The organism is Neobacillus sp. FW104-15D2 (assembly GCF_058790155.1).
In genome coordinates, this window is sequence record NZ_JBYTCJ010000017.1 from 1 (window position 1) to 57,671 (window position 57,671).

The window sequence follows — 57,671 nt, forward strand, 5'->3', positions numbered from 1 at the left end:
CCGCCGTATACGGAACCGTATGTACGGTGGTGTGAGAGGGGCGAAAATAATTAAATTATTTTCCCTCTACTCGATTTTCTATGAGTTTTCTTTTAAGGAATTTAGTCCTTCATCGATTGTATGAAAGACAATTTTAATGGTTTCTTGCAGATTTTAGTCCTTCATTGCCTGGATGAAGGATGTTTTGACTGCTTTTCAAGTAGTTTTGTCCACAGGACAATATCTAGGCCCGTATGCTCATTAGTTTTCTATTGGCTTTTTATCCGAGTCAAGTGTGAATCCTTCTCCAGCTACATCATGTACTGCGTTTACGGAAACAAAAGCATGTGGATCAACTGAGTTAATAATATTTTTTAGCCGTACTATTTCATTGCGGCCAACTACGCAATATAATACATCCCGTTCACTTTTGGTATAGGATCCGTATGCTCTAAGAGCGGTAACTCCCCTGTCCATTTCATCCATAATTTTTTTGGCAATCTCTTCATTATTATCTGAGATAATCATGGCACCCCTTGCCGCATATGCACCTTCCTGCATAAAGTCAATTACTCTTGCCCCAACGAACACAGCGACTAAAGTATACATTGCCTGCCGGTAATTCAAATAGGTTAAAAGCGAAATAGCAATCACTGCTGCATCGAATAAGAACATTGTTCTGCCCATGCTCCATCCGGCATATTTATGGACAAGCCTTGCTATAATATCAACCCCGCCTGTTGTTCCTCCATAGCGAAAAATGATTCCAAGTCCAACCCCAACTGCTACTCCTGCAAACAATGCTGCGAGGGTCATGTCATTATAGAGAGGCATATGAACTGGGTTTCGCTGAAAAATCCATAAAAATACTGAAACACCGACGGTTCCGATTAAAGTATAAAGGAATGATTTCCTTCCTAGCAGTTTCCAGCCTATAAAGAAAAGGGGAATGTTTAAGATTAGATTTATATAGGAAGGATTCCATTTAAACATAAAGAATAATAAAAGAGTAATCCCGGTAAATCCTCCTTCTGCAAGATGGTTCTGCATATTGAAATTTACCAGGCCAAAGGAAAGAATCGCAGCCCCAATCAGTATAAAGAAAGTATTTTTTAGTCTCAGGCCAAAAATCATTGTCCTTCCTCCTTTTTCCCATAATTTTCTCAAAGCAAGCGTTTTTTATTATAAAGGATTGATTGTCCTATATCAATTGACAAAAAGCAACACTTAGAAAACGGAACGAAAATATTTGTAAATAGTTCTTAATTTAGCTAACATGAAAGAAAAGCCGAGTACCTTAGGATTTAGGAAAAGGTATATAGATTTTGAGTGCATTGCATAGAGAATTTGGGGTGTTACAGAATGGGTAAAGGAAAATCGCTGCAGGAGCTGCAGAAGGAAGTAGATACATATATCAGCCAATTTAAAGAAGGTTACTTCAGTCCGCTTGCCATGATGGCAAGGATGACAGAAGAACTGGGAGAATTGGCCAGGGAAGTAAACCATTATTATGGTGAGAAACCAAAGAAATCTAATGAAGCCGAAAAAACAGTCGAGGAAGAACTAGGTGATTTGCTATTTGTTATAATTTGTTTTGCAAACTCACAGAATATCGACCTTGAAGAGGCTCATGACTATGTAATGAATAAATTTAATACAAGAGATAAAGACCGCTGGACTAAAATTAATCCTGACAATATGGAGTGAATAAACATGGAAAAAATCAAAATAGTAATTGCCGGCCCTCGTGGCAGAATGGGAAAAGAGGCTGTATATCTAGTTCAAAATACAGACCAATTTGAGCTGACAGCTGTCTTGGACAGAAAGAACAATGGTATGAAACTTAGTGACCTTGATGGGTTTCAAAATATTGATGTTCCTATTTATACGGATATTGAGCTTTGCTTTCAGGAAGCCAAAGCAGATGTATTGATTGACCTGACAACTCCTGAAACCGGAATGTACCATGCGAAAACGGCACTTGAATATGGAATGCGCCCCGTTGTAGGGACAACAGGTTTTTCAAAATCAGATCTAAAGGAGCTTGAATCCATCTGCAATGAGAAAAGCCTTGGATGCATCATTGCTCCGAATTTTGCAATCGGTGCTGTTCTTATGATGAAATTTTCCAGGATGGCTGCTAAATATTTTGATGATGTAGAAATTATTGAAATGCATCATGATCAAAAATTGGATGCTCCATCTGGCACCGCAGTTAAAACAGCTGAAATGATCTCTCAGGTACGTGAAGCAAAAAAACAGGGCCATCCAAATGAAAAAGAAACTATCCAAGGCGCAAGGGGAGCAGATTATGATGGAATGCGAATACATTCTGTTCGACTGCCTGGTTTAATTGCGCATCAGCAGGTGATGTTTGGATCTGATGGCCAAACGATCACAATCCGCCATGATTCCTATCACAGAGGTTCCTTTATGTCAGGTGTGAAAATTGCCGTTGAAACAGTAATGAAACTGGATACTTTCGTATATGGACTTGAAAATATTCTAGAATAGGGGTTATGTAAATGAATATTGCGCTAATCGCTCATGATAAGAAAAAAGATAATCTTGTACAATTCACTACTGCCTACAAAGCGATATTTTCTGAGCATACCCTATACGCCACGGGAACAACCGGTACAAGAATCCAGGAAGCTACTGGCTTGTCTATTCATCGATTTCAATCCGGCCCTCTAGGGGGAGACCAGGAAATTGGGGCAATGATTGCGAAAAATAAAATGGATGCAATTTTCTTTTTCAGGGATCCGCTTACTGCCCAGCCCCATGAACCGGATGTTTCGGCATTAATGAGGTTATGTGATGTTTACTCCATTCCGCTTGCTACCAACATGGGGACAGCTGAAATTCTTATTAGAGGCGTTGAGGAAGGTATGCTGGAATGGCGCGAGCTTCGTAATGAAAATAAAGGTGAGAGTCAATGATAAGCTACGATTATGACATTTTATGCTTTGGTGCCCATGCCGACGATGTTGAAATTGGCATGGCAGGCACCATAGCCAAATTTTCTGCAGAAGGAAAAAAGGTTGCTATTTGCGATTTAACATACGCAAATCTATCATCAAACGGAACGGTAGAATTAAGAAAAGAAGAGGCCGCAAAGGCGGCAGAGATTCTTGGTGTTAGCGAGCGAACTTCACTAGGGCTTCCCGACAGGGGGCTGTTTTTATTAGAAGAATACATAATGAGGGTTGCGGAGGTTATAAGGCAGTACAAACCAAAGTTGGTTTTTGCGCCTTATTTCCAGGACCGCCATCCAGATCATGGGAATTGTGCAAGGATTGTTGAAGAGGCTGTTTTCTCCGCCGGAATAAAAAAATATCAAACCACTGGTAACAGTGAACCTCACCGTGCAAAAAATGTTCACTTTTATATGATTAACGGGTTCCATCACCCCGATTTTTTGGTTGATGTATCGGAATATATGGATAAAAAGATAGCTTCGTTAAATGCATATGTGAGCCAGTTTGTAAAAAATGATGAGAGTGTTGATACCCCGCTGACGAACGGATACGTCGAGACGGTTGAATCGAGAGAGCGGCTTTTTGGCAAACAGGCTGGAGTTCAATACGCGGAAGGATTTAAAACCAAAAATCCTCCCCTGTTAAATCGTGATTTATTAGGAGAATAGAAATGAAGAAGTTAAAGATAGGCATTACCTGTTACCCAACTGTTGGAGGATCTGGGGTGGTTGCTACTGAACTGGGAAAACTGCTCGCCGAAAAGGGACACGAAATACATTTTATTTCGTCTAGCCTCCCTTTTCGCCTCAAACGAGTTTATCATAATATTCACTACCACCAGGTGGAAGTCAACCAATACTCTGTTTTTCAATATCCTCCATATGATATCGCTCTTGCCAGTAAAATGGCTGAAGTGATAAACAGAGAAAAGCTGGATATACTCCACGCGCATTACGCAATACCCCATGCCGTTTGTGCTATTTTAGGAAAGCAGATGAGCGGCCGGGATATGAAAATAGTAACCACTTTACATGGAACGGATATTACAGTATTGGGATACGATCCTTCACTATCAGATGCCATTAAATTTGGAATCGAGAAATCTGATGCAGTAACTGCAGTCTCCAATTCACTAGTAAGCCAAACCTATGAATTGATTAATCCAGATAAACAAATTGATACTGTTTATAATTTTATCGATGAAAGAGTTTATCAAAAAGGCGATTTTCTGCATTTAAAGGAAGAGTTCGGAATAAAGGAAGATGAAAAGGTTGTTATCCATGTTTCGAACTTCCGTCCTGTAAAACGTGTTAAGGACATAGTAAGATCGTTTGCAAAAATAGCAGAAAAAGTCCCTTCAAAGCTCTTGCTAGTGGGTGATGGCCCTGAAATGAAGAGTGTCTGTAAACTTGTTGGTGATTTTGGTTTAAAGGATAGGGTTTTATTGCTTGGCAAGCAGGAAAATCTGGAAGAATTATATTCAATCAGTGATTTAATGCTCCTGTTATCGGAAAAGGAAAGCTTCGGACTTGTTGCACTTGAAGCTATGGCATGCGGTGTTCCATGTATAGGTACTAAAGTTGGGGGCATACCAGAAGTAATTGACCATGAAGAAACCGGCTATCTTTGTAATCTGGGTGATATTGAAGATATAGCCAATAAAGCAATTATGCTGCTAAAAAATCCTGAGCTTCATCAGCGTCTTTCTTCTAATGCATTAGAAACGGTCCGGACAAAGTTCAGAGCGGATGTCATTGTAGGGCAATATGAAGATTTATATTTTAAGCTCTTAGGCAGAGGGGAAGTCTATGATTAAACCTTTTCAAGAAGCTGTTCCTGTTTTGAAAAAGCTGATCGAGGCAGGATACGATGCTTATTTTGTTGGCGGGTCTGTCAGAGATTATCTTTTGCAGCGACCTATTAGTGATGTGGATATTGCTACCTCCGCCACCCCGGCAGAAGTAAAGAGTGTTTTTCATAAAACAGCAGATGTTGGGATTGAACATGGAACTGTTCTGGTTTTTCACAACCAAAAAACATATGAAATCACTACCTTTAGATCGGAAGCTGAGTATGAGGACTTTCGCAGACCGAAGGAGGTTTCTTTTATTCGTTCTTTAAGAGAAGACTTGCAGCGCCGTGATTTTACCATGAATGCTATTGCAATGTCGGCAGAGGGAAAATTAATTGATCCCTTTGAAGGTCAGAAATCCATTCAGCGAAAAATGATTCGGACAGTTGGAATAGCTGAACAACGTTTCGGCGAGGATGCCCTTCGGATGATGCGAGCTGTCCGTTTTGTCAGTCAGCTTTCTTTTGCCATTGATAAGGGAACTTTTGATGCCTTAAAGATAAATGGAAAGCTCCTGCAAAAAATAGCTGTGGAACGAAAGACGGCTGAATTTGAAAAACTTCTTAAAGGTAAGAATCGGCAAAATGCCCTGGCGCTACTTGTGGATTCAGATATTTATTCCTACCTGCCAGGTTTGGCCGGCAAAGGAACAAACCTTAACAGACTCTCAGAGGTTGCTTGCGGAGATTTAACACTTAATGAGATGTGGGCACTGCTTTTATATTGTATTAAAGAAGAAGCCACCTCCTTTTTGAAAGAATGGAAGCTGCCGACCAGACAAATAAAAGAGATTCAAACTCTTGTATTCTTTTTTACCAAAAGATTGGATAGGGAATTTGAATTGATGGACCTTTATTCGGCCGGTAAGGAGCGAATTATTTCTGCTTATCGGCTTTTTGAAAAAGTTGCCGGTACCAGGGATCTGAATGCCGTGAAAAGGCTTGAAGAGGCTTATGACGCATTGCCAATTAAAAAACGCTCTGATCTTAGGATTAGTGGAAACCTTCTAATGGAATGGTTTCAAAAACCGGGGGGTCCCTGGGTAAAGGAAATGATTGAGATGGTCGAGCGAGCTGTTTTAAATGGCCTCTTGGAGAACAATACGGAAGAGATAAGGGGGTGGCTGAAAAAGTGCAATCAGAGCTAAGAAAAAGGCTTCTCGATGCTTTTACCGATGCAGGTGACTCCTATTTGTCAGGACAGGCTGTTGCAGAGCTTCTAGGCTGCTCCCGGACTGCTGTATGGAAGCATATGGAGGAATTAAGGAAAGAGGGCTTTCAATTGGAAGCAGTAAGAAGAAAAGGATATAGGATTTTACATACACCTGACAGGATGACAGAAGATGAAATCAGGCTTGGTTTGAAAACCAGTTTCATCGGCAGAAATATCGATTATCAGGAAAGTACCGGTTCTACTCAAAAAATAGCCCATCAACTTTCCAATGATGATGCTCCGGAAGGAACAGTTGTTGTGGCCGAAGAGCAAGTAAGTGGAAGGGGGAGAATGGACCGGAAGTGGCATTCACCAAAATTCACCGGAATATGGATGAGCATTATTCTGCGGCCTAATATCCTGCCGGCCCGTGCGCCTCAATTGACACTGCTTGCTGCTGTAGCTGTGGTTCAGGCGATGGAAGAAGTCACAGGGCTTGTTCCGGAAATTAAATGGCCTAATGATATCCTCATCAATGGCAGGAAGGTTACGGGTATTCTTACTGAACTGCAGGCTGAAGCAGACAGGATTAATTCCGTAATTATTGGGATTGGAATTAACGTAAATCAAGAGGCTTTCCCCGAGGATATTGAACAAACGGCTACATCGCTTCTAATTGAAAAGGGGGAAGCAGTCTCGAGGACAGAATTAATCAAAAGTGTATTTGCTCAGCTAGAAAAGCTTTACTCCATATACCTGGAAAATGGTTTTTTACCAATAAAGCTTTTATGGGAAAGCTATGCAGTGAGTATTGGGAAAAAGTTAAGAGCCCGGACACTCACTTCCGTTATAGAAGGGCGCGCTTTAGGGATTACAGATGATGGAGTCTTAAAGATTGAGGATAAGGATGGCGTTATCCATCATGTCTATTCAGCAGATATAGAAATTTAATTTTCTATTATTCCTGCTAGCCAACTTTCACCTATATTTGCTATAATTCGATTGGGCGGTATCCTGGGGAGCTGCACCTAATGTACTTTAAACATATTTAAATATAGTTTCTGCCTAGATCCGTAGCCGGACCAGGACAGAGGGATGAAACATTTACATGAGTATTAGGGATCCTCTGCCTTCAGCAGGATCCCTTTGTTTGTTTTTAGTGCAAACTCTGTTAAGTATTACTGTTGTTTAACTCCAGCGGGAAAATCGGGCCAAGGCAGATTCCGCAGGCGCATAGAGCCGAGGAAAGCGAGTGCCGGGAGTGGAAATCAACAGGCAAGAACAATGTCTGCTCCTTAACAGAGACTAAAACAAATTACTCAATTATTGTTTTATTACCTCTTCTAAAAAAGGAGGAATAAAGTATGAAGCAAACAACCGATTTCATAAAAATGAAAGAAAAAGACGAAAAAATTGTCATGTTAACTGCTTATGATTATCCTTCAGCTAAGCAAGCTGAGCATGGCGGGGTCGACTGCATTCTTGTTGGTGATTCCCTGGGAATGGTAGTCCTTGGATATGATTCAACCGTCCCTGTTACAGTTGAAGATATGATTCATCATGGCAAAGCTGTTAAACGAGGTGCTAAGGATACCTTTATCGTTGTTGATATGCCATTTTTAAGCTATCACCTCTCCATTTCAGACACTTTGGCCAACGCAGGCCGTATTATCCAGCAGACAGGCGCAAATGCGGTTAAGCTTGAGGGAGCAGACGAAGTTATTGAAAAGATCTCTTCAATTACAAAAGCCGGAATTCCTGTTTGTGCCCATTTGGGGCTGACACCACAATCGGTAGGTGTACTTGGGGGCTATAAGGTCCAGGGGAAGGAAGCAGCTGCTGCAAGAAAGCTGATAGATGATGCAAGAAAATGCGAGGAGGCAGGGGCCTTTGCAATCGTTCTTGAATGTGTTCCTAAACAGCTTGCAGCCGAAATTTCTTCCAGCCTTTCCATTCCTATAATCGGAATTGGGGCAGGAATGGAAGTCGACGGCCAGGTGCTTGTTTACCATGATATTCTTACGTATGGAGTTACCAGGGTGCCAAAGTTTGTAAAGCAATACGTTTCGCTGGAACCGCAAATACTTGAAGCGATTCAATCCTACGTTTCGGAAGTTAAAAATATCAGATTTCCTGAAGACCAGCATTCCTTTACGATGAAGGAAGAAGAGCTAAAAGGTTTATACGGAGGAGTAAAATGAGGGTAATTACTACAGTTCAAGAGATGCAGGAAATCGTTCAACAGGTTAGAACTGAAAAAAAGTCAGTTGGTTTTGTTCCAACTATGGGTTTTTTGCATGAAGGACATTTAACACTTCTCAGGAATGCCCGTAAAGATAATGAAGTTGTGGTATTGAGTATCTTTGTTAACCCGCTTCAATTTGGACCTAATGAAGATTTTACAACGTATCCACGCGACTTTGAACGGGATCGGAGCCTTGCTGAAAAGGAAAAAATTGATTTCTTATTTTATCCATCTGTTGCGGAGATGTATCCTAGTGAAGCATCAATATCTGTAATTGTTAAGGACCGTACAGATGTCCTATGCGGAAAATCGAGGCCAGGGCATTTCGATGGTGTAGCTACTGTTCTAACTAAGCTTTTTAACATTATTATGCCAACAAGAGCCTATTTTGGAAAAAAAGACGCTCAGCAGGTTGCAGTAATTGATGGCTTAATAAAGGATTTTAATTTTCCTATTAAATTGGTTCCAATAGATATTGTCCGGGAAGAAGATGGGCTGGCTAAAAGCTCCCGTAATGTTAATCTTGATCCCCACGAAAGAGAACAGGCCGCTGCCCTTTATAGAAGTCTTCAAAAAGCCCGGTCAGCAATCGAGGAAGGCGAAAGGTCCATTCCCAAGCTGAAGAAGATCATTGAAACCATTATTTTAAATGAATCACAAGGAAAAATAGATTACGTGGAAATTTACAGCTATCCGGAATTAAAGCCGATTGATATAGCTTCAGGATCTATTATAATGGCCATTGCTGTAAAATTCTCAAGGGTACGGCTCATTGATAATATTATTATGACCGTCAACAATGAATAACTTAAGGGGGGATTAGTAGTTATGCTCCGCACCATGATGAACGGAAAAATACATCGTGCTACTGTAACGGAAGCTAATTTAAATTACGTTGGAAGCATTACAATAGATGAAAACATTCTTGATGCAGTAGGGATGATTCCCAATGAGAAGGTACAAATTGTTAATAACAATAATGGCGCCCGCCTTGAAACCTATATTATACCCGGTGAGGGAGGAAGCGGCGTAGTCTGCTTGAACGGGGCTGCCGCCCGGCTTGTACAGCCTGGAGATACCGTTATTATCATTTCTTATATTATGGTTCCTGAGGAAAAAGTGGGTAGTCATAAACCAAAGGTTGCTATAATGGGAGAAAATAATGAAATTATGCAGCTTCTTCATGCTGAGCCGGCTCACACGATTATGTAATCCCCTTCTTAGGGGGTTTTTTCTTTTAGTATAATTATAATTTATACTGTTGTAGAAAATAACATTTAACCAATAATCTTTTCTTTTTTTTTCTTTTTATGGTACCGTTTGAATGATGAATGATTGAGGTGTTAGAAGGATGTTGAACAAATTTGTTGTAATTGATCTGGAGACAACAGGAAATGCTCCAAAGAAAGGCGACAGGATCATTCAATTTGCAGCAGTTGTCATTGAAAATGGTACCATTACAAATCAGTTTTCTTCTTTTGTTAATCCGAATGTTGATATACCTGCATTTATAGAGGAATTAACTGGAATAAATAGTGACATGGTGAAAGATGCACCTTCTTTTTCCGAAATAGCTCCCAAGGTTATGGAGCTGCTTGAGGATGCATATTTTGTGGCCCATAATGTACTGTTTGATCTTTCCTTTCTCCAGGAGGAATTGGTCAGCGAAGGTTACGAAGGCTTTTACGGCCCTATTCTTGATACAGTAGAATTGGCAAGGATATTATATCCTACGGCAGATGGATACAAACTTACGGATCTTGCTGATCAGCATGACCTAATGCACGACAGACCCCATCAGGCTGATAGTGATGCTCTCGTTACTGCTGAGCTCCTCTTGATTTTAATGGAAAAGCTTAATCAGCTTCCCGTACATACACTTTTTCAGCTCTCTATGCTCGCAGGCGGACTTAAAAGTGACCTTGAGCAGTTTATGGAAGAGATGCTTGATGAAAAAAACAGACAGAGTAATATTCTCCCTGGTAATATTGAAATATTTAATGGGATTGCAATAAGGAAACAAATTATAACAGAAAAACAATCAGAAGGATTTTTCTTCTTTCCTGAAACTAAAGAGGAAAAGACCGCTATTTTAGAAAAACACATCCCGGACTTTGAGCTAAAACTGGGCCAATACAGAATGATGGACAAGGTTTACGAGGCGTTCAATGGAAATACACATACACTAATTGAGGCTGGTACCGGTGTTGGGAAATCACTAGGATATCTATTGCCAGCTGCTTATTTTAGCAGGCTGACAAATAACCGTGTGGTTGTAAGCACTCATACCATCCAACTGCAGGAGCAATTATTAGCAAAAGAGATACCCCAGCTGCAAAAAATGCTTCCATTTAGGATTAAGGCTGTATTGCTTAAGGGACGAAGCCATTATATCAGTTTGGAAAAATTTGCACAGTCTCTAAGAGAAGAAAATGATAATTACGATACAACGCTTTCTAAAATGCAGATTCTTGTCTGGCTTACTGAAACAGGAACAGGTGACAAAGATGAACTTAATCTATCGAGCGGCGGGATGATCTACTGGAGCAGGATTAAGGGAGACGAGACCGTATTTCTAAACAGCCGCCAATGGCTGGAAAAGGATTTTTATTTGCGGGCTAAACAAGCTGCTATTGGTGCAGATATTATCATTACCAATCATGCTATGCTGCTGGCAGATCTGTCTGCTCGGAACTCAATATTGCCAGAATATGAATATGCCGTTATTGATGAAGGCCATCAATTTGAGAAAGCCGCAGCCAAATTTATGGGCTGTACACTTGGTTATTTAAATACCCGTCTATTGTTAAGCCATTTAGGGCTATACGAACAGCGTCAGCTCTTTTACCGAATGGAGAAGCTTTTAAATGATGAAACTTTTCTAAGTGGAGAAATTCTCCATACTTTTGAAGTTAATCAGCTTATATCAGACAGTATTTATGAAATGGATGAGTTTTTTAAAATTGCGGCACTCGCAGCTAAAAAAGGAAAAAGAGGAAGTTCAAACAGAATTAAGGCTCGTTTCGAATTCAGTAATAAAGGGAAAGAATGGTTAGCGTTAGTGAGCTCCGGAGAACGCTTTGTCTTTCTCGTAAAAGATCTAATTTCCTCAATTCAGGCCAGAGTTGACTGGATTTTGGAGAACCGGCTCGACTTAACGCTTGAACAGCAGGGCTATATGGAAGAGCTGCATTCTCTAATGCTGGATCTTGAAAAGTTAAAGGCGAATATACAAGAGCTTATACTTAATAATTCGGACCTTGTAAAATGGATCGAAACAGATATCCGTTCGCCCCAAAATACTACATCAATTTCCGCACTTCCTGTATCTGTTGCAGACTCACTGGAAAGAAATTTTTTTGCTGTGAAGAAAGCTGTTGTAGTGACATCTGCTACTTTAATGGTTAACCAGACTTTCGATTACATAATCGACTTATTAGGCCTTAAAGGAATTCCAAGCAGTACAGTCCAAATACCATCTCCATTTGAATATGAAAGACAAGTTCAGCTTTTAATTACCGATGATCTGCCGGAAATTAATTCAGTACCCACAGATGAATATGTTGTAGCCATTACTGAACACCTAATTTCAATTGCAGAAGCCACACGGGGGCGTATGTTGATTCTGTTTACATCACAGGATATGCTGAAAAAAACGTACGAGTTGATTAAGGAAAGCGGCTTTCTGGACGAATTTGCCATTATAGCGCAGGGAATTACTAGCGGAAGCCGATCAAGGCTTACACGGAATTTCAAGAAATTCGATAAAGCTATTCTGCTTGGGACTAGCAGCTTTTGGGAAGGGGTTGATATACCTGGCGAGGATTTAACCTGCCTTGTGATTGTTAGACTTCCTTTTAGTTCTCCAGATGATCCTCTTGCAGAGGCAAAATGTGATGTAATTAAGAAGAAAGGCGGCAATCCATTTTCCGAGTATTCACTTCCTGAAGCTATATTGCGTTTCAAACAGGGGTTTGGAAGGTTAATCAGAACTGAACAGGATCGTGGAGTTATAGTCGTTTTTGATAAAAGGATCGTTACCGCCCGTTATGGAAGAGACTTTTTAAAGTCCATTCCGCCTATAAAAGTAAAAAAAGGAAATATTGATGAATTGATTGAAAGGATTCATTCCTGGTTATGATCCTGTTATAATGGGAAGATAATATTTTATTAGGGCTTTATAAAAAGCCCTCCTTTTTCAAAAATTAGAGGAGGAAATTTGAAATGGAAAGTAAGATAGAGGTACTGTCTACTGTTAAAATACAATACAGTGCTGACTTATATAAGATTATTGATTCGCTTAACCGGACGCTTAAAGAAAAAGATCTCATGTTCGGCCTTGCACTTGATCAGGAAGACAAAACAAAAGCCATCTTTACCATTTATCGTACATAGTGAGTGATTGAATTGAAAAAGTGGATTACAATACTTATCATAATTTTTGTTGTATTAGTCGGAATTACGGGGACCATTTATGCAACGGCAATGAAGCCTGTGAAATCGGCTGAAGAAAAAGCCATATCAATTGCAGAGAAAAAAATAAAGCTTGATAAAGTGGATCATTTCCACTTATATCATGGTGTCGAAACGGTTTATGTACTTGAGGGCATTGATAAAAAGGGCCAGAAGGTTATTGTCTGGGTACCTGAGAAAAGCCGTAATGTTGTTGTAAGGAAGGCTAAAAACGGTCTGACTAGACAAGAAGCCATAAAGAAACTTCTAGAAAAGAGAACTCCACAAAAAATTGTTTCTGCCAAGCTGGGAATGGAAAATGGAATTCCTTTTTGGGAAATCTATTACCTTTCCGATGGCGACTTAATAAACTATTATTGTGTTGATTTTAAAACAGGTGAAATGGTAAAACGCATTGAAAACCTTTAATAAGAGGGGGAACTATAGTATGGAATTCAAACTTGCACAAAGGGTGAAGTCACTAACTCCATCCTCCACACTTGCTATTACAGCTAAAGCAAAAGAATTAAAAGAACAGGGTGAAAATGTAATTGGTCTTGGAGCAGGGGAGCCGGATTTTAATACACCTCAGCATATTATCGAGGCTGCTGTTAAATCGATGCATGAAGGACATACCAAATATACGCCTTCCGCAGGACTTCCGGCGCTTAAAAAGGCGATTGTGGGGAAATTTCAACGTGACCAGGGACTTCAATATCAGCCAAATGAAATAATTGTAGGTAATGGGGCAAAACATGTACTTTACACATTATTCCAGGTTATTCTTGACGAAGGGGATGAGGTAATTATCCCCATTCCATATTGGGTAAGTTACCCTGAGCAAGTTAAGCTGGCTGGCGGTGTTCCAGTTTATTTGGAAGGCTATGAAAAAAATGATTTTAAAATTACTCCTGAACAGCTGGAAAAAGTGGTTACTGACCGTACAAAGGCAGTTATTATTAATTCCCCCAGCAACCCGACAGGTGTCCTTTATTCAGAAGAAGAACTTCTTGCACTTGGAAAGGTATGCTTAAATAAAGGCATTTTAATTGTCTCTGATGAAATCTATGAGAAATTAACTTATGGAGATGCTAAACATTATTCCATTGCACAGCTTTCTCCTCAACTAAAAGAACAAACCATTGTTATAAATGGGGTTTCAAAATCCCACTCCATGACTGGCTGGCGGATAGGATATGCAGCTGGAAATAAGAATATTATTGAGGCAATGACCAACCTTGCAAGTCATAGTACATCGAATCCAACCACAACCTCTCAATATGCAACTATTGCTGCCTATAATGGCTCTCAGGAAGCAGTGGAGGAAATGAGGCAGGCTTTTGAGAGCAGATTGGAGACTATCTTTGAAAAGCTTATATCCATCCCTGGATTTACCTGTGTTAAACCGCAGGGAGCTTTCTATTTGTTTCCAAATGTAAAAGAAGCTGCCCGCTTAACTGGATTTAGTGATGGAGATGCATTTGCAGAAGCATTGCTCGTTGAATCGAAAGTAGCTGTTATACCTGGATCAGGTTTCGGTTCCCCAGATAATATTCGATTGTCTTATGCGACATCGCTTGATCAATTGGAAGAAGCAATTAAAAGGATTCACCTATTTGTAGAAGAAAAATCTAAAAGCTCCGTTCAGAAATAATTTCCTTTTTAGTTTTTGATACCGGGGAGTCCGCTACTGCGGGCTTCCTGCTTTCAAGTACCACAGATGGCTAAACTTCACATCTATTTAGTTAGCAAGTTCCATGGTATACTGAAAAGGAGGTGCCATAATGATGAAAACAAGCTTATTTTCGTGGATTGAGGAAGGGAATATTACGATTCCTTCTGTTTTATTATCGCAATATAAAAATATGAAACTTGATGAAATAGAACTGGTTCTATTATTAAATATGATTGCTTTTATCGAAAAAGGCAACGAATTCCCTACTCCTGAAGAGCTTTCCTCCCGTATGACCATTTCCGAGACTGATTGTACTGATATGCTTAGAAGGCTTATTCAAAAGGGATACATAATTATCCGTGATGAATATACACCAGAAGGAATCAGATATGAGAAGTATTCACTAAAGCCTCTCTGGGAAAGACTAGCTGACCACTTTTTAGCCAATCAAAAGAGTGAGCAGGTCACTGAAAAACGCACAGATGAGATGGACCTATACACATGTTTCGAAAAGGAATTTGGCAGGCCACTTTCACCATTTGAATGTGAATCGCTAGCGATGTGGATGGATGATGACCTCCACGAACCAGTTATCATCAAAGCAGCATTACGCGAAGCCGTAATGTCAGGAAAACTAAATTTCAGATATATTGACCGTATTTTATTTGAATGGAAGAAGAACGGAATTAAAACAATAGAACAGGCACGAAACCAGGGCCGTAAATTCCGGCAAAAACAGCTGCAAGGCAGGAATAACCAGGACGAATATCAAAAATCTTCTCCGATTCCCTTATATAATTGGCTCGAGCAGTAGCTGCAAAAACGAGAGAGATTATCTCTCGTTTTTGTATATAGAAAGAATAACAGAGTGTTTATCCGTCATACCGAGCAGGATTTATATTATCCTTCTGATACTCCATCACTTTATTATAATGAATCAAAAAGCAGGTGAGTAGATTGTTAAACCAAAAACAAATAAGATATTGCCTCGATAAAATGGGGGAATTGTTTCCCGAGGCCCATTGTGAGCTTGTTCATTCAAATCCTTTTGAATTAGTTATTGCAGTTGCTCTGTCGGCACAATGTACAGATGCTCTAGTAAATAAAGTTACACGCACACTCTTTCAAAAGTATAAAAAACCTGAGGATTACTTGGCAGTTCCTCTAGAAGAGCTTCAGCAGGACATCCGTTCTATCGGACTATTTAGAAATAAAGCAAAAAACATACAGAAACTCTGCCAGCTGCTGCTGGATGATTATAATGGCGAGCTTCCCCGTGATAGGGACGAGCTAACAAAACTTCCTGGGGTGGGAAGAAAAACTGCCAATGTGGTTGTTTCTGTAGCTTTTGACATTCCGGCTATCGCAGTAGATACACATGTTGAAAGAGTTAGTAAAAGGCTTGGCATTTGCCGCTGGAAAGACAGTGTGCTCCAAGTAGAAGAAACACTTATGAAAAAAGTGCCGCGTGATGAATGGTCTCTGACTCATCATCGCCTAATCTTCTTTGGACGCTATCATTGTAAAGCTCAAAATCCTCAATGTCAGACATGTCCGCTTTTGGAGCTTTGCCGTGAAGGGAAAAAGAGAATGAAAGGAAAAGAGCCATGGGTAGAGAATATATAAAAATAAAAGTTCCTGATGAATTATCCAATCCATTTTTCTTTTCAGAAACGGAAATTATGATCCAGGCATCTAGAAACGAGCTTGAACTTCATGAGAATTTTATGTATGATATCTTCTTTTTCCTGGGGGAGGATACATATAAACCGTGGGAGCAACTGAATGAAGCACTCCCAATTCTTCTGACAGAGTGGAAAAAAATTAAAGTTACTCTTGATCAAATGCATAGCAGGAGGGATAAACCGAATATCCTGCCGGCAATGAAAAAGGCAATTGGAGTCTTTTTACAATTCCTGTTCTGGACGAATGAGAGGCCAGTTATTATAAAGTCTCCAATTCCTTTTAACATCCTTGTTTATAAACCCGTGAATGTTGAGGAAAGGTTGGGATTTATCATTTCAAGACCCGGTTTATTCCACTCCTTTATCCAGCTGGGAGAATTAATGGAAGAGCAGAAAAAGCAAAATGCAATAAGAGCTATAAAGAAAAAAGCGTCCAGGCTATAAGAGCTGGACGCTTTTACTATATTAAGATCTTAAATTTAATGGCCAGTTCCGCCAGTAGTAGTTCCTCCTGTTGTACCGGTAGTTCCGCCAGTGCCGCCGGTAGTTCCGCCGGTGCCGCCGGTAGTTCCGCCAGTGCCGCCGGTAGTTCCGCCAGTGCCGCCGGTAGTTCCGCCAGTGCCACCGGTAGTTCCGCCAGTGCCGCCGGTAGTTCCGCCAGTGCCGCCGGTAGTTCCGCCAGTGCCGCCGGTAGTTCCGCCAGTACCTCCGGTGGTTCCGCCAGTGCCGCCGCCTCCCGTAGGTGGTTTAGTAGCAGGTGGCGGTGTTCCGCCATTGTTTCCATTACCATTGCCATTGTTTCCATTACCATTGCCATTGTTTCCATTACCATTGCCATTGTTTCCATTACCATTGTCATTGTTTCCATTATCATTTCCGTTACCGTTGTTGCCGTCACCAGTGTTTCCATTATTGTCACCAGTATCAGGCGCGGCAGGAACACTTACTGATGCTGTTACAGAGTCGCTCTTATCAGAACCGGAAATGGCTGTCACAGAGAATTTATAGGAGCTTCCCGGAACAGCATTAGGAATTTGCAGGCTTTTATCAGAAACGGTAAAACTTTGCTGCCAGCCATTGTCACTTGAGGCGTCAACACGGAATTTAACATCCTTGCCATTTTGAGGATAATCCCAGCTCAAAGTGATGGCACCCTGATCGTATTTTGCATTAACATTATTAGGAGCATCCATTTTGGTATACTTTTCAGAAACCTGTTTTGGAGCGTGGCCTCTGACAGCATATTCATAGCTTACTCGATCTTCCGGTGTATAAGGGCCAGCAAGCTTTGCAGGCATAGTATCCTTTTCGACACGTACTCTCGTTACGCTCTTCGGTATAGTAAAGTCCGCCGTTTTTACATCCTCAGATGCATAGGACATTACACTTTTAAAGATACCCTGTGCTATTTTTTGGTCGCTGCCTTCATGGATAGGATTCTTAAGGTCTGCGTAGCCAGTCCAGACAGAAGCCGTGTAGTTGGTGGTATATCCTGTAAACCATGCATCAGGAACGTCATGGCTATTTGTGATACCAAATTGCCTCATTTGATCATCGGTATAATTTGTTGTTCCTGATTTTCCGGCTACTGGGAGGCCTGGGATTCTCGCCTTTGTACCTGTACCATACTCAAGAACACTTTTTAGCATATCGCTGATCATGAAAGCAGTATAGTCTTTCATAACTGGTTTTGTTTCATGTTTTAAGTTTATTTCGGTGCCATCACGAAGCGCTATCTTTTTAACAAAATAAGGCTTTGTATAATAGCCGTTATTTCCAAAGGCTGCATATGCACCCGCAACCTGAATGGGGGCAATACCACCTGTTTTACCGCCAAATCCGCCAATAGCGTATGACTCATAAATTTCCTTAAGAGGAATGCCAAGATTTATGGCGAAATTCTTAGCTCTATCCAATCCAACCTGCTGCAGCGTTTGTACCGCAGGAGTGTTACGTGATAAAGCAAGTGCTTTTCTGATAGTCATTGGGCCCATATATTTATTATCCCAGTTTCCAAATTCCTTGCCGCCTGTATAGGTTATTTTCTTATCTTCAATCATATGGTAGGTACCCCATTGAAGGTACTCAATAGCAGGGCCGTAATCAAGAATAGGTTTAACTGTCGAACCTGGCTGGCGCTTGATATCCATAGCATAATTGTAGGCACGCTTAACATTTTGCTGATTCCGTCCTCCGCCAACCGCCCTGACTTCGCCTGTTTTCGTATCTAACAGAGTAACACCCGCCTGGAATTTATCGTCAGGATATTGTACATAGTCATTGGTGTTTAATACATCCTCCACATGCTTCTGTGCTTTTGGATCGAGTGTGGTATAAATGCTTAATCCATCTGAATAAATATCAAAGTTTCCATTGTCTTCAACTTCTTCTATGACGGCATCAACAAAAGCATCGTATGGATGTGTATCTTTTTTCCGCTGATCCTCAGGAAGGAGTCCTGTAGTTATCGGCGTTTTAATCGCATTTTCCATTTCTGTTTTTGTGATATAACCATGCTTATGCATTAATGAGAGTACAATGTTGCGTCTTTTTTCAGCTGTTTCTGGATGCAAAAACGGATTATAATTATTTGGGCTTTGCGGCATTCCTGCCAGCATTGCAGCTTGAGGAAGGGTTACATCCTTAAGCTCCTTGCCAAAATAAATCTTAGCGGCCGTTCCTACCCCATGTGCATTTTCGGACATGAATATTTTATTTACATACATTTCAAGAATTTGATGTTTTGTATAATGCTGCTCCAGCTGATAGGCTAGGTAAGCTTCCTGAACCTTCCTTTTTATTGTTTTTTCCGGTGTAAGGATGGAGTTTTTTACTACCTGTTGTGTAATTGTACTTCCGCCCTCACTGCCAAATCCGTGGGTTATATTTGCCATAACAGCCCCGCCAAGACGCACTACGTCTATACCGTGATGCTTATAAAAGCGAGCATCCTCTGTAGCGATAAAGGCATTCTCAACAACTTTAGGAATCTGATCATAAGTGACATAATCCCTGCTGTCCATTGCTCCAACTTCGGTAACAAATTTGCCATCTTTATCATATATTTTGGACGCGATTGGATCTTTTAACAATTTCTTATCCAGTTTTGGAGTATCTTTTACTAAATAAGCAAAGGTTGCTGCTCCGGCAAGCATGCCTAAGATTCCAAGCGCTACTAGGAAAAGAAAAATCTTTTTCACAAGGCTGCCTTTTTTCTTTGTGCTTTTTTGGCCTCCCTGAGAATTAAGCCTCTTTCGGCGTTCTTCTCTTGATTGATACTTTTCAGCCATTTGCTCTTTCCTTCCTTTCTAACCTTTACCTGAATCCTTTTTAAAGGTCATAAAGCTTATCTATTACTTTAATATAGTCAATCCGCGGATGAAAACCAAGCGGAATGCTGTAACCAGCCGCTTGAATTTCTTCCTTGGTAATTGATTTTCTTCCGCCGCTTTTCATTCTCTCCCAGAACACCATTAAATGTTTCGCTTCCAGCCAATACAGTTCATTTTCTGACGTGAACCGCAGGATAACAAAGCAAATCCCGCCCTGAGACAATACTGCCCTCATATGGCGGATTTGGTGTTCGTGAAAGTTTTTCAAGGGGAATGAAGAAGAATTTTGTGTTTCCTTTGCTTCGAAATCGATATATTTCCCTTTATATATTCCATTGTAATCAGTAGTAGAGGCCTGTTTGAAATACGCTTCTTTAATAACAGCTGCACTTCTTTTTGGATAATCCACCTGGACAATCTGAACAGGGGTAGGCTTTTTATGAATAACTGCAATTTCCCGTTGAAGGTAAAATTCATTTGTTTCATTTAAATCTTCTTCCAGCGTCATTCCTCTATTACTATAGCTAAACTTCTTTTCAATTTTTAAACTCGGCTTTTTTTCCGATTCCTTTGGAGTGTATTTTCTTCCATTAGGGTAGTGAAATTTCATTGATAAGCTCCTTTCAAACTATTACTTATCATATCAAATTTACACTTCGATCGGTTGAATAAAATAGGAATAAGTGGTCATCCTATGCAAGCATAAGAATAATGGAATTAACTCTAAAGGCTTGGAAACATTATGCCGGAAAAGGGATTATCAATATGAATCATCTTACAATACAGGAACAATTGCTAATTCGTCAAATAGAAGAGGCAACCGCCAGACGTAATGTTGATAACATTACACGAACGGATGCTTACTTTAAGTTTTTTTATAAAAATAGAGAAATAATCTGGTCATTCCTTGCAAGTATGGTTTCAAGGAATGGGGGATGGAATATGTGTGATCTTGAAGGCGCTATTTTTCCTGAGATCCTGGAATCTCCTGTAAGAAAACAGCTTTTCCTTACCTATGAAAGGGCAAATTGGCTTATTTTTCACGATGTATACCCCCAATTGCTTATCTATGAATATTCGACGGAATTTAATCGCCCGTTGTTTCATCTCTTGAATTATTTTAATGTTTCGGCATTTATCCAGCGTGAGTGGAAGCTATTCTGGGAACAGAATGATATTTACCGGTTAACAACATCACTTATTATTAATGAACAAAATGTCATACAAAAACCAGTTATCGAGCATCCGGTGTATAAAAACAAAGTGTTTCGCTCCCTGATTTTTTCCTTTCAGGATTGGCTCCATTTTAGCAGTGTTTTATTTCCAACCTGTAGCGGGGAGTTATATGGAGCGAGTGTAAATGGCTTTAGGAATCTCTCTAAGCGCATTAATTTAGGAAAGAGGCTGGTAAGAATCTTATTCCATCAAAGACTTTTTCCATATTTCCTTGAATTTGCGGAAAAAACTCCCCATACAGGATCACGGCATGACTTCGAGCAATATTTTAAGACAAAAATAAGAAGAGAAACTCCTTTTCTAAGAGCAACTTTTCCTGTTATAGAACATCATAGACATGAATATAGAGATTGGAGTTTGGACAGGCGTATTCATTTCAGCTGGATGCACTTTCCCGTCCAACACAGTCACCCTATTCATTTGACTGATTGGTATATTCATAAAAGAGATCAGCTTCAGCTCCTTAAGTCGCTGCAAAAAGTATGGGATTACTAAATATGGGATTAAAAAAGAAGAGTTTATAGAAGATATTAGACAAAAAATATATATTAGTTAAAAAAAAGCAAGGGATCCCTTGCTTTTTGAATGTAACCATTTGTCCTAAGCCCATTAATTACTCAGCTGGACGATTTTCCCCTACTAATTTTTTATCCCCATATCCCGTTTTTTTGCTATCTTGGCGGCTTGCCTGGGTTTTGTTTTCCTTACCCTTCTGTTTCATGGTTTAAACACCTCCCGGAAGTTATTTTGCCCAGGTTCGTGCCTTTCATTCTTAATCTATGCGTGTCGAATGGAAAAGAATAGGCCATCGAATTCCATTTTCTTTGCCGAATAGCTTCTAGTTTTGTCAGGGTAGAAGGATAGGCGAAATTGAAGGCGAATATTCGTTGTAGAATATGAAGGAGGTTTTATTAATGAACGAAACGGTATCGCAAAAGGAACAGGTGTTACTTATGATCTCTCAAATCTCCAGTCAGCTTGAAGAATTGGAGAACCTCCTGGACACCTCATTTTCCGGCTTGCGTAATCAGTTATTTTTAACTGAAGCAAAGAAAATAGAAGCGGTTAAGGAGCAAATAGATTCATTAGATAAAGAGACACAAGACCGCCAATGTGAAACGCTAGTCCACACAGTAAACAGCTTAGGACTTGAACTTAGTTTTTAAAAAGATAAAATATAAAGAAGGAAAAGTAGCTTTCGTTTTGAATGCTGCTTTTATTTTGGCTTTAAAAGGGGAACGTATATATGGAAGATCGTCTGGGTGTACTGACTGATACTTTGATAAAATTAAATGGTCAAATTCTTAAAACATATGAGGAAACGAAAAAAAGTGGTCTGGAGGGAGATTTTTATAATGAGGTGAAGCCCTTTGCAGATGAAGTTAAGGCAGCAAGTGATGATTGGAAAGAGCTGGCTTTAAAATGGTATTCGACGCATCGGCCCAAAAATTTTCACTCCAGCCAAATAGAATCAGTTCATGACCATATTGGAAATATTTCTATACAGGCCTTTTATCCACAAACAAGCAGAGCTAAATTTTTACATGCATCAAAATCAATTGATTATAATCTGAGTATTTTGATGGAATCTATAAAACAATAGTAAAAGGGTGCCTTAGATGTGGGCACCCTAGTTTTTTATTTACTGAAAAATCTTCACATGATAAGAATTGGTGCTTCAGCAGCATAACCTATTCTTTTTAATTTTTACTTTCGATGAGGGGGCTATCTTCTGATTGATCCAGCTGCACTGCTCCCTGATTTTCTAGTTCGCGGACAAGCTGACGGTATTCCTTGAATGTTATTTCATTATGAATGTAAGCCTTCTTGGCAAAAGCCATTAAGTCATTCGGATCTTTCGTCTGGTAATCCCGATTTTCTGCAAATCTAGCTTGAAGTTCATGAATATCCATCTTTGTCTCCTCCTTCATCTTTTTTTTACTGTATCATAAAATAGCTTTTTTTCTAGTTTTTAAAAAATTTAAACTTCCGACAATTTTCACCAAATGTTTATGATAAGGTTCATTAACATTTACAGGTGTTCGAAATGCCAAGCTCATTTATGCCTCCCTGTGTGATCTTACAAGGACATTGAAACTAGCATCCTCGAATAAGCAGCGTACGAAGGAAATGTGAGCGCTGATCGCGAAGTGTCGCAGAATGACTAACAATCACCTTCATCTTTATTAACGAAAAAAATAGTCACACATGGGTTCTATCTTTCATAAATTGTATTGATGAAAAAGCGGAGGAGATGTTTGCCCATGTTTGGAAATCAAAATAAACCATATGACATCAATCAATATTACCCGGGGCAAATGCAGCAAGGGAATCCGTACCATCCAAACGGTTTCTTTCGAAACACCCCATATCCTTATCAGCCACAGGAAAATTATCAGTATTATCAGCCCCCTAACTATTACAATGGTGCCATTCAGCCATATCAGCCACAGCAAAACATGCAAGGTTATCAAAACAATCCCTATTTTAATTCACAAAAAGATCCCCAGTTTTTGTTTCACAATCCGCTGCAGCCGCAGGAGGATTATTACGGAAACCCGTATGCCCAGCAAAATGGATATCAGGAATATAATCCTTATATGAATGCAAATCCTTATCCCAAACAGGGAATGATGCCTAAGCAGCCAGGGGGATTTCAAAGCTTTATGAATTCCTTTAAGTCACAGGATGGATCAGTTGATTATAATAAAATGATGAATACAGCAGGTCAAATGATGAATGCTGTTAATCAAGTATCTTCACTAGTAAAAGGGTTTGGTGGAATGTTTAAGATATAGAAACTCCTTTACCTTTATCATTGTTGGTCCTTTCGTAGGTAATTTTAATTTAAATAAGATTAATAATGAAAAAAAGCAGCCGCAGGCCGCATCAGACTGTAGTCAAACTCGATTAAAACGAGCTTGCCTGCAGTCTTTTTATTTTAGTAGAGAGGGCCTGTTGATTTCCGTTCCCAGGCCCTCGCTTTTCTCGGCGCATACGCCTGTTGAGTTTCACCTGTCACGCTAATAACGCAGGACATTGAACAAACCTCTTTGAATCAACACCTCACGAAGGAAATGTTGTAGCAAAAGGAATCACCCAGGAATTTACATCGCACGAAATTTTAAGAAAGCATAATTGTAGATTTTCGAGGAGTGTCGTGCTCTCCCCTCCAATCAAAATGGGTTTAGAAAATGAGTGTGGAAGTAGAATCAAGTCTATTTTAAAATAGATATATAACGCTTTATGTATTTAAGACGCTTTCGAAAAATAGTCCCTTCAAAGAGAGCAGCTTGAAATGATTATAGTACATGCGCCGTCCCAATGCGGAAGTGGAAACGGACTTAGCTTATCGCTGGTTCCGTCAAAAGATCGTAACTGCTAATCAGAATAAGCAAAACTTGGATATCGGCGGAAAGAACTTGGTGCTTGCCAAGCTTTCCACATAATATAGTAAAAATTCTTTAAATTATGTAATGTATATGTTACTTTGGTAATTACCGGTAATTTTCTGGGAAAACCCGCCGTAAGCCCATCATACTAAACAGAGAAATAGAAAGAGAAAAGGGGGAATTTAAGATGGTTCGCATCATCCAGCAGTCAGTGATCATTTTTGCACTGATTCTACTCCTTGCTGCATTGCCTAATATCCTTGGAGTTAACATGGAAACACAGAAGCCCGAATGGCATTTTGAAAGATTACCGAAGATTTATACAGATTTCATTTCAAACCTTAGCCAGGGAAGTCTGGGTACATACCAAATTGGAGCTGAATCAAGAGAGATTTCAGACGAGATTGGTGATAACTTTGTTATTAGTTTTCTATTAATAGCAGCAGGAGTTAATATTGGTATTATTTTTAGTCTCTTTTTCGGGGTATTTGTAAGCCGATTTCGATTCACAAGAATTTTTAACCTTATGCTTAACCTGCTTGCTGCTATCCCGGATTTTATCCTTATAATCCTATCTTTGATTCTAGCGGTAAAAATCTATAAAGAAACCGGTTTTAGGGTAGTTTCCCTTCGTCCGGATGCTGGACCTATCAATCTATGGTTTCCTATGATACTGGTTGGAATAGCTCCGACATTATATTTATTTAAAATTATTGCGGTGAAATATTACCAGATAAGCGGTGATGATTATATAAAAACCGCGGTCGCAAAAGGAATGAAGCTTAATTATATTAACTTTCAGCACGTTTATAAAAATATTGAGCCTTTTATTGTTGCTGAACTAGTTAAAGTGATCTCCCTTGCAATTGGAAATCTATTCATAGTTGAATATCTCATGAACGTATCGGGTATAACGAAGTTTATTTTTCTAAGCAATGCGGCACAGCCGCTTGCTGTTGGATTGTTCTCACTTCTTATCATTTCTCTGCTTGTTTATATTTCTGCAAGGCTATTACTCTATTTGTTTAAACGAGGTTTTATTTATGAATAGATTATTGCGGATTAATTACTCATTGTATATAGGCACTTTATTGGTTTCCATTCTGCTGTTTTTTGCGGTATTTGGCCCGTATATGGCCCCTCATACTCTTATTGAGACAATGGAAACTCATTATAAAAACGGCAAGATATTAGCTCCTCCTGTTGAGCCGTTCAAATTCAAGGAATATCCTCTGGGAACGGACAGATGGGGATATGATATTCTATCCATGATTTTAAATGGGATTCGCTATACGGTATTTATCTCCCTGGCAGTTACTATTATTAAAATGGCAATTGGAACCCTGATAGGTCTTTATGTTGGAACATGGAAAAAGGTTCCGGGCTGGGTCGAAGCTTTTGAAAACGCCTGGAGCTATGTTCCGCTGTTTATTATTCTTTATTTTTTCTTACGACCAATTAATATAAACAGTTTCCTTACACCTATGCAGCTGATTCTTTATTTTATTATTGTAACTTCAGCCATTAGCATTCCAAGTATCATTTCATCTGTACGGTTAAAATCTGCGGAGATTAAAAAATCAGTCTATATTGAAGCTTCCAAAACACTTGGTGCCAGCAGAAACCGGATGGTCTGGTTTCATATTTTCCCACAGATGAAGGAATCCCTTCTAGTGATGTTTATCCTGGAAGTGGTTTATGTTATTACAATTATGGGGCAGCTTGCACTGATGAATCTTTTTGTGGGCGGGACCCGTCAAACTTTTGACCCTATTATTTATAACTCTATTACTAAAGAGCTTGCTGGTCTTGTTGGTCAGGCACGAGGAAATGTATATGGAACCTTTCATGTATTGTTAATCCCTCTTGCAGTCTTACTTTTTATTACCATTTCCTTAGGCCTGCTTGCTAACGGATTAAAAAACAGGTTCCAATCAAATTATCAGCGGACTCCTTGGATTAAAACCGGCTTTGAACCAAAATTAATCCCGAAACGGAAAGAATTTGGTCAGGGTAAAAGAGTATCGCGACTTACACCAGAAAAGGTTTCACTTGGAATAATAGCAGTTGCCTTTGTTGCAGCCGGCAGCTATGTATACGCCCAGAAGGATGCCGATGTAGGGGTTAAGAATTATAGCCAGGCAGGCTATGACATTCAATTAAAAATGAATCATAACGGTGTTTTTCATGCTACGGCAAACATCAAAGCTAAGAATCTTTCAGAAAAGAATTGGAGCGAACTGGTATTTTATTTTATTCCAAATGTTTTTCAAAAAGGCCATCAGAATACTGGCGTTAAAGGTTTTTCTAAAGTGAAAATCAACAGCATAGAGGTAGAGGGTGAAAAAGCAGCATTCAGTCTGAATAAGGATACCCTAAAAGTTAAGCTTCCTGGAAAAATGAAAAAAAATGAATCCAGAACAGTTGCAGTGGATTATAATTTTACAGTTCCTGAGGAAGGAAACCGGTTCTCTAAAGTAGAGGATCGTTATTACCTTGCCCAATGGTATCCAATGCTGGCAACCTTTGAAAAGGGAAAGTGGAATAAAAAAGATTACCAGGATGGCTTGGAGACATATTTAACCGGATTTTCGGATTTTAATGTAAAATATGATTTTCCTAAAGGATATTCTATAGCTTCTTCTGCAGATGAAGATCCAGCACTTAAGAAAAATAAAGGAGAGATTAAGGCTAAAAATGTAAGGGAAATATTTATTGCTGCCTTTAAAGATATGAAACATTATGATATTGATTCAAATGGCGTGAAAATCCGTCTATTTTCTGAGGGTGATCACAATAAGGAACCAAAAGAGGCTTTAAAGCTTGCTAAAAATGCCCTTTCTTTTTATCAGGAAAAGATAGGAGAGTATCCTCATAAGCAGTTGGATATTGTTTTGGATAAAGGACAAAATATGGAGTATCCAGGTGTTATAACAGTTGACCCTTACACAGAAAATGATAAATTTTTTAAGACTGCCCTTGTACATGAAATTGCCCACCAATATTTTTATGGTGTCGTTATTAACGATCAATACAACGATGCATGGCTGGATGAGGGAATTACCGAGTTCGCTACCAATATGTATTTTCATATAGGGGAAAAGGAATCTATATTTCAAGCTCAGCTTTTCTCTCAGGGCCGAATGAAAAGGGCAGAAGAGCTGAATTTAGGAAGACAGTATTCCAATCTACCATTGAATGAAATTAAAAGCACTGCATTTGTATATGGACAGCCTGCTCTTAAACTTTATGAAATGGTTCAGGATCACTTCATCATAAAAGGTAAAGATCCAGAAACTGTCAGTATGCAATACCTATCTGACTACTACAACCATTTTAAATACAAGCAAGTTGACACAGCTCAATTTTTAAAATTCACAACAAATTATTTTTATATTCCAACTGGGTATTTCAGCGATTGGCTGAATGTAGAAAAAATGTAACAAAAACAAAAAAGCTGCCAAACAGGGTCTAAATTACTGGGCCGATAAGGCAGCTTTTTATTATGCATGGGGTAAGCAGAAGTGTAGTTAAGGGACACTTCGGCATTTCATTCTTGTCAATCCTCAATCTCTAAGGCGCTAGGTCATATAACCTAATGCATTTGAGGTTAAAGAGCAGCCTTCTCGCTGGCTCGTCTTATGCTAGTTACCACTAATCCAAGAAATTAGTTCAGCCGGGTTTTTAGGGACAAATATGAAGTGTGGTCCCAACGATTTGTCCTCGAGAAACAGGAGAATCTTAATTGGGTTACTTCGGCATTTCCGCTTTTCTATTCAACTTCAATTATTTTTCCTTTTTCATGCGGTATTCTAATTTCAAGAAGTCCGTCGCTGTAGGCAGCTTTAACAAACTTTTCATTAACTGGTCGGGGGAGGGCTATGGTCCTGGAAGAATGCTGGAGAAACTGTCTCTTCCTGTAGACCTGTTTTTGTTCGTCTTCCTCTGTTAATAAATCGTTTTGCTGAACAGCAATATTTAAATAATTTCCCTTTAAATCAATATGAATCTGATCCTTTTTTACTCCAGGAAGCTCGGCTGTAATAATCATTTCCTTATCAGTTTCCCGCGTTTCAACATGGAATGGTGCAACAGGGAAAGGATTTCTAAAAAAGTCGTCAATAGTTTGCAAAAATCCCCTAACAGGCTTTTCCTGAAAAAAGTCATTCATTGTTTTCATTAGTTCTCCAAAGGGTTCGGATTTATTTTTTTTTCCCTTTTGAGAATCCTCTGGCTGCTGTGAAGACATCGTGTCTCTCCTCGCTTTCCGAAAATTTTCTTTCTAGTATATGATGTTGGCTTTCATCAGGTGAGTGACACTAGATCGATATATAAGTTTGAACGATTTTTGAACAATCCCTTTCCTGTGATGTAAATCACAGGCATCGTGCTTCATCCACTGTATTCTGTTACAGAAGATAAAGATGTGAAAGCGGGGAAATTAAATGTTTTGTTATCAATGTGAACAAACGCCTTCAGGCGGCTGTAAAGTTGTAGGGGTATGCGGGAAAGATGAAACGATTGCAAGTCTGCAGGATACCATCATATTTGGATTAAAGGGAATTGCAGCGTACCGAACTCATGCTAATCAGCTTGGATATACAGATCCCTTTGTGGACGCTACTACTCATGAAGCATTATATATGACACTAACTAACTCCAATTTTAATGTTCAGGAGCATATTGATATGGCTATGAAAGTGGGCCAGTCAGCTGTAAGGATGATGGAAGTACTGGATGAGGCTCATACTAAACGGCTAGGCATTCCACAGCCTATACGGGTAAGCCAGAACAAAATTGAAGGAAAAAGTATTGTTGTTTCAGGACATAATCTTTTTGCCTTAGAAGAGCTTTTAAAGCAGACAGAAGGAAAAGGCATTAATATTTACACCCATTCCGAAATGCTGCCTGCTCACGGATATCCTGCATTAAAGAAGTATTCTCATTTAAAGGGTAATATCGGTAAAGCCTGGTATGACCAGCGCCGCTTATTTGAAAAATTCCCTGGTGCTATCCTGGCAACAACTAACTGTGTAATGCCTATTAAGGGAACCTATGCAGATAGAATGTTCTCGTATGAAGTTGCAGGGCTTGAAAATGTTCTAAAGATTGTAAATGATGACTTCAGTCCGCTTATTGAAAGAGCACTTGAGCTTCCGGAAGCAAACATTGAATCCGATGAAACATTATTAACCGGGTTCCACCATGAAACAGTTCTTGGCCTTGCACCTGAAGTGATTGAAGCTGTGAAATCAGGAAAGATTAAAAGATTTTTCGTGATCGCTGGCTGTGATGCACCAGGAAAAGGGGGAGAATACTACCGCGAGTTAGCTACCTCGCTTCCTCCCGAAACAGTTATTCTTACTACATCTTGTGGAAAATTCCGCTTTAATGATGTTGATTATGGGGTTGTACCGGGTACAGATATCCCTCGCTATATTGACCTTGGCCAATGTAATAATTCAGGCTCAACAGTGAAAATTGCAAAAGCTCTTGCTGACGCTTTTGAATGTGAGATTAACGAGCTCCCAGTAAGCATTGTGCTTTCCTGGTTTGAACAAAAAGCGGTTGCTATTCTTCTAGGTCTTTTCAGCCTTGGGATTAAAGATATTCGCATTGGGCCTAAAGCGCCTGAATTTATTTCGGAAGGTGTTTTAAATGTTCTTCAGGATACCTTTAAGCTGAAATTGATTGGAACAGCCCAGGAAGATATGAATGAAATGCTTAATCTTTCTTCACAAAAATAAGAATTAGAAAAATTTGGCATTCGCGAAGTCCCTTTTGGCGGATGCCTTAGTTTTGCTTATCACGCTCAAAACGGCACATCGTGTGCCTTTCGCCTGACTAGGACATCGTGTCCGTCGTGCGTTCAGAATTTATGGATATAAATTCTGATTAGCGAACAAAAGGCACAAGCGGCCTCAGATGATGAAAGGCTAAAATTGCCAAGTCCTCGACAAAGCAGCGCTTTTCCTTCTTGCGATGATTAGCTGACGAAGCTTTCCTAGTCCTAATTTTTGAAGTGACTAGTTCGGAGTTATCAACAAGGTAAAAATTTATAATTTCTAAGAGACTAAAGAGGCTGCCCCCAATACAGGGGCAGCCTTTGATATTATACTTATTGCAAAATCTCTTCCAATAGTTTATCAGGATCGATAATCATATTTCCTTCATCATCGACTTCAATTAATTCGTCTCTTTTCATTTTTGTTAGTGTCCGGCTAATGGTCTCGCGTGTTGTACCAATCATATTGGCAAGATCCCGGTTAGTAAATTCACCCTTTAGCCAATACTTATCATTTTCGAGTTCCTTACCGTATTTCTTTGCGAGTCTTATAAGCAGTTTAATTATTTGTTCATAGGTATTATTAAGAATTTGTTCTTCCAGCCTGTTCTGCAAATCCACAATTTTTTCTCCAAGAACTCGGAAAACCTTAATGCAAAGTTCGGGATTTTCAATAAGAATTTTTTCGAATTGCTTAATAGGGACAGCTATGAGAGTAGTTTGCTCCATTACTTCCGCAAATGCGGGATATTCACCTTGGCGAAAAAAGCCAACATGCGGGAACATTTCTCCCTGCTTCATGATAGCTACAATCTGCTCTTTTCCACTTGAATCACTTTTATAGACTTTAATCCGGCCGGAATGGATAAAATATACGTTTTCCAACGGGTCACCCTGCAAAAATACATGGTTCCCCTTTTTCCACTCACGAGTAATAGATATATCAACGATTTTGTCCATTTCCTGGCTATTTAACTCCCGAAAAATTGAAAATACGTTTAGGACTTTTTTGATATCTTCATGCTTCAACATTCTCACCTCTAAATATAGGTTCCAACAATATACCCTTTCATCCATTTTCAATTATAGTTTAAAAAGGTATGGTGAGGGAATTTTAAATTTAAGATTATGAAGGAGGGGTGGGAGAAATGACTAAAGAACTATATTTTAAAGAACATGGAAATATGCAGGGGCAAACTGTCCTGCTGCTTCATGGTTTTTGCGGAAGTTCAAAGTATTGGGAAAATGTTATCCCCCTATTAAGCAAGGATATGCATGTTATTGTTCCGGATTTAAGAGGACACGGAGAATCGCCTTCTCCGGAAGGAGGTTTCTCCATTGAAGATATGGCTGAAGATGTGCATAGGCTAATTGAAAAACTGGGAACCGGAAAGGTATTCTTGTTCGGACACTCATTAGGCGGTTATGTAACGTTGGCGTTTGCGGAAAAATATAGAGAAAATCTTGCTGGATATGGTTTGATACATTCAACTGCATTTCCTGACAGCCAGGAAGCAAAGGAAGGAAGACTCAACAGTATCAAGAAAATCGGGGAGGAAGGGATTGAGCCATTTGTGGACCAGCTGGTGCCAAAGCTTTTTGCTAATCCTTCCCAGACAGGCATAGTGGATTCTGTCAGATTGGCAAAAGAAATTGGAGCAGGAACAAGCCCTCAAGATGCAATAGAAACTTTAAATGCAATGAGAAACCGTACCGACCGTAATCATGTTCTTAAAAAGGAAACTACTCCTGTCTTATTAACAGCGGGAAAGGGAGATAAAGTTATTACCCCAGATAGTACCTTTTCTGTGTCTGGGGGACATATAACCCAACTACTTTTAGAGTATTCCGGACATATGAGTATGTACGAAGAACCAGAAAAACTTGCAGAATCATTGCAAGAGTTTATTAGGCTGCATACAATGTAGAACCCGTCTTTGACGGGTTTTTAATTTTAATCTGCAAGCCATTTATCAGGTTATCAAGGCCAAAAAAAGGTCTTTCAAATAGAGGAATAATAATCCTCTTTCGATATTGTCCTTCAACTTTAAATAGGCTGGTATTTGGCCCGTTCACTGCCTGTTAAAAATTCCCTTAAAATATTACACGAAATTCATGATAAATATCTTTTTTCACGAACGTTCATTCGCTACAATAATAGATATGGGGTGAATGATTATGAAACTTCGAAAAAACCTTCAAGAAATTCTTGAAGATTTAAAAATACATGAACAATTTAAAGAAAATATCGTCACCTGGCGGACTATTGAGGAACGTCCTGCTAAAAACGTTCCGCTGCCCGGGGACCTTCACGTACAGCTTAAGGAAGCCTTGGAGAATAGAGGGATTGGGCAGCTTTACACCCATCAAAAAACTTCCTATGAAACAGTTATGTCAGGAAAAAGTATTGTTGCTGTAACACCAACTGCATCCGGAAAGACGCTTTGCTACAATCTTCCTGTTTTGCAAACCGTTTTATCAAATCCAAATGCCAGAGCTCTTTATATGTTTCCCACCAAGGCACTTGCTCAAGATCAGAAAAGTGAAATTAATGAAATTATCCAGGAAACAGGGATGAATATTAATAGTTATACTTATGACGGAGATACACCGGCGAATATCCGCCAAAAGGTAAGGCAGGCTGGGCATGTGGTTATTACAAATCCTGATATGCTTCATTCAGCGATTTTACCTCATCATACGAAATGGGTTTCGCTGTTTGAAAACTTAAAGTTTGTAGTGATTGATGAACTTCATACGTACAGAGGTGTGTTTGGAAGCCATGTAGCCAACGTGATAAGAAGACTAAAACGTATTTGCAGGTACTATGGCAGCGATCCAGTGTTTATATGTACATCAGCAACTATTGCCAATCCTCTTGAACTAGCAGAAAATTTAACTGAAAGTGAAATGTCACTCATTAACAATAATGGTGCGCCAACTGGAAGAAAACATTTTCTATTTTACAATCCTCCTATTGTAAACAAGCCGCTAAATATTAGAAGAAGTGCAACACTGGAAGTTAGAAAGCTTGCAGGGGAGCTTTTGAAAAATAAAATTCAAACCATTGTTTTTGCCAGAAGCAGGGTTCGTGTTGAAATTATATTGACTTATTTGCAGGAGCTGGTTAAAAATCAGCTGGGTCCCAAATCAATTATGGGTTATCGGGGAGGTTACCTGCCAACAGAAAGGAGAAAGATTGAAAAAGGGCTTCGATCAGGGGAAATATACGGAGTTGTCAGTACAAATGCATTGGAACTAGGCGTCGATATCGGCCAGCTTCAGGTCTGCATTATGACTGGATATCCCGGAACCATTTCTAGTGCATGGCAGCAGGCTGGGAGAGCTGGCAGAAGGCACGGCGAATCACTTGTCATAATGGTTGCTAGCTCCAGCCCGCTTGATCAATATATCATCCAGAATCCAGAGTATTTTTTTAACCAGAGTCCTGAAACGGCCAGAATCAATCCCGATAATTTGATTATCCTTATTGACCATATGAAATGTGCGGCATACGAGCTTCCATTTAAGGCAGGAGAAAGGTTTGGCAATGTTGAGACAGAAGAGCTTCTTGAATACCTGACGGAGGAACGCGTTCTTTATCAGAATGGAGACAAATGGTACTGGATGAATGATTCTTTCCCTGCTCACAATATAAGCCTTCGGTCTGCATCGCAGGAGAATATTATTATTGTTGATCAAACAAATGTAGCAAATGTGAAGGTCATTGGTGAAATGGACAGGTTCTCGGCTATGACACTTCTTCACGAAGAGGCTATTTATTTACATCAAGGTACCCAATTTCAAGTTGAAAAGCTTGATTGGGAAGAGAAAAAAGCGTTTGTCCGGGAAGTAGACGTCGATTACTTTACTGATGCTAATCTAGCAGTTCAATTAAAGGTATTAGAAGTGGATAAACTTCTGGAACATCCCGACATGGAGATAGGTTATGGCGATGTTAGTGTCAGGGCGATGGCAACCATTTTTAAAAAAATTAAATTTGAGACACATGAAAACATTGGATCGGGGCCCATATTCCTTCCCGAAGAAGAACTGCATACGAGTTCTGCCTGGATTTCCTTAGATAAACCTTTTGCTGATATGGGACATGAAAGGCTTGAACAGGGCCTTGTGGGGACAGCGCATGCACTAAACCACATAGCTCCTCTTTTTGTTATGGCGGACCCCCAGGATATCCACGTGGTTCCGCAGGTTAAGGCAGATCATAATGAAAAGCCAACTATTTTCTTTTATGACCGCTATCCCGGTGGTATTGGTCTAAGCGAAAAAATATACACTGGTATGGTTCCTGTATTCCGGGAAACAAGAAAGATGGTAAGCGGATGCCAATGTGAAAGCGGCTGTCCTTCCTGTGTCGGGATGGAGGCTGTTAGTGATACAGCCAAAAGAGATACTCTTAAAATTATTGATTTCTTTTTGGATACATCGGCTTCAAAGGAGAGGTGAGAGCTTTGTCTTTAAAAAATAAATTAAACCGTTTAAAACCGCATTTAGGAAGCGGCAAGCAAGAGGATTTCAGCAAGTCCTCTCATCTCCATATAAAAGAGGAGCACTCTGGAAGCAGCGTTATACCATCAGAAAAAGAGCCGGAAATCGTCATACCTTATTCGGACCAATGGAAAGCGGAAGGGGTATTACCCTATTTTTTCGATGAAAATTATTGCTTAGTAAGGGAAGTACGTTATCCGCTAGAACAGAAACATGGACATTTTCGGTTTCAAGATTTTCTCCGGGCAGTTAAAGTCTGGAACGAAACAGGGATTTCACATCCTCTCTCAGCCATTGGGCATCGTCCTGAAGAACTTTTTTTCTTTGATACAGAAACTACAGGACTAGGAGGGGGTACAGGCAATACCATCTTTCTCCTTGGGTATGCAAGCGTAAAAGGGGAAGAGCTTGTATTGAGACAGCATGTACTTCCTAATCCGGGGGCTGAGGTCCCACTCTATCAAAGTTTTTTGGAAAGCGTAAATTATAAAACGCTTGTAACATACAATGGGAAATCCTTTGATTGGCCCCAGGTTAAAACAAGGCACACCCTTGTCCGCGACCATGTTCCCAAACTGCCGTCTTTCGGGCATTTTGATCTTTACCATGCTTCAAGACGCCTTTGGAAACATAAGCTTGATCGGCTAAAGCTTTCTATTGTAGAAAAGGAAATATTAGGAGTTCTGCGTGAAGATGATATTCCCGGCCATTTAGCACCCATGATTTATTTTGATTTTATTGAAAGGAAACAGCCAGAAGGAATGCTGGGGGTTTTAAAACATAATGAGATAGACATTCTGTCACTTGTCACGCTATACACTCATTTGACATTCCAAATTTGCGGGCTTGATGAAGGGCAAACAAGCCAGGAGACATATGAAGTAGGAAGATGGTTTTCCTCATTAGGAGAAAAAGGGGAAGCGGCAAAAAGGTTTGATTCAATTGCCGAGGGAGATGATCATGTGTCTGCCCATGCTCAGCTTGCTCTTGCGTACGAGAGGAAAAAAGTGAGGGATTGGGAAAAAGCACTTACTCTTTTTCAGTCTGTAGCTGATTCTGCTATATCTGACATTGCAAGAGAGGCTTGCATTGAAGCTTCAAAGATACTTGAACACAAACTGAAAAATCCAAAAATAGCCTTAGAGTTCGTTCACAAGGCAATGGAGGAAAAGGCTGGTGAAATCCAGTCAAATTTTATAGAGGATGCTCTAAAACGAATAAAGAGACTCGAAAATAAATGCAGAAAATTCCCTGAGCAAGCGGACAAAAAGACAAGAAATGATCTGTAGATTTTATAAAACTTTAAAATTCATAAATTTGTAACAAATTTTTCATTTTTTATGCCTAAATTCCTGCAATTTTGTGTTGTGAATGAGGTTAACAGAGAGTAAAATGTTAAATTGTAGTGTTAAAAACTATTAATAACAACACAGTGGAGCTGGTATTATGTACAAAGCAATTTTATTTCTTTTCTTCATTGTGGTTTGTTTAACTGCAGTACTTTTTACAAGTCTAAAGGACAGTTTCTATACAATGCTGTAAAAATAGGTGTTTTCATTAGTACAAGAGTCTCTCTTTCAACATAGGCTGTTAATGTAATAACAAACAACCATATCGAAAGGAGAAGTGTATATGTACTGTGGAACAAATATTATGCCTGCGGTTATCCATCCTACAAAATGCTGTGTGAACCACACATTTTCTACAACGGTGGTTCCTCACATCCATCCATCACATACTACAACTGTAAATCACCAATTGTTTGAGCATAAGCATTACTTCCCTCAAACCTTTTCAGCTGTAAATGAGGTTTCCAACCAGCAATTTAATTGCGTAGGACCTATGAATCCTGCCCCAGTTCCTCCTGTGGGACCTGTACCTCCAGTAGCTCCTGTGGGACCGGGATTTGGACCTGGACCAATGGGACCAATGATGGGACCCGGCCCAATGATGGGACCCGGACCAATGATGGGACCCGGACCAATGATGGGACCTGGCCCAATGATGGGACCTGGACCTTGGGGAAGATAATTACTGACAAGGGCAAAACGCCCTTGTTTTTTCTGTTTTATCCATAAATAGGGAGTGTTTTTCTGGAACCATTAAGTCAATTTTATGCTCTCTGGCTATTTTTCTTTTTACAATATGATATGATTTATTAATAAAAAAGTTTGTCTTATTTATACAAAGTATGAAAAAGAGGTGTTTGTCCCTGTATAAAGTTCTTGCAATTTCTGGTTATAAACCATTTGAACTGGGTATTTTTAAAAAGGACCATTCCTCTGTCGACTACATAAAAAAGGCACTTAAAAAAGAACTGCTTCCCATGATTGAAGAGGGGCTGGAATGGGTTTTGATTAGCGGCCAATTAGGGATTGAGCTGTGGGCTGCAGAAACCGTTTTTGACCTTCAATTGGAATATCCGGATCTTAAGCTTGCCGTAATAACGCCTTTTCTGGATCAGGAGTCAAACTGGAAGGAAGAAAATAAGGAGTGGTATGAATCGGTTTTAATGCAGGCTGATTTTGTAGATTCAGTTTCAAAGAAAGCATATGAAAAACCACTCCAATTTAGGGTTAAAAATCAATTTTTCATTGAAAAAAGCGATGCTCTTCTTCTTTTTTACGATCAGGAGAAGGAAGGAAGCCCAAAATATATTTATGAAATGGCAGTGAGCTATCAAAGCACCCATCCCTATCCTGTACATCTTATAACGTTCTATGATTTGCAGAATATAGTCGAAGAAGAAAACGCGAGTAGGTTTGATTATTAGTTAACTATTTTTGTTTAAATATTTTGAAAAAAAGAGTATTTCCTAAAGAAAATTGACAAACAGCAATATTTTTGAAAAAATAATAGGTAATGATTGGCGAAATACTGAGGTGATTGGAATGCTGTCGGATAAAGTGAAATTGACTGCAAAGGATATTTTAGAAAAAGAGTTTAAGACTGGTGTGCGCGGATACAAGCAGGAGGATGTAGATAAGTTTCTTGATTTGATCATTAAAGACTACGAAACCTTCCATCAGGAAATTGAAGAACTGCAGCAGGAGAATATGCGCTTGCGTAAGCTTGCTGAGGATGCTTCAAGGAGACAGCCTGCAGCTCAGGCCGCGGGGACAACGAATTTTGATATTCTAAAGAGATTATCAAACCTTGAAAAGCATGTATTTGGAAATAAGTTATACGATTGACAGTTTGTTCCCGCATTTCCTTTTTTATGCCATTGCATCTGCAATGGAAAATACATATAATAAGTCTTGTGTTCATTAATTGCGTTCGGGTAATCGCTGCAAGGAGCTTAATGCGGCCTTGTTGAGGAAAGTCCATGCTCGCACAGGCTGAGATGCCTGTAGTGTTCGTGCCTGGCGAAGTCATAAGCCAGGGCAGCCGGAATACGGCTGACGGCCGGGAAAATACCTAAGTCCTTATGGATATGGTATGAATACCTATAAAAGTGCCACAGTGACGGAGCTTTTCCAGAAATGGAAAAGGTGGAACGAGGTAAACCCCACGAGCGAGAAACCCAAATTTGGTAGGGGAATCTTTCCTGAGGAATCAAACAAGGGAAAGGACAGGTCTTAACACCTGTAGATAGATGATTACCGCCTTTGTACGAGGCTTAATAGCCGTTTGCAGTACAAGGTACAGAACATGGCTTACAGAACGTAATTAATGCATTAAAAATGAAAATGATTTAAGGCTCTCCTGAATCGGGGGGCTTTTTTATTTTTTATATAGTTATGTGTTATCCTATGTACATAAGAACAACAAAAGTAAGGGTGAAATAATGGGTAAATATCAAATTATAGCAACAGCTGCCATGGGTCTTGAAGCATTGGTTGCAAAAGAAGTCCGGGCACTAGGGTATGATTGTCAGGTTGAAAATGGGAAAGTAGTCTATGAAGGAGATGAAAGTGCAATTGCACGTTCAAACCTCTGGCTCCGTACCGCAGACCGCATTCGCATAAAAGTTGGCGAGTTTAAAGCATACTCATTTGACGAGCTTTTTGAGAAAACAAAAGGATTGCCTTGGGAAAAATACCTTCCGGAGGACGCGGAGTTCCCTGTTTCCGGAAAGTCAGTAAAATCAAAGCTCTTTAGTGTATCTGATTGTCAGGCAATTGTAAAAAAAGCGGTTGTTGACCGTTTACAGCACCATTATAAACGGAGCGGATGGTTTGATGAATCTGGTGCACTTTACCGGATCGAGGTTTCGCTTTTAAAGGATGTTGCTACCATTACAATTGATGCTACAGGAAAGCAGGCACTTCATAAACGGGGTTACAGGGTTGACCAGGGGGAAGCTCCATTAAAAGAAACGCTTGCCGCTGCTCTTGTATTGCTTACCAACTGGAATCCAGACAAGCCATTTATTGATCCCTTCTGTGGCTCAGGCACCATTCCAATTGAAGCCGCTTTAATTGGGCAAAATATTGCTCCAGGCTTCAACCGCGATTTTGTTTCTGAAAACTGGGGCTGGATACCCCAAGCGGTATGGGACGAAGCGCGAAATGAAGTAGAGGATTTAGCAAAATATGACCAGCCGCTTGATATTGCAGGTACCGATATTGATCACCGCATGGTCAAAATGGCGACTGAAAATGCATTCGAAGCAGGTTTTGCGGATCTTATTAAATTCAAGCAAATGCAGGTTAGAGATATAACAACACCGAAGGAGTACGGTGTCATTGTTGGAAATCCGCCGTACGGTGAACGTATTGGTGAAAAAAGTGCCGTAGAGCAAATGTATAGGGAAATGGGACAGGCATTTGCCAAGCTTGACACCTGGTCCATTTACATTCTTACTTCAAATGAAGACTTTGAGAAACTCTATGGGAAACCAGCCACAAAGAAAAGAAAACTCTTTAATGGTTTCATTAGGACAGATTATTACCAATACTGGGGTAAGCGACCACTGCGCACAGAGAATAATGAGTAAATAAAGCCAACGATTCCAAAGTGGAGTTTTTGGGGAAATGATCTAAGACCTTAATAAAAGTCTTAGCGGATTCCACAAACGATAGCATAAATTCCATCCCTCTTGAATATAATAGCTTTATTAAAAACAGGAGGGGTGGCAATGTATCAATCCAAAATTGACTTTTATAAAATTTCAAAAGCACTCCATGTTACTCTCCAAACATTAGATAGCGAACAGTTTGCTAAAGAGTCAGCAATGGAAAAAGTGTTAAATGCCAAAAAAGAATGGCAGCAAGCATTGTCATTTTCTTCAATCCTTTATAAATAAACAGCCTCATGCCTCTTAATTTCTTGACAGTTTTCTTGCTTGAGTTAAAATTAGATAATTGACGATAAGAAAATTTTTTTCTTATCATTAGAAAAAGCGCCTTGCTGGTCGCTTTTTTTTCACTTTTTATTAAGGCTCAGAAACTTGCTGAGCCACTATTTATTTGGAGGATTTACATGCAGAATAGAATGCCTTTTACTATAGATAAAACAGAATCATTCTACGACCGCCTCGGCGAATGGATTGGCGATGTATTTTATGATCTTTTGCCCGAGGAAGGTTTCGAAATAAGGGACGAACAAATCTATATGGCTTTTCAACTTGAAAAGGCGTTTAAAGAAAAACAGACGATTTTTGCAGAAGCGGGCGTAGGAACAGGAAAAACGCTTGTTTACCTTCTTTATGCCATTTGTTATGCACGATATACCAATAAGCCTGCCATCATCACCTGTGCAGACGAGACGCTTATTGAGCAGCTAGTAAAAAAAGAAGGAGATATTGCCAAGCTCGAGAAAGCCCTAAATCTTAATATCGATGTAAGACTCGCTAAATCCCGGGATCAATACCTGTGCCTGAAAAAGCTTGATACTGCTGTTGAATCAAGTGATTTTGAAGGATACGGGGATATTTATGATGAACTTCCCGATTTTGTTTTAAAAAACGGTACCTTAAAAACTTTTACCCGTTATGGGGACAGACGGGATTATGCCCATCTCACAGATGAACAATGGAAACAAGTAGGCTGGGATGCTGTACAGGATTGTTTTGCCTGTGAAAAAAGACATCGCTGCGGACAAACTCTTCACCGTGAATACTACCGAGGAGCATCAGATTTGATCATTTGTTCCCACGATTTTTATATGGAACATGTCTGGACAAAGGAATCAAGAAAGAGGGAAGGACAGCTGCCGCTCCTGCCTGAACACTCCTGTGTGGTATTTGATGAAGGACATCTTCTTGAGTTTGCTGCCCAGAAAGCATTAAGCTATCGGTTTACAGAACAAACTCTTGAAGCTCTTTTAACAAGATTGATGGAAAATAATGTGCGTGAAAAAACCTTGTATGCAATTGAAGATGCAATCCATGAAAACGAGAGCTTTTTTATGCATTTGTCTTTATCAGCAAAAACTGCTTCAGGCTCCGAAAAGAAGATCATCGAAAAAGACAGAGATTTATTAAGCCAGGGAAAAAGGCTTTATAATGCCCTTCAAAAAGTGGAAGAGGAATTGGTTTTTGACAGTGAGATGTATGTAATCAATGATTATGAACTGAAAATTGTTGAAGAATATTTAGAACAAATTACTTATTCTCTCTCACTTTTCTTACAGCCTATGAATGGAATTACCTGGTTTGAAGATCATTCAAGTGAAAGAACACTTGTCATAATGCCTAAGATGGTACAGGAAATTATGAAAGAAGAGGTTTTTTCTAAGAAGATGCCTTTTGTTTTTTCATCTGCGACGCTCTCAGAACAGCAGTCATTTGAATATATGGCGAAAAGCCTGGGTATAGAAGACTACCTGTCCTTTACAGTTGCGTCACCATTTGAATATGAGGAGAAGATGGAAATGCATCTTCCTTCCTTTAAAAACGATGACTTAAACAGTAAAGCAGAGTATGTTATCGAACAAATCAAACAGACTGAGGGCAGGGCTTTGATACTCGCCAATGACATCGAGGAAATAAAATTCTTGAAAAGTAGTCTTTCAAACATTGATTTTCCTGTGTACTTTGAGGGAGATGCAGAAATCAGCACATTGGTCTCTAAATTTCAAAATGAGGAACAGTCAGTTCTTTGTGCCCTGCATTTATGGGAGGGACTTGATATCCCGGGCAGATCATTGGAGAATGTGATTGTATTCTCGCTTCCGTTCCCTCCAAATGATCCTGTTTTTAGGGCGAAAAGGGAAGGTGCAGAAAATCCCTATCTTCAAGTTGATCTTCCTTACATGCTGCTTCGTTTGCGTCAGGGAGTTGGACGGTTGATCAGAAGCCATGAAGACAGAGGCTATGTCCACATTCTCCTAAACGAGGGATTGGATAAGGATGTATTGGAAAAAGTAAAGTCTGTTCTTCCAGTAGAGCCATTGCTTTAGAACAAAAACAGAACAAAACACAAAAGCGGTCCCGGAGTTCGAACATCCGGAGGACCGCTTTTTCTTTTTTATTTATCCTCTTAAGAGTTTCAAGCCTTCTGGGGTCATTTTTTCAGGAGACCATGCGGGCTCCCAAACAAGATTTACATCTGCCCTGGTTACTTCTTCAAGGCTTTGGACCGAATACTTAACTCCGCTAACTATACTGTCATGAAGAGGACATCCAGGAGTTGTAAGTGTCATGATAATATTGACGATCCCGTCTTCATTGGCCTGAACATCATATATAAGTCCCAAGTCTACTACATTAATATTTAATTCGGGATCATAAACGTTTTTTAATTCTTCACGGACTTTTTCAGTTAAACTCATTTTAAACACCTCATTTATTTTTTTATAACGCTCAATATAATAAAAGCAATTCCTAAAAAGGAAAGTGAGATAAAGAACTGGCCAATATTGAAAAGAACAAGATTCTTAATTATTAAAGACGCTGTGGTCAGCAATATCGAGATGATGAACGTACTAAAAAGAGGTACTGCTGTTTTTTCATTTATCATTTCTTTCAAGGAAGGAACCGATTTTTTACCGATTTCCTTACTGTATTTATGTGTCCACCATAGGAATGGAACAATTTTATACAAGTAGCCTAAAATACTTAATGCAATCCATAAAAAGATGTATGCATAGATAATAGGTCCCGGCAGTCTCTCAGGTTTATTGCTCCATAGGGAAAGAAAACCAGCAAGGTGAATGACTGCAGCAAACCCAATTGCGAGTAGAGCGGCCATAAATGGCTTGTCGAGTTTCTTTTTAATTCTTTTCTTCAGGATTTCGGAGGCGTGAATACCAAATAAGAGAAAGCCAGCAAAAAGCAGGAAGAATCCAGCCCTAAGACCCATTGAAGAATTTATAAAGAAAGAAACAAAGGAAATCAATAAACCGGAGATATAAAAAGTAAAAACATACTTGGCTTTTGCCATGGAATAACCATGGGATAAAGAAAACATGGGAACCATTTTATATGAAAAGCCAAAAATAAGGAGGGTGAACCATCCAGCTAATCCCAATAAAAGGTGACCTTTAAATATTGCCTGGTAATCAGGACCTGCCCCTGTTTTTAGACTATAAACAAGGACTATGCCAAGGGATATGGTTAGCAGAAGGCATACCAGAGCCGTTCCCACAAACAGAGTTAGAATATTTGGTTTTGTTTGTTTTCGCAATGTCATTACCATTTGAACAAGAAACAATAGGATTCCTATTAAAGTGATGATTCCTGGGATTAGAGCTTTTTGTGGTTCAAAAAATAAAGCTCCTGCAAAAAAAGTAATCCCTAAAGCTGTTAAAGCAAACTGGATAAAGCCAAACTTTTCACTCCAAACGGGTGTGAGAAAAGCAACGGGAACTAGCTGATACATGGCACCCATTGCTGTCATCAATGCCCATCCTAATATTAAAAGGTGGGCTGCCGACCACACAGCGGGTATTCGAAAAACTCCTTCTGACATTAAACCGCCGTGAAATAGTAATATTAGTTGGGATATTACAAGGGCAGCCATGCTATAGATGATAAAAGAAAAAGGAAGTTTAATATTTGTTTCACTCCCCTTATTTTGAGGAAGCATAACCATTCACCTTCTTATCGAAAAATTTCTATTTTAAAACTCCCATCTTCTTGTGGTGCTGTCCGATGTTTTAACCCTTGTTCCTCAAGCTGTTCATATAGGAACATGGGCCGTCTGTCATTAATAATAGTGAGCTTTTCTCCTGGTACAAGATCTTCAATGGCAGCAAGGGTTCTCATCATTGGCTGGGGCGGTTCAAGTCCGCGGTTATCTAAAATCATCCTGCATTCTCCTTTTACATTGAATAAGCCAATTATTTTCTTTGGCTAATCAGAATTTATATTCATACATACTGAACGCGCGACGGAAAGGACATGGAAGGCTTCGTCAGCTTTAGCCTTGAAAGTAGAAAGAGTAAAGCTTTTTTAAGGTTATGCCGTTTTGAACTTGATAAGGGTTAAAACGGCTCAGTTCTCACTTAAAGGCTTGGCAATCACCGAGCTTTCTTTATAAAAATGACTTTCCAGTGTTTCTTCTCGAGCTCTTCCACTTCATGTGTAAAACCCTTTGCCTTCATTACCGCAAATAAAGGAACCGGTTTAAAGGGCGCATGAAGGATAAATACATCGTTATGATTTAAACCACTGATTGCCTCCATAATCTTTTGGAAAGGCTCCAATTTATTGTTTATGTCCTCCCGAACATCAAGTTCAATAATTCTTTGCTCCATTTCCCACACACTCCCTGTTTAATAGAATAATTCCTTTTTCAATGCTTCACGGTGAATCAGATAAAAGCCATCATCATCCTGATCAATGTACTCCTTCTTTTTTAAGTGGTTAATGGTTCTGCTGACTGTTTCCCGGGATGTTCCAATCATGTTGGCCAGTTCACGGTTTGTAAAATGTGTTGTGAATTTATATTGATCTCCAAAATGCTCCGCGTTTGTTTTACAAAGTCTCACCAACAGAAGAACAATTTGTTCATAGGTATTATGAAGAATTTGTTCCTCGAGCCGTTGCTGCAAATCAACAATTTTTTCCCCAAGTACTTTAAAAAGCTTGATACATAATTCGGGATAAGTAATTAGTATCTCTTCAAATTTATCTATTGGGATAACAATCAAAAACGCATCCTCTAATACCTCGGCGTGTGCAGGGAAAGTTCCCTGCCGGAAGAACCCTGCATGAGGGAACATTTCCCCAGGCTCTAATACAGAAACGATTTGCTCCTTACCTGAAAAATCAGTTTTATAAATCTTTACCTTACCTGAGTGAATGAAAAAAACCCGGTCCAATAAATCTTCCTGCATAAATACGTACATCTTTTGCTTATAATTTCTTGTTTGTGCAATTTTGACAAAAGGGTCCAGTTCCTCTTTTGTTAATTCTTTAAAAATAGGGACAGCTGAAAGCCTCATAAAAATATCTTCTGTTTTCATTTGCATCACCTTTGCTTAAAAACTTCTTATTTATAACGCGAGTTTATCAGAGAATGATGTTTAAATATGTGACCGGCGTCATAGTTAGATAGTTTTTTTGAAAATAATTCTCACTGCTGTGCGAAATATCACACGACATAGATGAGGAGGTTCACTTTATGGTGTTCTTTCAGCATTTACAATACGAGTATAGAACATAAGAAAGGAATGAACAGTATGGAAATTCAACGGGGAACACCAGTAAATAAAGTGGTGAAGGCAAATCGAAATGCACTTTTAAAATCCATTTTAATTATCACCATTTTACTAAGCTTTACGGTTTTATTAGGAGGCGGCTACTGGATCTTTAAAGAGCAGGCGCCAAGGCCTATAAAAGTAACAAATCAGAATGGCGAGGTCCTTCTAACGAAAAAGTCTATTATGGGGGGCCAGGCAGTTTTCCAAAAGTGCGGTTTAATGGATTATGGTACAGTGCTGGGACACGGTTCTTATATGGGTCCTGACTATACAGCAGAAGCCCTTAAGGTCTATACACAGGGAATGCAGGATTTTAAAGCGAATAAAAAGTTTGGCTCTGATTTTGGCAAACTGGCTGAAGATGAAAAAACAATTATTCGTAATGATGTAATTAAGGAAATGCGGAAAAATCGTTATGACAGCAAGAAAGACACTATGAAGCTTACTGATGCACAAGCTTTTGGACTTGAAAAGGTAAGAGCTTACTATAAAATTGTATTTACAAAAGGGGATGGCTGGGGATTAAAGGCTAACCTGATCAATGAGAAAGATTTGCCAAGTGGTGATCGCGCTTATGTAGCCAATGGCAGCCAAATTAAACAAATCTCTGATTTCTTCTTCTGGACAGCATGGCTTTCTAGCACCGTACGTCAGGGAGATAAAATTACTTACACAAACAACTGGCCATATTATGAAGACGCAGGAAACCATCTTTCATTCTCTGCTATATGGTGGAGCGGGGCAAGTGTAACTGTTTTAATATTATTTGTAGGTATCATTCTTTACCTCTTCTATCGCTATCATTTAGGAATGCAGGAAGCCTATACACCAGGAAATTTCCCTAAACTGGATATAAGAAAAATTCCGGTAACACCTTCACAGCGTAAGGTTGGAAAGTATTTCTTAATTGTATCTGCGCTATTTTTTGTTCAATCCATGTTTGGTGCTCTGCTCGCGCACTATTATATCGAGCCGGAAAGCTTCTTTGGATTAAAATGGATTCATGATATTCTTCCATTCAATATAACAAAGGGATTCCACTTACAGCTGGCAATCTTCTGGATCGCAACATCCTGGCTGGGAATGGGAATTTATGTAGCACCACTTGTCGGCGGTCATGAACCAAAGAAACAAGGATTGCTGGTTGATATTTTATTCTGGGCTCTAGTAGTTCTTGTCGTAGGAAGTATGGCAGGACAATGGCTTGGAGCAAACGGCTATCTGGGTAACAATTGGTTCCTATTGGGTCACCAGGGCTGGGAATACCTCGAGCTTGGACGTATCTGGCAGATAATTCTTGTCGAAGGAATGCTGATCTGGCTGTTTATAGTTTACCGTGGAATCAGGAGCGGCCTGAAACGGGAAACAGATAAGGGCGGCTTAATCCACCTGTTATTCTATTCTGCAATAGCTGTACCATTGTTCTATGTTTTTGCTTTCTTTATCAATCCTGACACAAGCTTCACATTTGCCGATTACTGGCGCTGGTGGATAATCCACTTATGGGTAGAAGGTATTTTTGAAGTATTTGCGGTAGTTGTTATTGGATTCTTGATGGTTCAAATGAATCTAGTAACAAAAAGCTCAACTGTAAAAGCTCTTTATTTCCAATTGATCCTGCTCCTTGGCAGCGGTGTAATTGGTATCGGTCACCACTATTACTACAATGGATCTGCAGAGGTTTGGTTAGGACTAGGCGCAGTATTCTCTGCCCTTGAAGTTATTCCTTTGACATTACTTATTCTTGAAGCTTACGAACAATACCGTATGATGCGTGACGGAGGAGTAAATTTCCCTTATAAAGGCACATTCTGGTTCTTAATTTCAGTAGCAATTTGGAACTTGGTTGGAGCAGGGGTACTTGGCTTCCTGATCAATCTTCCAGCTGTCAGCTACTTTGAACACGGTCAGTTCCTGACACCAACACATGGCCACGCTTCTATGATGGGTGTATACGGAATGTTTGCCTGCGCAGTTCTTCTTTACTCCATGCGAAATATAGTTAAACCTGAAGCATGGAACGACAAATGGATCAAATTCAGCTGTATTGCACTCAATGTCGGCCTTGCCGGGATGGTATTTGCTTCCTTGCTTCCTGCAGGATTCCTGCAAATCAAAGAATCCTTCTATCATGGTTATGCTGCATCACGTTCGTCAGCATTCTTGCAAAAGGATATTGTTCAGACTCTATTAACCTGGCGTGCTGTTCCTGATACTATCTTCCTTATCGGAGTTGCGAGCCTGTTGCTGTTCTGCTTAAAAGCAATGTTTAACTTAAGGAGTGTAACCCATAAAGAAAATGAAACACTGCCTGTAAAGGATCTCGCTTCAAATGAAGATTAAAAGAAAGGAGGCTGCCCAACCGGGCAGCCTCTTTACCATTATTGTTTAGGGAATTTTTGGATTTTTACCTTGTGGATAACTCCGAACTAAGTTCTTGTAATCTAGCCCCAGCGCCCAGCCAGTTTTCCTCGAGAATATGCTTCTTTGAATATCTTGTGAGGAATCATGAATCGAACAACTCGGGGTCATAAGCCAAATCACTTCAAGATGACTGCGTGATTCGTCTTATGCCTGTCTGAGGCCCACAGGACAAGGAAAACTTCGGAAGCTTAAGCATCGCACGAAGAAAAAGCATTAGCTTTTTCGAGGAAGTGAGTCAGAAAGGCGTTGCCAAAGGAAGTGGCGGTTTTAAGCCTTTCATCATCTGTTCAGGGCGCTTGCGCCTTTTGTACTTATTCACCTTCTGTGGTATTTTCCTTATTCTCATTACAGTCAAAACAAATAATCTTTTTATCCTCTGTCTGAATTCCTGCAAAAAAGCCGTCCAGGCAAAACAGGTCCTTCCCGCAATTACAGCATGATCCTACCAGTTCCCTCATGTGATCCCTCCCGCAAGTAAACTATAAAAAATATCATTTTAACAGTGTGATGGGTCTCACTAAAGCATTTCTATCTCTATTTTATAATATAGAGGAAGGTAAAAAAACATTAAAGGAGTGGAAACAATGAAAATTTTTACAGCAGTTGTAAATGTACCGGATTATCCGCCACGAGAAAAACATCCAACTATTTTTAGTACATTCGATGAATTAAAAAGTGGCCAAAGCATGCAGATTATTAATGATCATGATCCAAGGCCGCTTTTGTACCAGTTTATGATGGAGCGCCCTGAACAGTTCAATTGGGAGTATCTTGAAGAAGGTCCTGAAACCTGGAAGGTAGCAATTGACAAAAAGTAGACTCTGACGGATTTGCTTTTGCTTTTCTCTTAACCTCACATCCCCATATTCTTAACAACAGATGAAACATCTGTTGTTTTTTTTCTTCAGTCGAATTCAGGTTAATTACTTAAAAGTCTGAACATTTTTTAATATCCTTTTCAGAAAAGTATGATAAAATGGGTTGGTAAATAATAGAGGGGGGAAAGGAATGAACGAGAAGCTGAAGGAACTGGAAAAAGAGTTTCTTGATTTTGTAAAAAAGATGAGCGCCTATAATGAAGCACTAGGGCTGATATATTGGGATTTGCGAACAGGGGCACCAAAAAAAGGCGTAGATCAAAGATCTGAAGTGATTGGCATGCTTTCCTCTGAAGTATTTAAAATGTCCACTTCGGAAGAAATGGCAGCTTACATAGCGAATTTATCGAGCGGAGAACTATCAGGGAATACGAAAAAGATTTTAGAAGAATGTAAGAAACAATACGACAGAAACAGAAAAATACCTGCTGAAGAGTTCCGGCAATATGTTGTTTTGCAGTCCAAAGCTGAGAGCGTCTGGGAGGAAGCTAGAGCGAAATCAGATTTCGAAATGTTCCGTCCTTACCTGGAAAAATTAGTGGAGATGAACAAGCGATTCATCCGATATTGGGGATATGAAGGAAATAAATATAATACCCTGCTGGATATGTATGAGCCAGGGGTAACTGTAGAAGCTCTGGATCAGGTTTTTGGCCAGCTTAGGGAAAAGATTGTTCCTTTAGTTAAGCAAATTTCGGAATCCGCAAACAAGCCACATACAGATTTTCTTTTTGAGAACTTTCCTAAAGACAAGCAAAGGCAGTTTAGCGAAGAAATCTTAAACCAAATGGGCTACGACTTTCAGGCAGGCAGGCTTGATGAAACTGTCCATCCATTCGCAACAGGATTGAATCCGGGGGATGTACGTGTTACCACAAGATACGATGAAAATGACTTCCGTACAGCCGTTTTCGGAACGATTCATGAAGGGGGCCATGCCCTGTATGAACAGAATATTTCACCTGACTTAATCGGTACACCGCTTTGCAGCGGGACCTCGATGGGAATTCATGAATCACAATCTTTATTTTATGAAAACTTTGTAGGCCGCAGCTTTTCCTTCTGGAAAGGAAATTATGATCTGTTAAAAGACTATACCGGAGATCAGTTTAATGGAGTAAGACTGGAGGATTTCTGCCGAGCCATTAATGAGTCCAAGCCTTCATTAATAAGGATTGAAGCAGATGAACTCACCTATCCGCTTCACGTCATTATCCGATATGAAATAGAGAAAGGCCTATTTAATGACGAGATAGAGGTTAAAGACCTGCCTGAAATCTGGAATGATATGTACGAAAAATACCTTGGAATACGTCCGCAAAAGGATGCTGAGGGTGTTCTTCAGGATGTTCATTGGTCAGGAGGAAGCTTTGGCTATTTTCCTTCCTATGCGCTGGGATACATGTATGCTGCCCAGTTTAAGCAAAAGATGCTCGAGGATATCCCGAACTTCGATCAGCTTCTGGAAGAGGGAGACCTCAAGCCAGTCCGCGAGTGGCTTACAAAAAATATTCACCAGTTTGGCAAGCTGAAAAAACCACTGGAAATTCTTAAGGATGTTACAGGAGAGGGCTTAAACGCCCAATATCTCATTGACTATCTGTATGAAAAGTACGGAAAAGTATATCAGTTAAGCTAACAATGAAAAAAGGGACCGGAGAAATTCTCCAGGTCCCTTTTTACTGTCAAAATTCACTTCGGTCATCCATTAATTATCAAAATGATATAGGCTCCGTCTGGGCCAAATACCGTGATAGCCTCACTCGCTATCCCTACAAGGTACAATTGGATTAAGCTTGTATCTCAGCTAACAATCTATAAGTTAACTATTTCCTCAAAAGACTCGCCTTCCTGAGTAGCAGGTGCCAGCGAGTCAGTGTTTATCCTATTACCAGGTTTTGAACCCTTTTGATCCAATAGGAGCGTTTTGAATCATATCAATAAATGGAATAGTGTAAGCGAATAGGATTAAAACAATAGAAATGCCAATCCATAATTTCCAGTTTTCCAATACCATTGGGGTTGCTTCAGCATTTTCAGCTTGTTCTCCAACTGGGAATTCCTCTTCTCCTTTTGGAGCGAAGAAAGCCAGGTTAATGAAGATTATGATAATCAGGATAATACCGATAAATAAGATTATTCCGCCAACAGCCTGTGCAATTTGATAAGGTATCCACTCAGCAGCCTGCTTAGCACCCATATACGTAGAGAAAGCAGAACGCCTTGGTGCACCAAGCAATCCTTCAGCATGCATAGAACCTGACATGAAAGCCATACCTATAAACCAAACCCATGCCTGGATTAATGCCAGTTTATTCATTTTCTTAGTTAATTTACGACCGGTTAAATGCGGAATCAGCCAGTAAGAAATACCAAAGAAAGTAAGAACAACAGAGGTTGCCAGTGTTAAATGGAAGTGACCTGTAATCCAGATGGTATTATGAACAACTTGGTCCATTTGGTTAGAAGCATTAATAATACCACCAGCACCTGCAGGAATGAAGGCAGCCATTCCGATAAACGGAACAGTAAAACGGGCATCATTCCAAGGAAGCTTTTTAACCCAGCCAAACATTCCTTTTGCACCTTTAGCTCTTCCCGCTGATTCGAAGGTTGCAAACATTGCAAAAGCTGTCATTAGGGAAGGAATAATAACCAGGAAGGTTAAAATAACCTGGATGAATTTCCATGCAGGATCAATTCCAGGCTCAGTTAACTGATGGTGGAATCCTACAGGGATTGAGAATAATAGGAACAGAATAAATGACAATCTCGCAAGAGAATCAGAGAATATTTTTCCCCCGATTACCTTTGGAATAACAACATACCAAGCCATATATGCAGGCAGCAGCCAGAAGTAAACAAGTGGATGTCCGAAATACCAGAATAAAGTACGGCTAACAAGAACATCAACTCGATCAATTAAACCAAGTGACCAAGGAAGAAGCTGGAATAGTACTTCAGCTGCTACGCCAATCGTACAAATAATCCAAAGAACAGTGTTAATTACAGCCATAAAACTTAAAAGCGGACCTGGCTTGCCAGGATTATTTTTTTTCCATTTTGCATAAGTCATAATCTGCGCAATTCCGTCAATCCAGCTGCCCACTACTACAAATGTTAAGCCAAGATAGAAAATCCAGTGAGCTTGAAGCGGTGCATAGAAGGTATATAAAACAGTTGCTTTATTCATTAAAACCATTACAGCGGCCATTACAGTTCCGAGCGTCATCACCCAGAATCCAATCCAGCCTGTCAGTCGGGCTTTATCGGAGTGAGTACCAGCAGTACGGCTAACTGCGGCATGCTGGAAGCCCATGATGAAAAATGTTGTTAGTACAAGACCTAATAAAACCCCGTGAACAGTAAGAACTTGATAATAGCCAATCCCGCCGGGAAGTTCAAACTTCCCAGATCGGACAAGAGTTTGCAAAAGTCCCATCAGTCCGCCAATTGCAAGAGCGGCAAATGCTACGTAAAAATGTGCCATTGATAGCTTTGCATCACGCGAATCTACTTTAATAGTTGAATTTATGCTAGGCATTATTTTTTCACCTCAATCTTAGAACTCATTAAATGATGGCCTGTACCGCAATATTCGTTACATACAATCAGGTACTCGCCTTCTTTATCAAATGTTGTTGTATATTCACTTACATAACCAGGCTCAAGCATCATATTGATATTAGTGCCTGCTACTTCAAAGCCGTGTACTACATCTTTTGTTGTTGAAATAACTTTTACCTTGGCACCAAGAGGAACCGTTACTTGTGTTGGATTATAAGCAAAGGCCTGAGCGACATAAACAAGTTCGTAATCCCAATCCTTGCCCTCTACCTTATGAAGACCAGGTTTATTAAATGGTGCAGTTTGGTCCACTTTTTCCGGATCAACAGTAGTTAAACAGCTAGGCGGTTTATTTCCAAGATAGAATGCGCTTACTCCGATTGTGGACAGAAACACAATTAGTGCTGCCAAACCAAAGATAAGCCAAATTTTTTCGAGTTTATGCATATGCATGTCTTTTTTCCCCTTTCAAGATTAGAAACGATCTACGAATAAAAAGTAAACACCCAGCCAGGTGACAATAATGAATAAGCCTAAAAACATTACGGAAGCCATTGTTCCTTTAAGTGATTCACTTTCCTCTTCATGTTTCACTTTTGGATTGGACTTTGGTCCGGTTTTAAGTTGAGCCTTTGCCATTTCTCTTCGCACTCCCCTCTGTAAATTGAAATATAGCTAAGATAAGTTCTATTTCATAATACAAAACAATTGAGAAAGTAAAAGATGGGTTTCCTAAAATTCACAAATTGTTCAATACTAGGTAATTACTATGATAAAGTTAAAAACCCCTCAAAACTGTGATATACATCACTTTTGGCTTGATCCACTTGTGAACTTTATGTGAAAAATAACATTGGGGGTGTGATGAAAGTTGTTGATTACTAGATTGATTATTTTTAACCAAATAAGTTTGCAAGAGTAACCTTTTTCTTATCTGAAAATAAAATAAAGAATATAATGTTTTTGGAAGCGAGAGGAATTTTTATGGAAAAATATTATTGTGAATCATGCCGGCTTCTTTATGAGAAAGAGCAGGCATGCAAGGTTTGCGGGGAAACTGCCAAAAATAAGATTTGGATAGAAGTTCAAAATCAAAAGGATTCCAGAAATTAGGGGAGGCTGAGGAGCTTCCCTTCATTTCATTGAAAGAGAGAAGAATGTTTTAATAAATTACCAGACATTTTCTTATTGCTACGAATCAGCTTCGAAAGGTAAGAGGGGAAATAAAGGAACTGTTTATTAACCGAAAACAATGTTGGAGGGAACGGTAATAATAAGACCTGTTTAGTGACCGAAATCCGCTGGAGAAAGGAGAACCGATGACTAACTAAAAAACCTGGCTTCTTGAACGAAAGTTGATTTCATGCGTGGGGATGGTAAATAAAACAAAAGGTAAACATATACAACATCCCTTAAACCGACAATCCCCTTTTATTTAGAATAATAAAAAAATATGATAAAATTATGAAATAAATAAGCAAAGGATGATGAATTTTGTATTTGCCTTCTTTTAAATTGGATGGGAAAAAAGCGATTGTTACGGGTGCAGGCAGGGGGATTGGACGAGCTCTTGCAGTTGGCATGGCGGAAGCGGGTGCTGATGTAGCATTATTGTCCAGAACCGCGGCTGATTTGGAGGAAACAGCATCTTTAATACATAAAACAGGAAGAAAAACATTAATTCTTCCTACAGATGTGACACAGAGAGAAGAGGTTCAGCACTCGGTAAATAAAATATCCGAAGAGTGGGGAGCCCCAGACATTCTTGTTAATAATGCAGGAATGAACATCCGCTCAAAGGCATTGGATGTTACAGATGATGAATGGAAAACCATCATGGATACAAACCTTAAATCTGCTTTTATGATGTCCCAGGAAGTTGGACGCGTTATGAAGGAACATGGAAAAGGCGGAAGAATTATCTCTATTACATCAGTAGGGGGCCATGTTGCATTAAGAACGGGAGTAGTCTATGCAGCAACAAAAGCGGCATTAATCCAAATGACAAAGGTTCTTGCGCTTGAATGGGGACAGTATAATATCAATGTAAATGCTATCGGGCCTTGGTATTTTAAAACTCCTCTCACTGAAAAGCTTCTTGCAGATAAAGAGTATGTCAGCGATATCCTTGCTGTTACCCCTCTAAAAAGAGTGGGTGAACTGGAAGAATTGGTCGGTCCTGTTGTTTTTCTAGCCTCCAATGCAGGAAACTACGTTCATGGACAAACACTCTTTGTCGATGGCGGCATGACTATCCACGGATTTTGATAAGAAATAGCCAAAAGGCATGTCCCAACTGAGACATGCCTTTTCCGCTTTTTTTTTTAGAAAAAACTATTGAAGATCCACCGCAAGGATCAGGTTCAGTGTACCTGCATTTCCTAAATGAACTGGCAGACGGAAAGCCTTGGAGAATCCATATACCTTTGCCTCTCCAACGAGAACAGTGGGAGGGGTAATATCCATATTATATCCCTGGTTAAATGCATGTGAAGAAAAGCTGCCGGCAATCATATTACCAAGTTCTCCTGCAAAAGAATCGAGCATTTCCCCATCGAGATACATTCCGAACATTTTTTCAGCAATTCTCCCAAAGATTTCCACATTCCCATCAATAATAAGTCGTCCGCGCACTTCACCTGTCAATCCTATCAGTACGCCCATGGAATGCTGGGTAAACGGCTGACTAAATAGAGAAGGAGAATCAAGCTTTATATCAAAAGGCAAAATAGCTTTTACCGAAAGAATGACGGCATTTAATATGTCAGTAACACTTTTAGTTAAGGTCATTCCTGTTTCCTCCGAGGATTAATAGGTAAATTTTATCATAAAGAATCAAATTGAGACTGAAAAATTTGATAATTAATTTGGAAATGTTTTAATAATGTAAAAAGGTGAAAAGCAAGATATACTGAAATAGCACAACAACACCTTCAAAACGTATTGCTTCCCCCTGGTGTGGGAAGCTTTTTTTATGCAAAAAAAATTAAGGGAATACATATTATTTAATTGGGGAAAAGGCAGAGAGAGTTATAAATGAATAATCATCTAAATGTGGGAAAAAATATCAACACCGCATTAAAGGAGAAAAAAACATGCCAATAATCCTCTCAATTGCAGAAGCTATTCCTGAATATCAAATAAAACAAGAACAGGTAATGGATTTTGCCCATGATCTTTTTTCAGAATCATATAAGGATATAGAAAGGCTTTTAAAGGTTTTTCAAAATGGATTAATAGAAAAGCGTCATTTTGCCAGGGATCTTGATTGGTTCAAACATGAATGGACTTTTGAAGAAAAGAACCAGGCCTATATCGAATCAGCTACTTCCCTTGGCAAAGAGGCAATTGAAAAATGCCTGGCCAGCGATACGTTTCTACAACGTGAAGTTCCTTATCAGGAAATTGATGCGCTTTTTTTCATCTCAACGACAGGTCTTGCCACACCGAGTATCGATGCAAGGATTATGAATCTTCTTCCGTTTTCACCCCATACTAAAAGGATACCTATATGGGGTCTGGGCTGTGCGGGTGGCGCATCGGGTTTATCAAGAGCATTTGAATACTGTCTGGCCTACCCGTCAGCAAAGGTTCTTGTCTTATCTGTAGAACTATGCAGTCTTACATTTCAGCGGAATGACCGATCTAAAAGTAATCTCATCGGAACCTCTCTATTTGCAGATGGTGCTGCCTGTGCACTTGTTTGTGGAGACGAGGCAATTGATCAATCGATTAGTTTAAAGAGGACATTACCTAAAATATTCGATGTCCAATCAACCTTAATGCCTGATTCTCTTGATGTGATGGGGTGGGATATTAAAAACCAAGGTCTTTATGTTATTTTTTCAAGAGATATCCCAACTATTGTAGAAAACTGGCTGAAGCCTAATGTCAGCAGCTTTTTGGAAAAAAACAATCTAGAAATACATAAATTAAGCCATTTTATAGCCCATCCTGGAGGCAAAAAGGTTTTAGAGGCTTATGAAACGTCGCTTGGAATTTCGGCTGCCATGAATTCAATATCACTTGATGTATTAAAGGAATATGGAAATATGTCGTCGGCTACCATTCTGTATGTTTTAAAAAGGTATATGGAGAAGGAATTCAGTAATGGGGAAATTGGCCTTGGGGCTGCCCTTGGGCCAGGATTTAGTTCGGAACTTCTATTAATGAGGTGGGAAGAGTGCTAATTTTTTATCTGGTTCTTGCCATCATAATTATCCAAAGACTTGCGGAGCTAAGAATCGCAAGAAGTAATGAGATATGGATGAAAAGTAAGGGTGCTCTTGAATTTGGCCACAAGCATTACAGGCTGATGGTCATGATGCATACACTATTTTTTGTGGCGCTTTTAGCCGAAGTTATTGTGCTGAAAAGAGGATTATCGCCCTATTGGCCTGCCCTTTTGATCCTGTTTCTTGTTACCCAGGGGGTTAGAGTGTGGGCGCTCAGTTCGCTCGGAAGGTTTTGGAATACTAAAATTATTGTTCTTCCCAATGCAAATATTGTTCGAAAAGGTCCCTATCGTTTTATTAAGCATCCCAACTATGTAATTGTTACGATTGAACTAATAGTGATCCCTCTTCTATTTCAGGCCTATATTACAGCCGGAGTATTTACATTATTAAATGCGGCCATGCTTTCCATTCGAATTCCGGCTGAAGAAAAAGCTCTTAAGCAATTAACAGAATATGATACAACCTTTAAAGACTGTAACCGATTTGTACCGGAATTGTTAAAGAAATATGACAGTTAACCAGCAGCGCTTGAAAACCATTATCATTCATGTTAAACTCTAATTAACATTGAAAATCATTCTCAATTCATTTTCAGCGGGGAAGGTGTTACGAATGGCCATGGCTTTTGTAGGCGGAACAATTGTTGTTTATGCATTTGTAATGAAACATGTACTAAAAAATATCACAAGTGCTTCTTAAAAAAACCAATTCCAAACCAGGGGAAAAATTCCTCTGGTTTTTATTTTATTTACAAGATGATAAAGTGGGAAAAATAAGAATTATCGTATAAAATAAGAGGGAAAATACGTTATTTAAGGGGAAGACTCATGATTCAGTCCATTAATCAGCAGCAAGATTACAATACATTACAAACCAGATTGATTTCACTATATGAATATTTTATTGAAAATAAAGACAAGGTTAATGCAGAAAAGGTTTGGGAGCTCGGAAAAAAGCTTGAGAACAGGGAATTTGCCATAGCCTTTTGCGGGCACTTTTCTGCAGGGAAATCCACCATGATTAATACTGTAATTGGTGAAAAACTCCTTCCTTCCAGTCCAATCCCAACCAGTGCCAACCTGGTGAAAGTAAAATCAGGCGATGAATATGCCAAAGTAATCTTTAAAAAAGAAAAGCCAAGACTATATTTGGCTCCTTATGATTACGAAATGGTTAAGAATTTTTGCAAGGACGGCGATATGATAGAGGAAATAGAAATCAGCCATAAAACCTCCAGCCTTCCTGAAAACGCCGTAATTCTGGATACTCCTGGGATTGATTCTGCAGATGATGCTCACCGGGTGGCAACAGAATCTGCTATTCATCTCGCTGATCTGGTTTTTTATGTGATGGATTATAACCATGTGCAGTCCGAGCTAAATTTTATGTTTACAAAAGAACTTGCTCAGGCCGGTAAAGAGACTTACCTTGTTATTAACCAAATAGATAAGCATCGCGAAGAAGAACTAAGCTTTGAAGAGTTCCGCAACAGTGTGGAGGAGTCATTTGCCTCATGGGGTGTAAAACCTGCTGGGATTTTTTATACCTCTTTAAAGGATAACGATCATCCTTTAAATCAGTTTACCGCCTTAAAGCATTTTATTCTGTCTCGGCTTAAGTTAAAAGACGAACTTTTAGTTCCTTCTCTTTTCTCCTCCATGAAAAAACTTACCGTGGACCATTTAAGAGAGAAACA

General features: G+C 39.5%; 58 protein-coding genes and 1 other RNA gene (1 of these 59 running past the window's edge). 43 read left to right on the top strand and 16 right to left on the bottom strand.

From position 1 onward, the window contains the following. Window positions 1-240: 240 nt before the first annotated feature. Window positions 241-1,113, bottom strand: coding sequence for a YitT family protein (locus tag AC3WR0_RS14190; protein ID WP_492552923.1), 873 nt, complete (start codon window positions 1,111-1,113; stop codon window positions 241-243). 228 nt (window positions 1,114-1,341) lie between these two features. Between AC3WR0_RS14190 and AC3WR0_RS14195 the strand changes: the two genes are divergently transcribed. The 17 genes from AC3WR0_RS14195 to AC3WR0_RS14275 all read left to right on the top strand — a co-directional run bounded on the left by AC3WR0_RS14195 (window position 1,342) and on the right by AC3WR0_RS14275 (window position 16,465). Continuing rightward, entirely contained in the window at window positions 1,342-1,686 is a 345-nt protein-coding gene (locus AC3WR0_RS14195) for a nucleotide pyrophosphohydrolase (protein WP_027323840.1), read from the top strand. 6 nt (window positions 1,687-1,692) lie between these two features. Continuing rightward, window positions 1,693-2,493, top strand: coding sequence for a 4-hydroxy-tetrahydrodipicolinate reductase (dapB, locus tag AC3WR0_RS14200; protein ID WP_492552924.1), 801 nt, complete (start codon window positions 1,693-1,695; stop codon window positions 2,491-2,493). Between the two features lie 11 nt (window positions 2,494-2,504). After that, window positions 2,505-2,921 carry a methylglyoxal synthase gene (mgsA, locus tag AC3WR0_RS14205; RefSeq protein ID WP_492552925.1) on the top strand — a complete coding sequence of 139 codons (417 nt, stop codon included), beginning with the start codon at window positions 2,505-2,507 and terminating at the stop codon, window positions 2,919-2,921. Next, window positions 2,918-3,628 carry a bacillithiol biosynthesis deacetylase BshB1 gene (bshB1, locus tag AC3WR0_RS14210; protein WP_492552926.1) on the top strand — a complete coding sequence of 237 codons (711 nt, stop codon included), beginning with the start codon at window positions 2,918-2,920 and terminating at the stop codon, window positions 3,626-3,628. Before mgsA ends, bshB1 begins: the two co-directional genes overlap by 4 nt. 2 nt (window positions 3,629-3,630) lie before the next feature. Then, window positions 3,631-4,776 (top strand): N-acetyl-alpha-D-glucosaminyl L-malate synthase BshA, encoded by a 1,146-nt coding sequence (gene bshA, locus AC3WR0_RS14215; RefSeq protein ID WP_492552927.1) that lies wholly within the window; start codon window positions 3,631-3,633, stop codon window positions 4,774-4,776. Next, window positions 4,769-5,959 (top strand): CCA tRNA nucleotidyltransferase, encoded by a 1,191-nt coding sequence (locus tag AC3WR0_RS14220; RefSeq protein ID WP_492552928.1) that lies wholly within the window; start codon window positions 4,769-4,771, stop codon window positions 5,957-5,959. The genes bshA and AC3WR0_RS14220 overlap by 8 nt, the downstream gene beginning before the upstream one ends. Then, a complete protein-coding gene (locus AC3WR0_RS14225) occupies window positions 5,944-6,915 on the top strand; it encodes a biotin--[acetyl-CoA-carboxylase] ligase (RefSeq protein WP_492553029.1) in 972 nt (323 codons plus the stop codon). Before AC3WR0_RS14220 ends, AC3WR0_RS14225 begins: the two co-directional genes overlap by 16 nt. A gap of 413 nt (window positions 6,916-7,328) precedes the next feature. Next, the gene (panB, locus tag AC3WR0_RS14230; RefSeq protein ID WP_492552929.1) at window positions 7,329-8,165 is read left to right on the top strand and encodes a 3-methyl-2-oxobutanoate hydroxymethyltransferase; all 837 of its coding nucleotides are present in this window, start codon (window positions 7,329-7,331) and stop codon (window positions 8,163-8,165) included. Further along, entirely contained in the window at window positions 8,162-9,016 is an 855-nt protein-coding gene (gene panC, locus AC3WR0_RS14235) for a pantoate--beta-alanine ligase (protein ID WP_492552930.1), read from the top strand. The genes panB and panC overlap by 4 nt, the downstream gene beginning before the upstream one ends. Window positions 9,017-9,037: 21 nt before the next feature. Then, complete coding sequence (gene panD / locus AC3WR0_RS14240) at window positions 9,038-9,421, top strand: aspartate 1-decarboxylase (RefSeq protein ID WP_492552931.1); 384 nt, start codon at window positions 9,038-9,040, stop codon at window positions 9,419-9,421. 139 nt (window positions 9,422-9,560) lie between these two features. Continuing rightward, complete coding sequence (dinG, locus tag AC3WR0_RS14245) at window positions 9,561-12,350, top strand: ATP-dependent DNA helicase DinG (protein WP_492552932.1); 2,790 nt, start codon at window positions 9,561-9,563, stop codon at window positions 12,348-12,350. Between the two features lie 83 nt (window positions 12,351-12,433). After that, complete coding sequence (locus tag AC3WR0_RS14250; RefSeq protein WP_492552933.1) at window positions 12,434-12,604, top strand: YpmA family protein; 171 nt, start codon at window positions 12,434-12,436, stop codon at window positions 12,602-12,604. Window positions 12,605-12,607: 3 nt separating this feature from the next. Then, complete coding sequence (locus tag AC3WR0_RS14255; protein ID WP_492552934.1) at window positions 12,608-13,090, top strand: cell wall elongation regulator TseB-like domain-containing protein; 483 nt, start codon at window positions 12,608-12,610, stop codon at window positions 13,088-13,090. A gap of 19 nt (window positions 13,091-13,109) precedes the next feature. Beyond that, window positions 13,110-14,315 carry a pyridoxal phosphate-dependent aminotransferase gene (locus AC3WR0_RS14260; protein ID WP_492552935.1) on the top strand — a complete coding sequence of 402 codons (1,206 nt, stop codon included), beginning with the start codon at window positions 13,110-13,112 and terminating at the stop codon, window positions 14,313-14,315. A gap of 130 nt (window positions 14,316-14,445) precedes the next feature. Continuing rightward, the gene (locus tag AC3WR0_RS14265; RefSeq protein WP_492552936.1) at window positions 14,446-15,150 is read left to right on the top strand and encodes a DnaD domain-containing protein; all 705 of its coding nucleotides are present in this window, start codon (window positions 14,446-14,448) and stop codon (window positions 15,148-15,150) included. 143 nt (window positions 15,151-15,293) lie between these two features. Beyond that, window positions 15,294-15,962, top strand: coding sequence for an endonuclease III (gene nth, locus AC3WR0_RS14270; RefSeq protein ID WP_492552937.1), 669 nt, complete (start codon window positions 15,294-15,296; stop codon window positions 15,960-15,962). Beyond that, on the top strand, window positions 15,944-16,465 hold the full coding sequence (locus AC3WR0_RS14275) for a YpoC family protein (protein ID WP_492552938.1): 522 nt from the start codon (window positions 15,944-15,946) through the stop codon (window positions 16,463-16,465). The genes nth and AC3WR0_RS14275 overlap by 19 nt, the downstream gene beginning before the upstream one ends. 35 nt (window positions 16,466-16,500) lie before the next feature. On the opposite strand, the gene AC3WR0_RS14280 is transcribed toward AC3WR0_RS14275, so the two are convergent. Beyond that, window positions 16,501-19,311: a PBP1A family penicillin-binding protein gene (locus tag AC3WR0_RS14280; protein WP_492552939.1), complete on the bottom strand. Its 2,811-nt coding sequence runs from the start codon at window positions 19,309-19,311 to the stop codon at window positions 16,501-16,503. Between the two features lie 40 nt (window positions 19,312-19,351). Beyond that, entirely contained in the window at window positions 19,352-19,963 is a 612-nt protein-coding gene (recU, locus tag AC3WR0_RS14285) for a Holliday junction resolvase RecU (protein ID WP_492552940.1), read from the bottom strand. A 155-nt stretch (window positions 19,964-20,118) separates the two neighbouring features. Between recU and AC3WR0_RS14290 the strand changes: the two genes are divergently transcribed. The 3 genes from AC3WR0_RS14290 (at window position 20,119) to AC3WR0_RS14300 (ending at window position 22,192) form a co-directional block, all read left to right on the top strand. Then, on the top strand, window positions 20,119-21,084 hold the full coding sequence (locus AC3WR0_RS14290; RefSeq protein ID WP_492552941.1) for a DUF2515 family protein: 966 nt from the start codon (window positions 20,119-20,121) through the stop codon (window positions 21,082-21,084). A gap of 419 nt (window positions 21,085-21,503) precedes the next feature. Continuing rightward, window positions 21,504-21,755 (top strand): hypothetical protein, encoded by a 252-nt coding sequence (locus AC3WR0_RS14295; RefSeq protein ID WP_492552942.1) that lies wholly within the window; start codon window positions 21,504-21,506, stop codon window positions 21,753-21,755. A gap of 80 nt (window positions 21,756-21,835) precedes the next feature. Continuing rightward, complete coding sequence (locus tag AC3WR0_RS14300) at window positions 21,836-22,192, top strand: YppE family protein (protein WP_492552943.1); 357 nt, start codon at window positions 21,836-21,838, stop codon at window positions 22,190-22,192. 97 nt (window positions 22,193-22,289) lie between these two features. Here the strand turns inward: AC3WR0_RS14300 and yppF are convergent, their stop codons facing one another. After that, window positions 22,290-22,502: a YppF family protein gene (gene yppF / locus AC3WR0_RS14305; protein WP_492552944.1), complete on the bottom strand. Its 213-nt coding sequence runs from the start codon at window positions 22,500-22,502 to the stop codon at window positions 22,290-22,292. A 351-nt stretch (window positions 22,503-22,853) separates the two neighbouring features. On the opposite strand from yppF, the gene AC3WR0_RS14310 reads away from it, so the two are divergent. The 4 genes from AC3WR0_RS14310 to AC3WR0_RS14325 all read left to right on the top strand — a co-directional run bounded on the left by AC3WR0_RS14310 (window position 22,854) and on the right by AC3WR0_RS14325 (window position 27,424). Further along, a complete protein-coding gene (locus AC3WR0_RS14310; RefSeq protein WP_492552945.1) occupies window positions 22,854-23,387 on the top strand; it encodes a YppG family protein in 534 nt (177 codons plus the stop codon). Window positions 23,388-23,900: 513 nt separating this feature from the next. Continuing rightward, complete coding sequence (locus AC3WR0_RS14315) at window positions 23,901-24,038, top strand: hypothetical protein (protein WP_492552946.1); 138 nt, start codon at window positions 23,901-23,903, stop codon at window positions 24,036-24,038. A 130-nt stretch (window positions 24,039-24,168) separates the two neighbouring features. After that, complete coding sequence (locus AC3WR0_RS14320; protein WP_492552947.1) at window positions 24,169-25,032, top strand: ABC transporter permease subunit; 864 nt, start codon at window positions 24,169-24,171, stop codon at window positions 25,030-25,032. Then, entirely contained in the window at window positions 25,025-27,424 is a 2,400-nt protein-coding gene (locus AC3WR0_RS14325; protein WP_492552948.1) for an ABC transporter permease subunit, read from the top strand. Before AC3WR0_RS14320 ends, AC3WR0_RS14325 begins: the two co-directional genes overlap by 8 nt. Window positions 27,425-27,753: 329 nt before the next feature. On the opposite strand, the gene AC3WR0_RS14330 is transcribed toward AC3WR0_RS14325, so the two are convergent. After that, a complete protein-coding gene (locus tag AC3WR0_RS14330) occupies window positions 27,754-28,230 on the bottom strand; it encodes an Hsp20/alpha crystallin family protein (protein WP_492552949.1) in 477 nt (158 codons plus the stop codon). 196 nt (window positions 28,231-28,426) lie between these two features. On the opposite strand from AC3WR0_RS14330, the gene hcp reads away from it, so the two are divergent. Beyond that, on the top strand, window positions 28,427-29,728 hold the full coding sequence (gene hcp, locus AC3WR0_RS14335; RefSeq protein ID WP_492552950.1) for a hydroxylamine reductase: 1,302 nt from the start codon (window positions 28,427-28,429) through the stop codon (window positions 29,726-29,728). Between the two features lie 371 nt (window positions 29,729-30,099). Here the strand turns inward: hcp and AC3WR0_RS14340 are convergent, their stop codons facing one another. Next, window positions 30,100-30,795, bottom strand: a complete 696-nt coding sequence (locus tag AC3WR0_RS14340; protein ID WP_492553030.1) for a Crp/Fnr family transcriptional regulator — start codon at window positions 30,793-30,795, stop codon at window positions 30,100-30,102. A gap of 119 nt (window positions 30,796-30,914) precedes the next feature. On the opposite strand from AC3WR0_RS14340, the gene AC3WR0_RS14345 reads away from it, so the two are divergent. From AC3WR0_RS14345 to AC3WR0_RS14390, 10 genes are all read left to right on the top strand, one after another. Continuing rightward, window positions 30,915-31,694, top strand: coding sequence for an alpha/beta fold hydrolase (locus tag AC3WR0_RS14345; RefSeq protein WP_492552951.1), 780 nt, complete (start codon window positions 30,915-30,917; stop codon window positions 31,692-31,694). 250 nt (window positions 31,695-31,944) lie between these two features. After that, window positions 31,945-34,233, top strand: a complete 2,289-nt coding sequence (locus tag AC3WR0_RS14350; protein WP_492552952.1) for a DEAD/DEAH box helicase — start codon at window positions 31,945-31,947, stop codon at window positions 34,231-34,233. Between the two features lie 5 nt (window positions 34,234-34,238). Beyond that, a complete protein-coding gene (locus AC3WR0_RS14355; protein WP_492552953.1) occupies window positions 34,239-35,564 on the top strand; it encodes a ribonuclease H-like domain-containing protein in 1,326 nt (441 codons plus the stop codon). A gap of 343 nt (window positions 35,565-35,907) precedes the next feature. Then, window positions 35,908-36,306: a CotD family spore coat protein gene (locus AC3WR0_RS14360; protein WP_492552954.1), complete on the top strand. Its 399-nt coding sequence runs from the start codon at window positions 35,908-35,910 to the stop codon at window positions 36,304-36,306. Between the two features lie 181 nt (window positions 36,307-36,487). Then, on the top strand, window positions 36,488-37,048 hold the full coding sequence (locus AC3WR0_RS14365) for an SLOG family protein (RefSeq protein ID WP_492553031.1): 561 nt from the start codon (window positions 36,488-36,490) through the stop codon (window positions 37,046-37,048). Between the two features lie 118 nt (window positions 37,049-37,166). Continuing rightward, window positions 37,167-37,469, top strand: coding sequence for a cell division regulator GpsB (gene gpsB, locus AC3WR0_RS14370; protein WP_027321973.1), 303 nt, complete (start codon window positions 37,167-37,169; stop codon window positions 37,467-37,469). An 81-nt stretch (window positions 37,470-37,550) separates the two neighbouring features. Continuing rightward, window positions 37,551-37,942, top strand: an RNA gene (rnpB, locus tag AC3WR0_RS14375) — RNase P RNA component class B. A 123-nt stretch (window positions 37,943-38,065) separates the two neighbouring features. Continuing rightward, a complete protein-coding gene (locus AC3WR0_RS14380) occupies window positions 38,066-39,217 on the top strand; it encodes a THUMP domain-containing class I SAM-dependent RNA methyltransferase (protein WP_492552955.1) in 1,152 nt (383 codons plus the stop codon). A 141-nt stretch (window positions 39,218-39,358) separates the two neighbouring features. Next, window positions 39,359-39,526 carry a hypothetical protein gene (locus tag AC3WR0_RS14385; RefSeq protein ID WP_155900057.1) on the top strand — a complete coding sequence of 56 codons (168 nt, stop codon included), beginning with the start codon at window positions 39,359-39,361 and terminating at the stop codon, window positions 39,524-39,526. A 176-nt stretch (window positions 39,527-39,702) separates the two neighbouring features. Then, entirely contained in the window at window positions 39,703-41,622 is a 1,920-nt protein-coding gene (locus AC3WR0_RS14390; protein WP_492552956.1) for an ATP-dependent DNA helicase, read from the top strand. 72 nt (window positions 41,623-41,694) lie between these two features. Here the strand turns inward: AC3WR0_RS14390 and AC3WR0_RS14395 are convergent, their stop codons facing one another. From AC3WR0_RS14395 to AC3WR0_RS14415, 5 genes are all read right to left on the bottom strand, one after another. Next, entirely contained in the window at window positions 41,695-41,994 is a 300-nt protein-coding gene (locus AC3WR0_RS14395; protein ID WP_492552957.1) for a metal-sulfur cluster assembly factor, read from the bottom strand. 14 nt (window positions 41,995-42,008) lie between these two features. Then, window positions 42,009-43,250 carry a hypothetical protein gene (locus AC3WR0_RS14400; RefSeq protein WP_492552958.1) on the bottom strand — a complete coding sequence of 414 codons (1,242 nt, stop codon included), beginning with the start codon at window positions 43,248-43,250 and terminating at the stop codon, window positions 42,009-42,011. Window positions 43,251-43,264: 14 nt separating this feature from the next. Next, window positions 43,265-43,471, bottom strand: a complete 207-nt coding sequence (locus tag AC3WR0_RS14405; protein ID WP_492552959.1) for a DUF2249 domain-containing protein — start codon at window positions 43,469-43,471, stop codon at window positions 43,265-43,267. Between the two features lie 212 nt (window positions 43,472-43,683). Next, complete coding sequence (locus AC3WR0_RS14410; RefSeq protein ID WP_492552960.1) at window positions 43,684-43,920, bottom strand: DUF2249 domain-containing protein; 237 nt, start codon at window positions 43,918-43,920, stop codon at window positions 43,684-43,686. Window positions 43,921-43,938: 18 nt separating this feature from the next. Then, window positions 43,939-44,631, bottom strand: coding sequence for a Crp/Fnr family transcriptional regulator (locus AC3WR0_RS14415; RefSeq protein ID WP_492552961.1), 693 nt, complete (start codon window positions 44,629-44,631; stop codon window positions 43,939-43,941). Window positions 44,632-44,847: 216 nt separating this feature from the next. Here AC3WR0_RS14415 and AC3WR0_RS14420 point away from each other — a divergent pair, with 216 nt between their 5' ends. Then, the gene (locus AC3WR0_RS14420) at window positions 44,848-47,211 is read left to right on the top strand and encodes a nitric-oxide reductase large subunit (RefSeq protein ID WP_492552962.1); all 2,364 of its coding nucleotides are present in this window, start codon (window positions 44,848-44,850) and stop codon (window positions 47,209-47,211) included. 392 nt (window positions 47,212-47,603) lie between these two features. On the opposite strand, the gene AC3WR0_RS14425 is transcribed toward AC3WR0_RS14420, so the two are convergent. Beyond that, window positions 47,604-47,750: a hypothetical protein gene (locus AC3WR0_RS14425; protein WP_492552963.1), complete on the bottom strand. Its 147-nt coding sequence runs from the start codon at window positions 47,748-47,750 to the stop codon at window positions 47,604-47,606. A 126-nt stretch (window positions 47,751-47,876) separates the two neighbouring features. On the opposite strand from AC3WR0_RS14425, the gene AC3WR0_RS14430 reads away from it, so the two are divergent. Then, window positions 47,877-48,110 carry a DUF2249 domain-containing protein gene (locus tag AC3WR0_RS14430; protein ID WP_492552964.1) on the top strand — a complete coding sequence of 78 codons (234 nt, stop codon included), beginning with the start codon at window positions 47,877-47,879 and terminating at the stop codon, window positions 48,108-48,110. A gap of 190 nt (window positions 48,111-48,300) precedes the next feature. After that, the gene (locus AC3WR0_RS14435) at window positions 48,301-49,809 is read left to right on the top strand and encodes a carboxypeptidase M32 (RefSeq protein ID WP_492552965.1); all 1,509 of its coding nucleotides are present in this window, start codon (window positions 48,301-48,303) and stop codon (window positions 49,807-49,809) included. A gap of 249 nt (window positions 49,810-50,058) precedes the next feature. On the opposite strand, the gene AC3WR0_RS14440 is transcribed toward AC3WR0_RS14435, so the two are convergent. Genes AC3WR0_RS14440 through AC3WR0_RS14450 form a run of 3 tightly spaced genes read right to left on the bottom strand, consistent with a single transcriptional unit; the run spans window position 50,059 to window position 52,376 of the window. Continuing rightward, entirely contained in the window at window positions 50,059-51,714 is a 1,656-nt protein-coding gene (locus tag AC3WR0_RS14440; protein WP_492552966.1) for a b(o/a)3-type cytochrome-c oxidase subunit 1, read from the bottom strand. After that, a complete protein-coding gene (locus AC3WR0_RS14445) occupies window positions 51,714-52,190 on the bottom strand; it encodes a cytochrome c oxidase subunit II (protein ID WP_492552967.1) in 477 nt (158 codons plus the stop codon). The genes AC3WR0_RS14440 and AC3WR0_RS14445 overlap by 1 nt, the downstream gene beginning before the upstream one ends. 21 nt (window positions 52,191-52,211) lie before the next feature. Then, window positions 52,212-52,376: a cytochrome c oxidase subunit 2A gene (locus AC3WR0_RS14450; protein ID WP_492552968.1), complete on the bottom strand. Its 165-nt coding sequence runs from the start codon at window positions 52,374-52,376 to the stop codon at window positions 52,212-52,214. A 345-nt stretch (window positions 52,377-52,721) separates the two neighbouring features. On the opposite strand from AC3WR0_RS14450, the gene AC3WR0_RS14455 reads away from it, so the two are divergent. Further along, window positions 52,722-52,850, top strand: coding sequence for a hypothetical protein (locus AC3WR0_RS14455; RefSeq protein WP_492552969.1), 129 nt, complete (start codon window positions 52,722-52,724; stop codon window positions 52,848-52,850). A gap of 381 nt (window positions 52,851-53,231) precedes the next feature. Next, entirely contained in the window at window positions 53,232-54,005 is a 774-nt protein-coding gene (locus tag AC3WR0_RS14460) for an SDR family NAD(P)-dependent oxidoreductase (RefSeq protein WP_492552970.1), read from the top strand. Between the two features lie 66 nt (window positions 54,006-54,071). Here the strand turns inward: AC3WR0_RS14460 and AC3WR0_RS14465 are convergent, their stop codons facing one another. Beyond that, window positions 54,072-54,527 (bottom strand): chemotaxis protein CheX, encoded by a 456-nt coding sequence (locus AC3WR0_RS14465; RefSeq protein ID WP_492552971.1) that lies wholly within the window; start codon window positions 54,525-54,527, stop codon window positions 54,072-54,074. A 305-nt stretch (window positions 54,528-54,832) separates the two neighbouring features. Here AC3WR0_RS14465 and AC3WR0_RS14470 point away from each other — a divergent pair, with 305 nt between their 5' ends. From AC3WR0_RS14470 to AC3WR0_RS14480, 3 genes are all read left to right on the top strand, one after another. Next, the gene (locus AC3WR0_RS14470) at window positions 54,833-55,927 is read left to right on the top strand and encodes a type III polyketide synthase (protein WP_492552972.1); all 1,095 of its coding nucleotides are present in this window, start codon (window positions 54,833-54,835) and stop codon (window positions 55,925-55,927) included. Then, window positions 55,921-56,493, top strand: a complete 573-nt coding sequence (locus AC3WR0_RS14475; RefSeq protein ID WP_492552973.1) for an isoprenylcysteine carboxyl methyltransferase family protein — start codon at window positions 55,921-55,923, stop codon at window positions 56,491-56,493. The genes AC3WR0_RS14470 and AC3WR0_RS14475 overlap by 7 nt, the downstream gene beginning before the upstream one ends. A gap of 309 nt (window positions 56,494-56,802) precedes the next feature. Next, window positions 56,803-57,671, top strand: the 5' end (the start) of a protein-coding gene (locus AC3WR0_RS14480; RefSeq protein ID WP_492552974.1) for a dynamin family protein. Its footprint extends 2,782 nt past the window's final position; 869 of the gene's 3,651 nt are visible here — the first part of the coding sequence; it begins with the start codon at window positions 56,803-56,805; its stop codon lies beyond the right edge, outside the window.

Excerpts from the sequence above, each read along its gene's own strand:
- AC3WR0_RS14190 (WP_492552923.1), bottom strand. The coding sequence starts at position 1,113 with ATGATTTTTGGCCTGAGACTAAAAAATACTTTCTTTATACTGATTGGG.
- AC3WR0_RS14195 (WP_027323840.1), top strand. The coding sequence starts at position 1,342 with ATGGGTAAAGGAAAATCGCTGCAGGAGCTGCAGAAGGAAGTAGATACA.
- dapB (WP_492552924.1), top strand. The coding sequence starts at position 1,693 with ATGGAAAAAATCAAAATAGTAATTGCCGGCCCTCGTGGCAGAATGGGA.
- mgsA (WP_492552925.1), top strand. The coding sequence starts at position 2,505 with ATGAATATTGCGCTAATCGCTCATGATAAGAAAAAAGATAATCTTGTA.
- bshB1 (WP_492552926.1), top strand. The coding sequence starts at position 2,918 with ATGATAAGCTACGATTATGACATTTTATGCTTTGGTGCCCATGCCGAC.
- bshA (WP_492552927.1), top strand. The coding sequence starts at position 3,631 with ATGAAGAAGTTAAAGATAGGCATTACCTGTTACCCAACTGTTGGAGGA.
- AC3WR0_RS14220 (WP_492552928.1), top strand. The coding sequence starts at position 4,769 with ATGATTAAACCTTTTCAAGAAGCTGTTCCTGTTTTGAAAAAGCTGATC.
- panB (WP_492552929.1), top strand. The coding sequence starts at position 7,329 with ATGAAGCAAACAACCGATTTCATAAAAATGAAAGAAAAAGACGAAAAA.
- panC (WP_492552930.1), top strand. The coding sequence starts at position 8,162 with ATGAGGGTAATTACTACAGTTCAAGAGATGCAGGAAATCGTTCAACAG.
- panD (WP_492552931.1), top strand. The coding sequence starts at position 9,038 with ATGCTCCGCACCATGATGAACGGAAAAATACATCGTGCTACTGTAACG.
- dinG (WP_492552932.1), top strand. The coding sequence starts at position 9,561 with ATGTTGAACAAATTTGTTGTAATTGATCTGGAGACAACAGGAAATGCT.
- AC3WR0_RS14250 (WP_492552933.1), top strand. The coding sequence starts at position 12,434 with ATGGAAAGTAAGATAGAGGTACTGTCTACTGTTAAAATACAATACAGT.
- AC3WR0_RS14260 (WP_492552935.1), top strand. The coding sequence starts at position 13,110 with ATGGAATTCAAACTTGCACAAAGGGTGAAGTCACTAACTCCATCCTCC.
- AC3WR0_RS14265 (WP_492552936.1), top strand. The coding sequence starts at position 14,446 with ATGATGAAAACAAGCTTATTTTCGTGGATTGAGGAAGGGAATATTACG.
- AC3WR0_RS14275 (WP_492552938.1), top strand. The coding sequence starts at position 15,944 with ATGGGTAGAGAATATATAAAAATAAAAGTTCCTGATGAATTATCCAAT.
- AC3WR0_RS14280 (WP_492552939.1), bottom strand. The coding sequence starts at position 19,311 with ATGGCTGAAAAGTATCAATCAAGAGAAGAACGCCGAAAGAGGCTTAAT.
- recU (WP_492552940.1), bottom strand. The coding sequence starts at position 19,963 with ATGAAATTTCACTACCCTAATGGAAGAAAATACACTCCAAAGGAATCG.
- AC3WR0_RS14290 (WP_492552941.1), top strand. The coding sequence starts at position 20,119 with ATGAATCATCTTACAATACAGGAACAATTGCTAATTCGTCAAATAGAA.
- AC3WR0_RS14295 (WP_492552942.1), top strand. The coding sequence starts at position 21,504 with ATGAACGAAACGGTATCGCAAAAGGAACAGGTGTTACTTATGATCTCT.
- AC3WR0_RS14300 (WP_492552943.1), top strand. The coding sequence starts at position 21,836 with ATGGAAGATCGTCTGGGTGTACTGACTGATACTTTGATAAAATTAAAT.
- yppF (WP_492552944.1), bottom strand. The coding sequence starts at position 22,502 with ATGGATATTCATGAACTTCAAGCTAGATTTGCAGAAAATCGGGATTAC.
- AC3WR0_RS14310 (WP_492552945.1), top strand. The coding sequence starts at position 22,854 with ATGTTTGGAAATCAAAATAAACCATATGACATCAATCAATATTACCCG.
- AC3WR0_RS14315 (WP_492552946.1), top strand. The coding sequence starts at position 23,901 with ATGCGCCGTCCCAATGCGGAAGTGGAAACGGACTTAGCTTATCGCTGG.
- AC3WR0_RS14320 (WP_492552947.1), top strand. The coding sequence starts at position 24,169 with ATGGTTCGCATCATCCAGCAGTCAGTGATCATTTTTGCACTGATTCTA.
- AC3WR0_RS14325 (WP_492552948.1), top strand. The coding sequence starts at position 25,025 with ATGAATAGATTATTGCGGATTAATTACTCATTGTATATAGGCACTTTA.
- AC3WR0_RS14330 (WP_492552949.1), bottom strand. The coding sequence starts at position 28,230 with ATGTCTTCACAGCAGCCAGAGGATTCTCAAAAGGGAAAAAAAAATAAA.
- hcp (WP_492552950.1), top strand. The coding sequence starts at position 28,427 with ATGTTTTGTTATCAATGTGAACAAACGCCTTCAGGCGGCTGTAAAGTT.
- AC3WR0_RS14345 (WP_492552951.1), top strand. The coding sequence starts at position 30,915 with ATGACTAAAGAACTATATTTTAAAGAACATGGAAATATGCAGGGGCAA.
- AC3WR0_RS14350 (WP_492552952.1), top strand. The coding sequence starts at position 31,945 with ATGAAACTTCGAAAAAACCTTCAAGAAATTCTTGAAGATTTAAAAATA.
- AC3WR0_RS14360 (WP_492552954.1), top strand. The coding sequence starts at position 35,908 with ATGTACTGTGGAACAAATATTATGCCTGCGGTTATCCATCCTACAAAA.
- gpsB (WP_027321973.1), top strand. The coding sequence starts at position 37,167 with ATGCTGTCGGATAAAGTGAAATTGACTGCAAAGGATATTTTAGAAAAA.
- AC3WR0_RS14380 (WP_492552955.1), top strand. The coding sequence starts at position 38,066 with ATGGGTAAATATCAAATTATAGCAACAGCTGCCATGGGTCTTGAAGCA.
- AC3WR0_RS14385 (WP_155900057.1), top strand. The coding sequence starts at position 39,359 with ATGTATCAATCCAAAATTGACTTTTATAAAATTTCAAAAGCACTCCAT.
- AC3WR0_RS14390 (WP_492552956.1), top strand. The coding sequence starts at position 39,703 with ATGCAGAATAGAATGCCTTTTACTATAGATAAAACAGAATCATTCTAC.
- AC3WR0_RS14395 (WP_492552957.1), bottom strand. The coding sequence starts at position 41,994 with ATGAGTTTAACTGAAAAAGTCCGTGAAGAATTAAAAAACGTTTATGAT.
- AC3WR0_RS14400 (WP_492552958.1), bottom strand. The coding sequence starts at position 43,250 with ATGCTTCCTCAAAATAAGGGGAGTGAAACAAATATTAAACTTCCTTTT.
- AC3WR0_RS14405 (WP_492552959.1), bottom strand. The coding sequence starts at position 43,471 with ATGATTTTAGATAACCGCGGACTTGAACCGCCCCAGCCAATGATGAGA.
- AC3WR0_RS14410 (WP_492552960.1), bottom strand. The coding sequence starts at position 43,920 with ATGGAGCAAAGAATTATTGAACTTGATGTTCGGGAGGACATAAACAAT.
- AC3WR0_RS14415 (WP_492552961.1), bottom strand. The coding sequence starts at position 44,631 with ATGAAAACAGAAGATATTTTTATGAGGCTTTCAGCTGTCCCTATTTTT.
- AC3WR0_RS14420 (WP_492552962.1), top strand. The coding sequence starts at position 44,848 with ATGGAAATTCAACGGGGAACACCAGTAAATAAAGTGGTGAAGGCAAAT.
- AC3WR0_RS14425 (WP_492552963.1), bottom strand. The coding sequence starts at position 47,750 with ATGAGGGAACTGGTAGGATCATGCTGTAATTGCGGGAAGGACCTGTTT.
- AC3WR0_RS14430 (WP_492552964.1), top strand. The coding sequence starts at position 47,877 with ATGAAAATTTTTACAGCAGTTGTAAATGTACCGGATTATCCGCCACGA.
- AC3WR0_RS14435 (WP_492552965.1), top strand. The coding sequence starts at position 48,301 with ATGAACGAGAAGCTGAAGGAACTGGAAAAAGAGTTTCTTGATTTTGTA.
- AC3WR0_RS14440 (WP_492552966.1), bottom strand. The coding sequence starts at position 51,714 with ATGCCTAGCATAAATTCAACTATTAAAGTAGATTCGCGTGATGCAAAG.
- AC3WR0_RS14445 (WP_492552967.1), bottom strand. The coding sequence starts at position 52,190 with ATGCATATGCATAAACTCGAAAAAATTTGGCTTATCTTTGGTTTGGCA.
- AC3WR0_RS14450 (WP_492552968.1), bottom strand. The coding sequence starts at position 52,376 with ATGGCAAAGGCTCAACTTAAAACCGGACCAAAGTCCAATCCAAAAGTG.
- AC3WR0_RS14455 (WP_492552969.1), top strand. The coding sequence starts at position 52,722 with ATGGAAAAATATTATTGTGAATCATGCCGGCTTCTTTATGAGAAAGAG.
- AC3WR0_RS14465 (WP_492552971.1), bottom strand. The coding sequence starts at position 54,527 with ATGACCTTAACTAAAAGTGTTACTGACATATTAAATGCCGTCATTCTT.
- AC3WR0_RS14470 (WP_492552972.1), top strand. The coding sequence starts at position 54,833 with ATGCCAATAATCCTCTCAATTGCAGAAGCTATTCCTGAATATCAAATA.